This window comes from Anoxybacillus sp. FSL W8-0382, from assembly GCF_038003845.1.
Taxonomy (GTDB): Bacteria; Bacillota; Bacilli; order Bacillales; family Anoxybacillaceae; genus Anoxybacillus; species Anoxybacillus flavithermus_G.
In genome coordinates this window covers 796,029-853,699 of sequence record NZ_JBBOPX010000001.1, presented here as the reverse complement: position 1 = coordinate 853,699, position 57,671 = coordinate 796,029, and the positions used below count along the sequence as shown (strand labels likewise).

Annotated in this window: 47 protein-coding genes, 2 other RNA genes, 3 pseudogenes, 2 CRISPR repeat arrays and 1 other annotated feature (2 of these 55 cut by a window edge); of the genes and pseudogenes, 4 read left to right on the top strand and 48 right to left on the bottom strand. The window is 42.9% G+C overall.

The window, feature by feature from the left end; genetic code table 11:
* The 9 genes from NSS60_RS04445 to NSS60_RS04405 form a co-directional block, all read right to left on the bottom strand.
* Nucleotides 1-52, bottom strand: the 5' portion of a protein-coding gene (locus NSS60_RS04445) for a CRISPR-associated protein (RefSeq protein WP_445290615.1). Its footprint begins 1,160 nt before the window's first position; the window shows 52 of its 1,212 coding nt (coding positions 1-52); its start codon is at nucleotides 50-52; its stop codon lies off the left edge, out of view.
* Between the two features lie 10 nt (nucleotides 53-62).
* Nucleotides 63-1,784: a TIGR02221 family CRISPR-associated protein gene (gene csx2 / locus NSS60_RS04440; protein WP_340720677.1), complete on the bottom strand. Its 1,722-nt coding sequence runs from the start codon at nucleotides 1,782-1,784 to the stop codon at nucleotides 63-65.
* A gap of 136 nt (nucleotides 1,785-1,920) precedes the next feature.
* Nucleotides 1,921-2,417: direct repeats of the CRISPR family, unit length 30 nt; unit sequence GTTTCAATTCCTCATAGGTACGATACAAAC.
* Between the two features lie 124 nt (nucleotides 2,418-2,541).
* Nucleotides 2,542-3,990, bottom strand: coding sequence for an IS66 family transposase (tnpC, locus tag NSS60_RS04435; RefSeq protein WP_088223283.1), 1,449 nt, complete (start codon nucleotides 3,988-3,990; stop codon nucleotides 2,542-2,544).
* 87 nt (nucleotides 3,991-4,077) lie between these two features.
* Nucleotides 4,078-5,321: direct repeats of the CRISPR family, unit length 30 nt; unit sequence GTTTCAATTCCTCATAGGTACGATACAAAC.
* Nucleotides 5,322-5,698: 377 nt separating this feature from the next.
* Nucleotides 5,699-5,932 carry a YrhC family protein gene (locus tag NSS60_RS04430; RefSeq protein WP_241737846.1) on the bottom strand — a complete coding sequence of 78 codons (234 nt, stop codon included), beginning with the start codon at nucleotides 5,930-5,932 and terminating at the stop codon, nucleotides 5,699-5,701.
* Nucleotides 5,933-5,991: 59 nt separating this feature from the next.
* A complete protein-coding gene (locus NSS60_RS04425; RefSeq protein WP_004889344.1) occupies nucleotides 5,992-7,125 on the bottom strand; it encodes a bifunctional cystathionine gamma-lyase/homocysteine desulfhydrase in 1,134 nt (377 codons plus the stop codon).
* A gap of 1 nt (nucleotide 7,126) precedes the next feature.
* Entirely contained in the window at nucleotides 7,127-8,050 is a 924-nt protein-coding gene (locus tag NSS60_RS04420) for a PLP-dependent cysteine synthase family protein (RefSeq protein ID WP_004889342.1), read from the bottom strand.
* A gap of 117 nt (nucleotides 8,051-8,167) precedes the next feature.
* Entirely contained in the window at nucleotides 8,168-9,448 is a 1,281-nt protein-coding gene (iscB, locus tag NSS60_RS04415) for an RNA-guided endonuclease IscB (protein WP_088223268.1), read from the bottom strand.
* Nucleotides 9,449-9,653: 205 nt separating this feature from the next.
* Nucleotides 9,654-10,367 (bottom strand): 5'-methylthioadenosine/S-adenosylhomocysteine nucleosidase, encoded by a 714-nt coding sequence (gene mtnN / locus NSS60_RS04410; RefSeq protein WP_064214551.1) that lies wholly within the window; start codon nucleotides 10,365-10,367, stop codon nucleotides 9,654-9,656.
* 18 nt (nucleotides 10,368-10,385) lie between these two features.
* The gene (locus NSS60_RS04405; RefSeq protein WP_004889334.1) at nucleotides 10,386-11,024 is read right to left on the bottom strand and encodes a class I SAM-dependent methyltransferase; all 639 of its coding nucleotides are present in this window, start codon (nucleotides 11,022-11,024) and stop codon (nucleotides 10,386-10,388) included.
* Between the two features lie 136 nt (nucleotides 11,025-11,160).
* Between NSS60_RS04405 and NSS60_RS04400 the strand changes: the two genes are divergently transcribed.
* On the top strand, nucleotides 11,161-11,364 hold the full coding sequence (locus NSS60_RS04400; protein WP_035018511.1) for a DUF2536 family protein: 204 nt from the start codon (nucleotides 11,161-11,163) through the stop codon (nucleotides 11,362-11,364).
* 4 nt (nucleotides 11,365-11,368) lie between these two features.
* On the opposite strand, the gene NSS60_RS04395 is transcribed toward NSS60_RS04400, so the two are convergent.
* The 26 genes from NSS60_RS04395 to NSS60_RS04270 form a co-directional block, all read right to left on the bottom strand.
* Nucleotides 11,369-11,965 carry a YrrS family protein gene (locus NSS60_RS04395; RefSeq protein WP_004889332.1) on the bottom strand — a complete coding sequence of 199 codons (597 nt, stop codon included), beginning with the start codon at nucleotides 11,963-11,965 and terminating at the stop codon, nucleotides 11,369-11,371.
* Nucleotides 11,962-13,710 (bottom strand): peptidoglycan D,D-transpeptidase FtsI family protein, encoded by a 1,749-nt coding sequence (locus tag NSS60_RS04390; RefSeq protein ID WP_340720676.1) that lies wholly within the window; start codon nucleotides 13,708-13,710, stop codon nucleotides 11,962-11,964. Before NSS60_RS04390 ends, NSS60_RS04395 begins: the two co-directional genes overlap by 4 nt.
* Before the next feature lie 47 nt (nucleotides 13,711-13,757).
* The gene (gene greA / locus NSS60_RS04385; protein ID WP_004889325.1) at nucleotides 13,758-14,234 is read right to left on the bottom strand and encodes a transcription elongation factor GreA; all 477 of its coding nucleotides are present in this window, start codon (nucleotides 14,232-14,234) and stop codon (nucleotides 13,758-13,760) included.
* 93 nt (nucleotides 14,235-14,327) lie between these two features.
* The gene (gene udk / locus NSS60_RS04380) at nucleotides 14,328-14,963 is read right to left on the bottom strand and encodes a uridine kinase (RefSeq protein WP_004889324.1); all 636 of its coding nucleotides are present in this window, start codon (nucleotides 14,961-14,963) and stop codon (nucleotides 14,328-14,330) included.
* A gap of 1 nt (nucleotide 14,964) precedes the next feature.
* Entirely contained in the window at nucleotides 14,965-16,218 is a 1,254-nt protein-coding gene (locus tag NSS60_RS04375; protein ID WP_340720675.1) for a peptidase U32 family protein, read from the bottom strand.
* Nucleotides 16,219-16,238: 20 nt separating this feature from the next.
* Nucleotides 16,239-17,168, bottom strand: a complete 930-nt coding sequence (locus NSS60_RS04370; protein ID WP_340720674.1) for a peptidase U32 family protein — start codon at nucleotides 17,166-17,168, stop codon at nucleotides 16,239-16,241.
* A gap of 1 nt (nucleotide 17,169) precedes the next feature.
* The gene (locus NSS60_RS04365; RefSeq protein ID WP_340720673.1) at nucleotides 17,170-17,817 is read right to left on the bottom strand and encodes an O-methyltransferase; all 648 of its coding nucleotides are present in this window, start codon (nucleotides 17,815-17,817) and stop codon (nucleotides 17,170-17,172) included.
* A gap of 109 nt (nucleotides 17,818-17,926) precedes the next feature.
* The gene (mltG, locus tag NSS60_RS04360) at nucleotides 17,927-19,009 is read right to left on the bottom strand and encodes an endolytic transglycosylase MltG (RefSeq protein WP_340720672.1); all 1,083 of its coding nucleotides are present in this window, start codon (nucleotides 19,007-19,009) and stop codon (nucleotides 17,927-17,929) included.
* Between the two features lie 86 nt (nucleotides 19,010-19,095).
* On the bottom strand, nucleotides 19,096-19,389 hold the full coding sequence (locus NSS60_RS04355) for a DUF1292 domain-containing protein (protein WP_004889318.1): 294 nt from the start codon (nucleotides 19,387-19,389) through the stop codon (nucleotides 19,096-19,098).
* Between the two features lie 5 nt (nucleotides 19,390-19,394).
* Nucleotides 19,395-19,817: a Holliday junction resolvase RuvX gene (gene ruvX, locus NSS60_RS04350; protein ID WP_004889317.1), complete on the bottom strand. Its 423-nt coding sequence runs from the start codon at nucleotides 19,815-19,817 to the stop codon at nucleotides 19,395-19,397.
* A gap of 4 nt (nucleotides 19,818-19,821) precedes the next feature.
* On the bottom strand, nucleotides 19,822-20,088 hold the full coding sequence (locus NSS60_RS04345; RefSeq protein ID WP_035020016.1) for an IreB family regulatory phosphoprotein: 267 nt from the start codon (nucleotides 20,086-20,088) through the stop codon (nucleotides 19,822-19,824).
* 83 nt (nucleotides 20,089-20,171) lie between these two features.
* Entirely contained in the window at nucleotides 20,172-22,805 is a 2,634-nt protein-coding gene (gene alaS, locus NSS60_RS04340) for an alanine--tRNA ligase (RefSeq protein ID WP_340720671.1), read from the bottom strand.
* 308 nt (nucleotides 22,806-23,113) lie between these two features.
* A complete protein-coding gene (locus NSS60_RS04335; protein WP_340720670.1) occupies nucleotides 23,114-24,172 on the bottom strand; it encodes an AI-2E family transporter in 1,059 nt (352 codons plus the stop codon).
* An 89-nt stretch (nucleotides 24,173-24,261) separates the two neighbouring features.
* A complete protein-coding gene (locus tag NSS60_RS04330) occupies nucleotides 24,262-24,402 on the bottom strand; it encodes a YrzQ family protein (protein ID WP_081253600.1) in 141 nt (46 codons plus the stop codon).
* Between the two features lie 10 nt (nucleotides 24,403-24,412).
* A complete protein-coding gene (locus NSS60_RS04325; protein ID WP_192948199.1) occupies nucleotides 24,413-24,604 on the bottom strand; it encodes a hypothetical protein in 192 nt (63 codons plus the stop codon).
* 101 nt (nucleotides 24,605-24,705) lie between these two features.
* A complete protein-coding gene (gene recD2 / locus NSS60_RS04320; protein ID WP_128356394.1) occupies nucleotides 24,706-27,060 on the bottom strand; it encodes an SF1B family DNA helicase RecD2 in 2,355 nt (784 codons plus the stop codon).
* 12 nt (nucleotides 27,061-27,072) lie between these two features.
* Nucleotides 27,073-27,729: a tetratricopeptide repeat protein gene (locus tag NSS60_RS04315; RefSeq protein WP_340720669.1), complete on the bottom strand. Its 657-nt coding sequence runs from the start codon at nucleotides 27,727-27,729 to the stop codon at nucleotides 27,073-27,075.
* A 62-nt stretch (nucleotides 27,730-27,791) separates the two neighbouring features.
* A complete protein-coding gene (gene mnmA, locus NSS60_RS04310; RefSeq protein WP_340720668.1) occupies nucleotides 27,792-28,889 on the bottom strand; it encodes a tRNA 2-thiouridine(34) synthase MnmA in 1,098 nt (365 codons plus the stop codon).
* Nucleotides 28,890-28,903: 14 nt separating this feature from the next.
* Nucleotides 28,904-30,049, bottom strand: a complete 1,146-nt coding sequence (locus NSS60_RS04305) for a cysteine desulfurase family protein (protein ID WP_340720667.1) — start codon at nucleotides 30,047-30,049, stop codon at nucleotides 28,904-28,906.
* A gap of 15 nt (nucleotides 30,050-30,064) precedes the next feature.
* On the bottom strand, nucleotides 30,065-30,481 hold the full coding sequence (cymR, locus tag NSS60_RS04300) for a cysteine metabolism transcriptional regulator CymR (RefSeq protein WP_004889303.1): 417 nt from the start codon (nucleotides 30,479-30,481) through the stop codon (nucleotides 30,065-30,067).
* Nucleotides 30,482-30,554: 73 nt separating this feature from the next.
* Nucleotides 30,555-31,835 (bottom strand): replication-associated recombination protein A, encoded by a 1,281-nt coding sequence (locus NSS60_RS04295; protein ID WP_340720666.1) that lies wholly within the window; start codon nucleotides 31,833-31,835, stop codon nucleotides 30,555-30,557.
* A 12-nt stretch (nucleotides 31,836-31,847) separates the two neighbouring features.
* Nucleotides 31,848-32,657, bottom strand: coding sequence for a TetR/AcrR family transcriptional regulator (locus tag NSS60_RS04290; RefSeq protein ID WP_004889300.1), 810 nt, complete (start codon nucleotides 32,655-32,657; stop codon nucleotides 31,848-31,850).
* A gap of 79 nt (nucleotides 32,658-32,736) precedes the next feature.
* The gene (locus NSS60_RS04285; RefSeq protein WP_128356400.1) at nucleotides 32,737-35,790 is read right to left on the bottom strand and encodes an efflux RND transporter permease subunit; all 3,054 of its coding nucleotides are present in this window, start codon (nucleotides 35,788-35,790) and stop codon (nucleotides 32,737-32,739) included.
* Between the two features lie 152 nt (nucleotides 35,791-35,942).
* Nucleotides 35,943-36,707 carry a tRNA threonylcarbamoyladenosine dehydratase gene (locus tag NSS60_RS04280; protein WP_064214432.1) on the bottom strand — a complete coding sequence of 255 codons (765 nt, stop codon included), beginning with the start codon at nucleotides 36,705-36,707 and terminating at the stop codon, nucleotides 35,943-35,945.
* Nucleotides 36,708-36,819: 112 nt separating this feature from the next.
* Nucleotides 36,820-37,012, bottom strand: a non-coding RNA gene (gene ssrS / locus NSS60_RS04275) — 6S RNA.
* Nucleotides 37,013-37,216: 204 nt separating this feature from the next.
* Complete coding sequence (locus tag NSS60_RS04270; protein WP_192952533.1) at nucleotides 37,217-38,593, bottom strand: ISLre2 family transposase; 1,377 nt, start codon at nucleotides 38,591-38,593, stop codon at nucleotides 37,217-37,219.
* Between the two features lie 289 nt (nucleotides 38,594-38,882).
* On the opposite strand from NSS60_RS04270, the pseudogene NSS60_RS04265 reads away from it, so the two are divergent.
* A pseudogene (locus NSS60_RS04265) lies at nucleotides 38,883-39,918 on the top strand (protein rep).
* 223 nt (nucleotides 39,919-40,141) lie between these two features.
* Here NSS60_RS04265 and tnpC (NSS60_RS04260) read toward each other — a convergent pair.
* Both tnpC (NSS60_RS04260) and NSS60_RS04255 read right to left on the bottom strand, forming a co-directional pair.
* Nucleotides 40,142-41,590: an IS66 family transposase gene (gene tnpC / locus NSS60_RS04260; protein WP_340720665.1), complete on the bottom strand. Its 1,449-nt coding sequence runs from the start codon at nucleotides 41,588-41,590 to the stop codon at nucleotides 40,142-40,144.
* A 93-nt stretch (nucleotides 41,591-41,683) separates the two neighbouring features.
* Nucleotides 41,684-41,920 (bottom strand): annotated as a pseudogene (locus tag NSS60_RS04255) (ISL3 family transposase); the annotation flags it as partial.
* A gap of 257 nt (nucleotides 41,921-42,177) precedes the next feature.
* On the opposite strand from NSS60_RS04255, the gene NSS60_RS04250 reads away from it, so the two are divergent.
* A complete protein-coding gene (locus NSS60_RS04250) occupies nucleotides 42,178-44,736 on the top strand; it encodes a helicase C-terminal domain-containing protein (RefSeq protein WP_340720664.1) in 2,559 nt (852 codons plus the stop codon).
* Nucleotides 44,737-44,756: 20 nt separating this feature from the next.
* Here the strand turns inward: NSS60_RS04250 and NSS60_RS04245 are convergent, their stop codons facing one another.
* The 6 genes from NSS60_RS04245 to NSS60_RS04220 all read right to left on the bottom strand — a co-directional run bounded on the left by NSS60_RS04245 (nucleotide 44,757) and on the right by NSS60_RS04220 (nucleotide 51,584).
* On the bottom strand, nucleotides 44,757-45,635 hold the full coding sequence (locus NSS60_RS04245; protein WP_192952536.1) for an IS982 family transposase: 879 nt from the start codon (nucleotides 45,633-45,635) through the stop codon (nucleotides 44,757-44,759).
* 85 nt (nucleotides 45,636-45,720) lie between these two features.
* Complete coding sequence (locus NSS60_RS04240) at nucleotides 45,721-46,467, bottom strand: tRNA threonylcarbamoyladenosine dehydratase (RefSeq protein ID WP_340720663.1); 747 nt, start codon at nucleotides 46,465-46,467, stop codon at nucleotides 45,721-45,723.
* Between the two features lie 112 nt (nucleotides 46,468-46,579).
* Nucleotides 46,580-46,772: non-coding RNA, 6S RNA (gene ssrS / locus NSS60_RS04235), on the bottom strand.
* A gap of 50 nt (nucleotides 46,773-46,822) precedes the next feature.
* The gene (aspS, locus tag NSS60_RS04230; RefSeq protein WP_340720662.1) at nucleotides 46,823-48,601 is read right to left on the bottom strand and encodes an aspartate--tRNA ligase; all 1,779 of its coding nucleotides are present in this window, start codon (nucleotides 48,599-48,601) and stop codon (nucleotides 46,823-46,825) included.
* Between the two features lie 11 nt (nucleotides 48,602-48,612).
* Entirely contained in the window at nucleotides 48,613-49,884 is a 1,272-nt protein-coding gene (hisS, locus tag NSS60_RS04225; RefSeq protein WP_004889292.1) for a histidine--tRNA ligase, read from the bottom strand.
* 52 nt (nucleotides 49,885-49,936) lie between these two features.
* Nucleotides 49,937-50,164 (bottom strand) — a binding site (T-box leader).
* A gap of 52 nt (nucleotides 50,165-50,216) precedes the next feature.
* Nucleotides 50,217-51,584, bottom strand: a complete 1,368-nt coding sequence (locus NSS60_RS04220) for an N-acetylmuramoyl-L-alanine amidase (RefSeq protein ID WP_192950900.1) — start codon at nucleotides 51,582-51,584, stop codon at nucleotides 50,217-50,219.
* Nucleotides 51,585-51,716: 132 nt separating this feature from the next.
* On the opposite strand from NSS60_RS04220, the gene NSS60_RS04215 reads away from it, so the two are divergent.
* The gene (locus NSS60_RS04215; RefSeq protein ID WP_164875839.1) at nucleotides 51,717-51,890 is read left to right on the top strand and encodes a hypothetical protein; all 174 of its coding nucleotides are present in this window, start codon (nucleotides 51,717-51,719) and stop codon (nucleotides 51,888-51,890) included.
* 36 nt (nucleotides 51,891-51,926) lie between these two features.
* Here the strand turns inward: NSS60_RS04215 and dtd are convergent, their stop codons facing one another.
* From dtd to NSS60_RS04190, 5 genes and pseudogenes are all read right to left on the bottom strand, one after another.
* Nucleotides 51,927-52,367, bottom strand: coding sequence for a D-aminoacyl-tRNA deacylase (dtd, locus tag NSS60_RS04210; RefSeq protein ID WP_004889288.1), 441 nt, complete (start codon nucleotides 52,365-52,367; stop codon nucleotides 51,927-51,929).
* Between the two features lie 14 nt (nucleotides 52,368-52,381).
* Nucleotides 52,382-54,580: a RelA/SpoT family protein gene (locus NSS60_RS04205; protein WP_004889286.1), complete on the bottom strand. Its 2,199-nt coding sequence runs from the start codon at nucleotides 54,578-54,580 to the stop codon at nucleotides 52,382-52,384.
* Nucleotides 54,581-54,679: 99 nt separating this feature from the next.
* On the bottom strand, nucleotides 54,680-55,192 hold the full coding sequence (locus NSS60_RS04200; protein WP_004889284.1) for an adenine phosphoribosyltransferase: 513 nt from the start codon (nucleotides 55,190-55,192) through the stop codon (nucleotides 54,680-54,682).
* Nucleotides 55,158-57,518, bottom strand: coding sequence for a single-stranded-DNA-specific exonuclease RecJ (gene recJ, locus NSS60_RS04195; RefSeq protein WP_004889282.1), 2,361 nt, complete (start codon nucleotides 57,516-57,518; stop codon nucleotides 55,158-55,160). The genes NSS60_RS04200 and recJ overlap by 35 nt, the downstream gene beginning before the upstream one ends.
* A gap of 53 nt (nucleotides 57,519-57,571) precedes the next feature.
* Nucleotides 57,572-57,671, bottom strand: a pseudogene (locus tag NSS60_RS04190) (cation transporter dimerization domain-containing protein) (its annotated part continues 182 nt past the right edge of the window); the annotation flags it as partial.

Below are 57,671 nucleotides of genomic sequence, written 5' to 3'. Positions count from 1 at the left end.
CTGATAATGATAATAACGACACACCACATGTCATGACGATCGTTTGATACATTGCTTTTCCCTCATCTTTCAACAATCATTTGTTCTCCAAGCACGTATGGGTTTGCTTGTTGCTCGTTTACAGGTCTTCGGTCGACTTGTGCAACATATTGGACATGTTCGCCTTTTTCTTTTAACTTTGCTGCTATTTGTTGAACAACATATTGCATCGCCGTCGTACCACCTGTTAAATTCACAACAAAGCGCACACGATTGTCCGTTTCTATTGTATGAACGAACTGCTCCATATACGTTTGCCAACAATTGAAATCTGTATACGGATCTTCCATCACTACCACGTGAACGTTCCCATGAAAGTTGGCTTGTTGACAAACATCGTTCACTTGCTTCGCACTTTCTTTGGATGTTAATAGCCATATCGCTTGTGGTTGATTGTGCACAATAGCACTATAAAGCAATCCCTTACTTAGTCCTAGTGGAGTAATTAAAATGGTTTCGTTCGGTTCTCCCTTTATCGTTTGTTCTTCATGCCATGTTCTAAATTCTTTCCACAGCTGTTCATTTTCTAAAAACTGAAATAACTTGTAAGATTTAATTTCTTCTTCGTAGAAACGATAAAAAGCTTTCGGTGGAACATGGTCTGTTCGGAAGCTAAAATGACCGAGATCGTTGCGATAATCTGTCAAACGATTAAGCTTTTCAGCAAGCTCTTTCAACAATGGATTGCGTAACTGTTTCTTTTTTTGTTGTTTTAACAATGTAGTAAGCAGTCGCTCGCCTTTTTTCCGTATTGGATCGTTGCGAAATTCACGATCATCTGGCATCGGTCCAATTTCGCCAAGTACATGTTCTAATATGAGGGAGACAACCATCTCTCGCAACATAATGAAACAATGGGAAAGTAAGTGGTGATCGCCATACCAAATTGCTAAATCGTAGTATGTATGCAACCGCGACTGTTTCGGGGCGATACATTGAATATAGTTCACAAGCTGATGAAAAATGTAGCGGACAGGCGGCACGAACTGTCCAATTTCTTTTGCTAATTGCTCTTGTTGCAATATGTTTTCCGATTTCGCAAATAGTTGGGTAAACGACTTAATTCGTCCTGTCCTTAAATACGCACTAATATCGTTAACATAGTTGCCAAAGCGCTTTAGTTCATTTACTGCTATTTTTTGTTTTCGAAGCTGATTATGTAATGATTCAAGCAATGAACCAAGCGTTTTCGCATCACCAAACGCCATCAATTCATTTGCTGCCCGCTGCCATTCAGGAAGGTGGTGAACAAAAGGAGTTAAATCAAACGTCGGAGCAACAACGACTTCTTGTCCATTGATGTACTCTGCTTTTCTTGCTTCAAACGCTCCATAATATACCCCAGCAATATGTACTTGTTTCACGAATTTCAAATATTGCAAACTAATTGTTCCAACGAGCGGCAACGTCCGAAATCCGTGCGTAATATCAAGGACGATTTCATCATGTTCATACACATGATCAGCAATAACAGAAAAAATATTCCATAAATCTTCTTCTGTTTGCCCATCGGGAATGCATACAGCATGCACTTTCTTTTCATCTACGCCGTATCGGTTTAATTCGTCAAGCAACGGTGCTTCGTTTTTCTCTCGTGCCCCATCTGTCATAAATACGTATATTTCACCTGGTTGCAGTTCTTGAATAAGGACAGATAGAAAAAACTTTGCTGTATGCACACGCTCCCGAAAACGATACGTTGTTTCACGATAGTCATTCGCGCCGAGAAATGTTAGTAGTTTCATCCCTTATCCACCTTTTCAAAAAATATCCTCATATTACTGATGATACAAACGAACTAGTTTTTGCGCAATACTTTTCTGAAAGTTGTAACAAAAAAATAAAAGCAGGGCATAAACATCCCTGCTTTTCAATACAAAAAACGCTATTCCTCATAGGTACGATACAAATTTTATCTAGCAGGAGGCAACATTGTGATTCCATTATTTCAATTCCTCATAGGTACGATACAGACCGTAAAAAGTGATGGTTCAGAAAGTTGGGCAACGGAGTTTCAATTCCTCATAGGTACGATACAAACCACAAGACAGGATGCGAATGAAAACATCATGCTCGAGTTTCAATTCCTCATAGGTACGATACAAACAAGAAACTTTTTCTTAACGTAAGTGCACCTCCTTAATTAGTTTCAATTCCTCATAGGTACGATACAAACTTCTGCCCACATATTTGTAGATAAAAACGAAGCAATGTTTCAATTCCTCATAGGTACGATACAAACCTACACATGCTTCGCGGTGTGCTGACGTTAGCTTATCGCCGTTTCAATTCCTCATAGGTACGATACAAACTTACTTAATTTATAAGCTCCGAGAAGCATATTTGTAGTTTCAATTCCTCATAGGTACGATACAAACTGAATAAGTATGAAAATATTTCAAGCTTAATTCATAATTGTTTCAATTCCTGTAACTATTCACTCCGATAGTAGTATGTAAAGAAGCGCAACACAAATAGGGCATCCCCGTAATAGAAAATGCCCTAAGTGGTAGAAAGAACGCGATCAAGCGTGTCACCCGTCAACAGAAGACATAACGAATCCCACACGTTTTTTTCGTGTTTCGTCAGTGTGGAAACGATGCTTCTTGTGATACAAAAAGACTGGGCGAATGTTTCTACGCGAAACGTACCCGAAATGTTCTCTTTGACTTTAACCATGCGAAGATCGCGTTCGGCTTGGTTGTTGTCAAAGGGAACATGTACTTCACGTAAGAAACGCAACGCTTCTTCCTTTCGTTTCTGAAGCCGTCGAACAAAAGCGAGTGCTTTTTTCGGAAGAGGTGTCATCGTTTCCAATCGATGTTGTGCTCTTTCTAGGATGCGATCATACACTCGTTCCCACCGTCTCGCTTCTTCTTCGGAAAGTGCACCGTGATGGGCTTCGACGGCTTGCTTGGCGGCTAACAGAAACGTGGTCATGCGCATCGCCCACGTATGCCCTTGTTCGATGAATCCTTTTAACTCACGCAAATGGTGGGCATGACAAAGGGCATGGGTGGCATGTGTGTATTTCGGATACGTACCGAACCCATCGTGCATCATCGTCCCTTTGTATTGTGGAAGAATCCCGATCTCATCCGTTGCTTTCTTTCCACGAGAAGCGTGAGAAGCCAAGTATGTATATCTCGATGTACACGCGACATGCACCCATGCGAGTTTCCCATTGATGCGCAAACTCGTTTCATCGACATGCAGGATGTTGGATTCAAGTAAGGCGTCTTCGATGATGTCCATATTTGATTCCAGCGCTTCGCGTCCTCGTTTCACCATATTGGCAAGGGTTCCTGTACTAATCGAGTGTTGATATAACGCTTCGATTGTATCACTTAAACGCTTGTACGGGATCAATTGGATATGATGTAAATAAACAACGAGCGCAGTAAGGCGTGGACCGTATTGCACATGATTCGTGACATGGGATGGGAATTCGGCTTGTTGCACGCATCGACAATGCGGACACGATTTCACTTCACGTTCATGTTGTGTCACCTCGATCGCCACAGGAGGGACATCAAACACTTGACGGATATCGACTTTGAACGGTTTGACGTCACGCAAAGAAACCCCACATCCTTGACACGTATGCACACGGTGGACGACACGATGATGTGGATGTTCCACTTGACGGAGCGTCGTTCCTTGATGTCCTTCTTGTCCGCCTGGCTTGTTGCCAGATGGTTGACGAGAAGAACGTGTGTTGGCAAAACGGTCAGAAGATGGGGGCAAATGGCTATTGGAGCTGTTTTTTTTCGTGCGTGCTTCCAGCTCTTGAACACGGTACTTCAGTTGTTCATTTTCTTTGCGTAGCTGTTTGTTTTCTTTCAACAGTTGCTCAATGACTTGTTGTTGGTGAGTAATGAGCTGCTTTTGTTGTTGGACTTTGCTGATTAAGCTTTCAACTGTAAATACAGCTTGTTGTACCGTCAACATGCGATTCACCTCCTTGTCTATCAATATTCACATCATGGACAGGAAAAGCAAAAAATATTCAGCTCACTTTATGATGTGGCTGAATAGTTACCAATTCCTCATAGGTACGATACAAACTTCGACGAAAGGAGATAAAAACAGCCTAACATTTATCAGTTTCAATTCCTCATAGGTACGATACAAACGTAAAACAGTTCTTAAAAACAATTTTAGAAAAGGATGTTTCAATTCCTCATAGGTACGATACAAACTTCACCGCATATACAGGGTCAAAAAACACGTTCATAAGTTTCAATTCCTCATAGGTACGATACAAACAAAAATTGATTTGACGGTTGAAGAATACGTTGAAATGCAGTTTCAATTCCTCATAGGTACGATACAAACTATGAGTGTCCGCAGTGCAGAGATACGGAGTTAATTATGTTTCAATTCCTCATAGGTACGATACAAACTTTCATGTCCTTTTGTGTACATTTTAACGCTTGTACATGTTTCAATTCCTCATAGGTACGATACAAACGTGGAACTGATCCAACCGCCAACAAGATCGCGAAGGCCGTGTTTCAATTCCTCATAGGTACGATACAAACTTAAAAAATAAAGGTCTATAAGGAGGGGGGGAGTCGCAGTTTCAATTCCTCATAGGTACGATACAAACCCACCATACCCAACACTCCTTTCTGTTGAGTATAGAAGTTTCAATTCCTCATAGGTACGATACAAACTGATAATGATTCGTCTAAAATTTATTTCTCACTCTACTTGTTTCAATTCCTCATAGGTACGATACAAACTGCCTCCCCCAGTTGGTCGGGCGACGAGTGCTGTGTTTCAATTCCTCATAGGTACGATACAAACGCTGGCAGGGGTGGAAACGAACTATCATTTCACGATGTTTCAATTCCTCATAGGTACGATACAAACGCTGGCAGGGGTGGAAACGAACTATCATTTCACGATGTTTCAATTCCTCATAGGTACGATACAAACCAGGATTATGATATACAAATTCACTTTTCGAGCAGACGGCGGTTTCAATTCCTCATAGGTACGATACAAACTTTTTTCGGCTCATCCTCCATATCTGATGGAGTTGGAGTTTCAATTCCTCATAGGTACGATACAAACATAGTTTGACATTTTTATATCTTGTACATTTTCCCGTTTCAATTCCTCATAGGTACGATACAAACTTGCATATTTAATGTCTTGAACGTTTTCTTTGAATGGTTTCAATTCCTCATAGGTACGATACAAACATGGAAGTACGTTGAAACCATTTTGCGCGACTGGGCAGAGTTTCAATTCCTCATAGGTACGATACAAACCCCAAAAAAGCGTTGATATATCAACACATGGAAAAGCTATACAACATCATTATACATACATTTGAAAATTCAGTCAATAGTCTATGTCCGTTGATACAGCTAAAAAATTCGCATAAAATAAACTGTCGTCGATCCCCCGAAGTTTTTGCACGATTGGAGGTCGACGACAGTTGTGAAGTTTATCACAAATAAATTTTATTAAAAACAGTCTCCTGTTTAGAGACTGTTTTATGCTTCGGCGTTCACTTCCGCGATAATAACAAAACCGATGACAGCTGTAATGACTAGACCTGTAATCATCCACATCATCGTTTATTCCCCCTTTACCCATTTTCTTTTATTTTACATGTTTTTTCTTTGTACGAAAACAGGGGAATTTACTGTTCATTGTCTAATTTGCGCAAATATGTGTTGGCGCGGTGGGAGAAAATGATCGATGAAAGCATAAGTACGAATACACCTCCGATTACGAGCGGGCGCTTTGTTGCATCGATCGCTTCTGGAATGAGTGTTCCGATATATAAAAACGCACTAAGCGCAAATAAAACGAGACTATATGCTTTATAGTCGCGCGCTTTTCCAAACCAATGTTGCTTTTGTTCATCCAACATAACCGTCCCCCTTCCTTCTTTCAATGTATCATAGGAGCGGAGAAAGGGGGCGATGTAATTTATGCCAAAGCTTGTGCTAAATCTTCAATTAAATCATCCGCATCTTCTAAGCCAACAGAAATGCGAATAAGTCCGTCCGTAATGCCGAGTTCAGCACGACGCTCTTTCGGGATAGAGGCGTGCGTCATTTTTGCAGGGAGGGAAATTAAACTTTCGACCGCTCCTAAACTTTCCGCTAGCGTAAAGTAGCGGACGCGCGTCAACACTTGTTCTGCTTTTTCGGCGCTCCCAACGTCAAATGATACCATGCCGCCAAAGCCGCGCATTTGTTTTTTCGCTACGTCATGATTTGGGTGTGACGGAAGCCCAGGGTAATACACGCGTGTAACAACTGGATGATTCGTTAAAAATTCAACAATTTTTCTTGTATTTTCCTCATGTTCTTCCATGCGAATGCCAAGCGTCTTCATGCCACGCATTAATAACCATGAATCTTGCGGACCGAGAATGCCACCTGTCGAGTTTTGGATGAAGTGCAAGTCGGTCGCAAGTTGTTCGCTATTAACGACGACAAGCCCTGCGACAACGTCGCTATGACCACCTAAATATTTTGTTGCGCTATGAATGACGATATCTGCACCAAGCGCAATTGGCGTTTGCCAATATGGTGTGCTAAACGTGTTATCGACGATCGTTAGTAGTCCGTGACGTTTCGCAAGCGCGGATGCCCCTTGTATATCGGTAATTTTCAATAGCGGATTCGTTGGCGTTTCAATATAAATCGCCTTCGTGTTTTGTTGAATGTGCGCTTCAATGTTTGCTAGGTCGCTCGTATCGACAAATGTCGATGCAATGCCAAGACGGTTCAACACTTTCGTCATGATGCGGTATGTGCCACCATATACGTCATCTGTTAAAATGACGTGATCGCCGCTATTGAACAACATCATGACGGCAGTAATGGCTGCCATGCCTGAACTGAACGCAAAGCCAGCATATCCTTCTTCCACATCTTTAATAAGCTCCTCTAGTGCATGCCGCGTTGGGTTGCCTGTGCGTGAATATTCATATCCTTTATGCACGCCGACCGCTTCATGTTTATATGTGCTCACTTGATAAATCGGAACCGAGACGGCTCCTGTATGCACATCCCCAGCAATGCCACCATGAATCAATTTCGTTTTTCTTCTCACGTTACATCCCGCCTTCGTAAATGTTTTTACTTAAATACCGTTCGCTACTATCTGGAAAAACAACGACAATGTTCGTTCCTTCTTTCGCCTGTTCTGCTTCGAGTAAGGCCGCATGAAACGCCGCACCAGATGAACTACCGACAAGCAATCCCTCTTTTTGCGCAAGCTCTTTAACACGACGAAACGCATCATCATCTAAAATCGTATGGATGGCATCAAAATAACTCGTATCCATATATGACGGTAAAAATTCCATGCCGATGCCTTCGGTGCGATGTGAACCCGGTGCTCCACCGTTTAAAATCGAGCCTTCTGGTTCAACGATGACCGTTTTTATCCGCGCATTTTTCTCTTTTAGAAATTTCGCCGTCCCCATAAATGTGCCGCCTGATCCAGCACCAGCAACGAAAACATCAATTTGTCCGTCCAGTTGCTCCCAAATTTCTGGTCCGAGCGTTTTATAATACGTGCGTGGGTTAGCTGGATTTTCAAACTGTTGTGGGCAATAGGAGTTTGGAATTTCAGCGGCGAGCTCTTTCGCTTTCCGAATCGCCCCTGCCATTCCTTCGCTCGTTGGCGTATTGATGATGGTTGCGCCAAGTGCACGCATGAGTTGTTGTTTTTCGATGCTGAACTTTTCGGGGACGCAAAAAATGACGCGAATGTTTTTTCCGATCGCCGCAAGCGCAAGACCGATCCCTGTATTGCCTGCCGTCGGCTCGATAATCGTTCCACCTTCTTTTAACTTGCCTGTCGCTAGCGCATCGTTTAACAATTCTTGACCGAGACGATCTTTGACGCTTCCGCCCGGGTTAAAATATTCCAATTTCGCAAATATGCGCACCCCTTTTGGCAGCGGAAATTGCGTAATTTCAACGATTGGCGTATGGCCGATCAATTCATGCACGTTTTTCGCTACTTTCATGTTGTGACCTCCCAAAAGATGAAAAGAAGGAGAGGATGCCTCTCCCTATTTATTTAATTCATTCACGAAACTTACGCAAGGAAGCCCCTGCCTTTAGGCACGGGGAGGAATTGCACCTTATGCAAGTTCCGCCACCCCCTTTCCATAAGCATATCCGTCAAATCGCTGAATGACTTGGACATATCTATAATTTATTCCTTGTGCGATACGCTTTCCGTCCTTACCTTTAATATCGAAACTTCCAGTCTTTCTACATGCGACTTCGCCAAACCAAACGCCTTGATATTTCCCTTTTGGTACGTTGGCTTTAACCATGTCCCCTGTTTGAAAACCAAAGAAATATTTTTGTCTTGCAAGATAACCTCTTGGGAAGCCATATCTGTCTAGGTTTGTGCGTGAACGACTGCCACGCCCTTTTGCCTTGATAAATAACACTTCTTTTGTTTTGAAATGCAATTGGAGTGGCGTGCTTTTTCCCACGCAACAAGCGTCAAAATAGTGAATTTTCGGTAGTCCTAATCGTATTCGATTCATTTTCGTTCGTGCGCCTGTTCCACACTCTACTTCGCATCCGCTTTGTTTTAACACTTCATACACTTTCCATCGAGTGGCATTCACTACACTTGCGTCTTTTAGCGTTTTTTTGACCATTTCTTGAATATGTGGATACCCGAATTCTTCTGCGGCTTGACTTCCTTTTCTTTGGTTACAATCTCGACACGCAAGGCAGAGGTTATCTATTCTGTCTGTTCCACCTCTCGATTTTGGAATGATATGCTCCACTTCAAGTGGAACATTTTCTTTTCCGCAATAACAACACTTCCGCCCAAACTTTTCAAGCAAATACTCCCGTACTTCATATCCTTGTAGCGTACCTTGTTGATACTCTACACCATTGATTTCAGGATTTCGCATGAGTTGCGTGTCAAACTTTGCGTTCTCGTACGATATATGCTCAATCGGACATATCTTCCTTAAACGTTCCACCCATGTTTTGATATTTTGCATACGACTCTCTAACGATGGTGGCAACCATCCCTCCTTTCGCTTGCGGTTCAGAAAGCGTGGTTTTCTGTATCTTGTTTTTCGATTTCGTCTTGCTCGACGAAAAGCACGCCTTTTATCTATTCTTTCCTTGATGTCTGTGCGATGGTCAAGTTGCCCTAACCATACCACTTCTTGTCCTCGCAAAATCGCTAATCCTGTATGCCTGCTTCCATAGTCGATTTTTAGCCGATATGTTGCTTTAATTTCTGATTCGTCTACTGATTTTTTCAAGATGATGGTAAATGGAAATCGCCTGTAAATCGCCGCCTTCCCTTGTTTCAACAGCTTTCTTGCAACTGCTTCGTGACAAGGAGCAAGCGGACGTTTGTTTGTGTCTAACACAAAAACCATAGGGTTCTCCCCTTTCCTCTGCATAAAGCAGGTCATATTCTCCTCGACCATGTTATAGATGCTTGTTATGTGCAAGACACTAGCGCTACCCACCACGCTTGTTTAACCTTGCACGACAGAGGAACGGGCTGGAGAAGCACCCGAACGTGTCATGACATCTATAACGTAGGCTCTGTTTCAAGCCTTGGTCTGGTCAACATGGGGCTTACGAGCCCATGACTTTAGTCATTGGGTTGTTGACCATTAATTGCACAAGTTCAGATGAGTGAAGAGCTGCTTTTTGTAAAAATTGTTCAAACGATACGTTCGACTCTTTACCAGCGATGTCTGATAACGCGCGAATGACGACAAACGGGACGCCAAATTGGTGGCATACTTGCGCAATCGCAGCCGCTTCCATTTCCACAGCATATAAATCAGGAAACTGTGTGCGTACAAAGTCAACGCGCGCTGGATCGTGCATAAATGAATCGCCTGTCGCAATTAATCCTTTTGCCACTTGAATGTCGCGAATATGCGCCGCGCTCGTTTCAGCCGCTTGCACTAACCGCTCATCTGCCGCATAGCGCGCCGGCATGCCCGGCACTTGTCCGTACGCATAGCCGAATGCCGTCACATCTACATCATGATGAACAACTTCTGTTGAAATGACGATATCGCCAACGTTTAGCGACGGCGCAAAACCGCCAGCTGAACCTGTGTTAATGACGACATCTGGCGCAAACCGCTCTAACAAAATCGTTGTTGACATCGCCGCATTCACTTTACCGATACCTGATTTTAATAAAACGACGTTCGCTCCGTCTAACGTGCCGCTATAAAATGAACAATTTGCTACCGTCGTTTCCGTTCGATTAGCAATTTTTTCGCGCAAAATCGCCACTTCTTCTTCCATCGCTCCAATGATCGCTATGTTCATCGTTTCAACCTCTTTCACTTATTGTTTGACAGCCTCCATCAACCAAACGAAGCGATTCATCGGCGTAAATGTGACCGTAAAACCGTGTGTAGTAAACATATGCTCTAAGGCAGGAATTGTCGTGTAATATTCGCGCTGTAAGTCTTCCGCTAAATCGACGAATCCTTTTTGTTTCGCTTCTGCGATCATCGCCTCGTACGCTTCGTGGTTAATAAACGCTGTATCAGCAAACACTATTTTACCACCTTTACGAAGAAGTGCGCTATATTTGCCGATCGCTTCTTCTTTTTCTTGATCTGTTAAATGGTGAAATGCATATGTGCTTACAATCGTATCGATCGGTTCGCTCGGCAATGGAAACTGTAAAAAGTCTCCGTCTTCAATCGTCGCATGACCGAGTTTTTCTTTGGCGAGCTCACGCATCGGTGCAGACGGTTCAATGCCATATACGGTTTTATTCGCCTCAATTAGTTTTTTCGTTAAATTTCCTGTCCCAACGCCGAACTCTAACACGACGTTACCGCTTTTTTCAACGACTGTATTTAAAATCGTCTCATATCCGTCAAATACGTCACGATATTGCTCATCGTGCCCGTATACTGACGAATCGTACGATTGTGCCCACGTTTCAAAGATGTCTAAAAACTCACGTCCCATGATGCCACACTCCATTAAATATAATAATTCCTATAAGTATAGTATGAATTAAATGTACTGCTGTTCCCAATCTATCACATTTTTTTTAGATGTTCAATGGAAATGTGTTAAACTACGTGTAGAGAGGAGGAGGACGATGATTACGTTTGATCTCATTCAAGATAAAGTAGAATTTTTCGAAGCGACAGACTTAGCGACGTTAGAGAAAAAAATTAACGACCAAATTGAACATAACAAAGCGATTATGCTTGAAGTACATCATGTTTCCTATCAAATGCAACTGCTCGAAAACGGGCAACGTCTTTATAGTGCGATGGTGCATTTTAAAGCAAAAAAATAGAGCGTTACGGACGGCGCTCTATTTCTTTTAATTGCTGTACTTTTGTTGGCTTCCACCCTTCATTTGTCACCCATTCGATAAACACTTTATAATGTTCTGTTTTATCTTTTTTGGAAACGGTAGCAACGGCGTGATTCGGGCTTCCTCCATTTCCGATAAACCAAACGATCAGATCAGAAGATGAAATGCCTGTCGCATAGCTAATCGCATCAATCATTTCTTTCCAATCAACAGAGTTTTTCTCGTATGTTGTCACGTGTGGCTCTGATTGTGTTGTGCCGATCGGTTGCCATGACGGGTTCACAGTTTCACGAATAACGTTTGAGTTTGGATCATCGACAACCGTTTCTTCAACGTTGTCGTTCGATTGTTGCTCATCTGTTTCTGTTTCCGTTTCGGATGGTTGCTCATCGTTTGGTGGCTCATTTGTCTCCACCTCAACCGGTTGTGGCGAAGCATTCGTTTCTTTTGTCGGTCGGTCGTTGGCGAACAACCATTTCCATCCAAAAAATAAAATAAGCGCAAATACAATGGTAATTAACGTATTCAATATGCGGTTTACTTTTCTTTGTTTTGAACGTTTCGCAAAACGGCTGCTCACTCTTCATACCTTCCTTTCTCTTCCAAATCATATGTTACGCGAACGATATCAGCAAAAATGGCATTCGTGACGGAGGCAGATGACGTTGTTTCTAATTGTACCACAACGAGCGCGTATTTTGGACGATCAGCTGGGAAATAACCCGCAAACCATTTATTTACGAGTTCTCCTTTCCCTGTTTCTGCTGTTCCTGATTTTCCTGCTACGGCATATGGCAATGATTGAAACGAACGCCCAGTCCCTTCCGGATGCGTCACAACGAGTTGTAATAGCTCTTGTAGTTTGTCGATCGTCTCTTTCTGCAATGAATCCATCGTTAGCCGCTTCTCATCAAATGTGAAAAATGTCGTTCCATTTTTATACATCATTTTCTTAGTGATGCGCACTTGTTTTGCCTCACCACCGCGAGCAATCGTTGCCATCATATTCGCCACCGCAAGCGGTGAGAGGCGCACATCTTTTTGCCCAATGGACGTTTGGGCAACGGCAAGAGGAATTTTTTTATCCCGTTCATCTGTCCAAATGTTCCCTTTTTTCTCTTCACGAAGCGGGCGAAATGATGAAAAATGATACACATCCCCTTCCCAACCGACGCGCGGAAGCAAACCGAGCTTTCGAGCATATACATCAAACATATTTTCGTCTATCGCAATGAGCTGTTTTCCTAGCTCTCCAAACGTTCGATTGCAACTAATCGCAAAACTATCTTCAAACGAGCGCATCCCTTTCTTTTTCTCTTCTTGTTCACCGTTAATTTTACGATCACAGTTAAACGTCTGTCCGTGAACAAGCCCGTTTTCAAGCGCTGCGGCTGCAACGACAATTTTAAAAACAGATCCCGGCACTTGCGGAAGAAGCGCCTTATTTTCCATCGCTCCATCTTTGTACGGATCTCGTTCATCAATGGCGGGAGCGCTCGCTAACGCAACAACATCATTCGTTCGAACATCGAGCAAAACGACCGCCCCTTTTTCCATGCCATGTTGTGCAACGATTTGCTCAACACGTTGTTGCAGAGTACGATCAATCGTCGTTTGTACCGTAATTGGATAAAACGGATTCGCCTGCTCTGTATATTTCACATCCATGCTAAACAACGGCTCACCACGGGCGTCTACGTGATACAGTAGCTTCGTCTCCTCATCAGGAATTAAAAATTCATCAAATGAACTTTGTAAGCCAGACACCCCTATTTTTGTTTTTGGAGATAAGTTTCGATCCGCATAGCGTTCTTTTAACACCTTTTCATTTTCTCCAAGTAAACCGATGACATGTTGCGCATATTTTTGTTTGAGTTCGTACTGTTTATGAACAGCAATCACACCTGGGATGCGCAAATCATTAATCCGTTCCATTTGCCACGGTTGTAGTTGAATCGGCTGTTGACCATCATGTAAAATGATCGGACCTTTCGCCTCTTCTAGCTGTCGGTTCAACACTTCTTTTGGCACGGAAACAATCGCAGCAATTTGATCGATTGGCCAATCCATTTTCTTTAAGAATGGAAATAAAACGAGCGTCGGAATGTATTCATATGTGAGCGGCTGGCCGTTTCGGTCAACGAATACGCCGCGTCCATCGTCGATGACGAGTTGTTCCGTTCGCTGAGCGACGCTTTCCTCAATTAAATTGATCCCATGAAACGATTCGGTGCTCACAAGTTGTAATTGAACGAGTCGACCGATCAAACCGAATATGGCTAGTTGAATCATTATTAATATGATGACCATTCGTTTTTTTACCATAAAAAACACCTCGTCTTCATTGTCGACGAGGTGTTGTATTTTAAAACCTATTTGACTGCAACGATTTTGACAACCATGTCGCCGCCAGGTGTATGAACAGTTACTTCTTCACCAACGCGACGACCAATAAGCGATTTGGCAATTGGAGAGTCGTTTGAAATTTTCCCTTCGAACGGATCAGCTTCTGCACTACCGACGATCGTATACGATTCCTCTTCTCCATCTGGAAGCTCAATAAATGTTACCGTTCTTCCAAGCGATACGGTATCTGTCTTTTCTAAATCTTCTTCGATAATTTTCGCATTGCGAATCATATTTTCAAGCATTTGAATGCGTGACTCCACGAACGCTTGCTCATCTTTTGCTGCATCGTACTCCGAGTTTTCCGATAAGTCCCCGAAGCTGCGCGCAATTTGAATGCGCTCAACGACTTCTTTTCGTTTCACCGTTTTTAAATATTCAAGTTCTTGCTCGAGCTTCTCCTTCCCCGCTTTCGTCATTGGGTATTCTTTTTCCATTGACATGTAAACCACTCCTTTTTATTTATGTATGGAAAATGTACGAACGGCTCGTTCGTACACAAGACAAAAAGTTTACATATTATCTATGCTATGGTATTACAAAATAGACTTTTGTTCAAGAATCGTTTGAATTTTTGTAACCATTAAATCGATAGCAACGTGATTATGACCGCCTTCTGGGATGATAATGTCGGCATACCGTTTCGTCGGTTCAATAAATTGATTGTGCATTGGACGCACGACGTTTACATATTGCTCGATGACTGATTCAAGCGTGCGTCCGCGCTCTTTAATGTCGCGCAATAGGCGACGAATGATGCGAATGTCAGCATCGGTATCAACGTACACTTTAATATCCATTAAGTTGCGCAATCGTTCGTCTTCTAATACAAGAATACCTTCTAAAATGATGACATCTTTCGGTTCGACGCGAATAACGTCGTTTGAACGCGTATGAAGCGTATAGTCGTATACAGGTTTATCAATCGGCTCATAATTTAAAAGCTTGTTAATATGCTCGATGAGTAAATCGTTATCAAAAGCGAGCGGATGATCGTAATTTGTTTTTAATCGCTCTTCAAACGGCAAGTGGCTTTGATCTTTATAATAAAAATCTTGTTCGAGCATTAAAATGGAATGTCCTTGAAAATGTTCATAAATGGCTTTCGTAACGGTCGTTTTCCCCGAACCGGAGCCGCCTGCAACTCCGATGACAACCGGTTTCTTCCTCATGTTAGTGCCCCTTTCTCATCATGTTGTATGGGAAAACTTCGCGATCGACTTTAAAACGAACAATTTGGAGCGGATGACGAGCAGCATCAAGCTCATTTCCTTCCTCATCCCAAATCGTTTCAATGACTTGTGTAAAGTTTTCAATTTCAGGTCCGAAAAATTCCACTTCATCGCCTGGTTTAAAGAAGTTGCGCTGTTGCAACGTCACGATGCCTGTTTCTTTGTCATAGTCAAGCACAAGACCGACGAAATCGTACGTCGTCTTTTTGCTATGAACGCCAAACATTTGCTCTTTATAGCCTGGAACACCTTCAAAAAAGGCTGGCGCGGTGTCACGATTCGCACATTTATCGAGCTCATCTAGCCACTCTTTGCGAATGACGAAATTGTCAGGGTCTGCACAGTAAGCATCAATGACTTTGCGATACACGCTAACGACGGTTGCGACGTAATGAATGGACTTCATTCGCCCTTCGATTTTTAAACTATCAATACCGAGCTCAATCATTTTTGGAATCGATTGAATTAAATTTAAATCTTTCGGGCTCATCGCAAACGGATCGTCGTTTTCATCAAACAATGCGATGGCACGGTCTCCTTCGAGCTTGTACAAATCGTAATCCCAGCGACACGACTGACAACAACCGCCGCGGTTCGAATCGCGCGCAGTCATATGGTTGCTTAATACACAGCGACCAGAATATGCAATACACATTGCACCGTGAATAAATGTTTCGATTTCAATATCGACTTTTTCTTTAATTTCGCGAATTTCTTCCGCACTCGTTTCGCGTGCTAAAACAACACGCTCAAGCCCTTCTTCTTTCCAAAATTGCACCGCTTTCCAGTTTGTAAGCGACTGTTGCGTACTTAAATGCACCTCTAACTTTGGTGCAACGCGACGTGCGGTTTCAATAATGAGCGGATCAGCGACGATAATACCATGCACACCAACACGCTCTAAACCGCGCAAATAATCTTCAAGCCCCGGAATGTTTTCGTTATGTGCGTAAATGTTTGTCGTCACGTAAATTTTTGCGCCATATTTTTTCGCAAATTGCACACCTTCCGCCATTTCTTCAAGCGTAAAGTTGTCGGCATTTGAACGAAGACCGTATTCTTGTCCGCCGATAAAGACAGCGTCTGCTCCATAATGAACAGCCACTTTCAACTTCTCTAAGTTGCCAGCAGGAGCAAGCAACTCTGGTTTTTTCACAATGACGCGCTTGCCATTGATAATTTGTGATATGCTCATGAAGGCTCCCTCCTTTTCGTTTAATATACCGTTTCTTTAAAGAAAAAGCCGGTGTCTAACGGGCGATGTTGTGGTTGAATCGCTTCAATGCGCGCAAGCAGTTCACCTTTTTCCTCTTCGTATTGCTCGCGATTTTCTGCACATAAATCAATGGCGCGGCGATATAATTTCGTTACTTCTGTAATATAATCTGGCTCATGAAGGACGCCGTCAATTTTAAAGCTATCGATTTTGGCGTCAATCATGTCTTCAAGTTCATCAATAATGCAAATATCATTAGGGCTCATAATGTGCGTACCGTTTTCATCTTCGAAAATCGGGTATTTGTTGTCGCGTTCTTTGTCGTACAAAAAGAGCCCTTTTGCGTATTTCATTTGTTGAATTTCCATAAACTTGCCTTGATATTCGAAATAGTTACCGATGAGAGAACGTTTCGATTGGAACATGCATGTCATTCCATGTACTTGCACTTCAATTTCCACTTCCGCATGATTTTTAATATCAATGATTTCTTCCATATTCAACTCGCGGGCAAGAACGGCGCGTTTTGCCCCTTTTCGTCCCCAATAGTTGCAAGCGTACCAGTTTGTCGCTGTCGTTTCTGTATTCCAATGAAGTTTCATATGCGGTGCGACTTCCCGTACTGTCATTAAGACAGCTGGGTCGCCAAACACGATCGCATCGACTTGTTGCTCTGCTAAAAAGCGGACATAGTCGCTCAGTTCATCAACTTTGTCATTATGAAAAAGTGCGTTCATTGCCACATATACACGTACATCGTTTTTTCGGGCGACTTGCATCGCATCGATCACATCTTGACGTGAAAACTCACCTGCTAAACGCAAGCCGTACCGTTGTTCACCAATGATGACAGCATTCGCTCCTGCTTGTGCGAGTTGTTCAATATGCGCCACGCTCGTTGGCGTAACAAGCAATTCTGGTTTTTTCATGTCATTCACCTCTTTTTCTCGATATCGCCATTCCGTCACCGATCGGAATGATGACTGTCTCATAGCGTGGATGCGCCATCAGCCATTCGTTATATGTTTGAATTTTTTTGATAAGCTGACGAATGCGTTTTTGTTCAATCGGTTCGTTTGTTGCTACAAGCCCTTTGAATAGTACGTTATCCGTTATAATAATTCCTCGCTCGCTTAATAGCGGCTCGTACAACTCAAAAAAGCGGCGATATTGTCCTTTTGCCGCGTCAATAAACAATACATCAAACGGAGCATGTTTTTTTACTTCATCGCTTATATGAAGCGCATCGCCAAACAATAACGTCATTTGTGCTTTTGTATTCGTTTGTTCTGCATAAACAAGCGCTTGTTTATAGCGCATTTCATCTCGTTCAATCGTAACAATGTGCGCATTTGGCAACGCTTTTGCCATGCGTATGGCGGAGTATCCGATCGCGGTGCCAATTTCTAAAATGCGCGTCGGTTGAACAAGTTTTAAAATGTGCAACATCGTTTCGATGCCGAGCGCATCCATAATCGGCACATGATGTTCATGTGCATATTGTTCCATCGCTACGATCGCTTCTTCTTTTTTTGGTAGTAATCGTTCTAAATAATGAATCATTTCCTCATTTACCAACGAACTGTCCTCCTCGCAAAAACAAGAGTTCAAACGAATTGAACTCTTGTTTCATCACGATCCATAACTTTATATATACTACCATAAATCAAAACAAAAAGCGAACGTTTTATTGCTTTCCGATATATTTTGCCTTTTCGCGATTATGTTCGTCAAGTGTTTTTGTAAAAATGACATCTCCCGCTGGCGTCGCTAAAAAGTAAAAATAGTCCGTCTCCGCTGGATGAAGAGCCGCTTGAATCGATGCTTCGCCTGCGTTTGCAATCGGTCCTGGCGGAAGCCCTTTATGCATATACGTATTGTAAGGCGAGTTTACTTCTAAGTCTTTGTAGTATACACGCGATTTATGCTGTCCGAGCGCATATAAAACAGTCGGGTCTGTTTGTAATGGCATACCTTTTTCTAATCGATTGTAAAACACGCTTGCGATTTTTTCGCGATCTGCTTTTTCCGTTACTTCTTCTTCAATAAGTGACGCCATCGTTAGCAATTGATGGACGGTCAAGCCACGCGTTTCCATGTCTTCTGTATATTTTGCTAATACTTCTTCCGTTTTCGCAACCATGGTTTCAATCATTTCTTCAAGCGAAGGTTTTTCTTCTGTAAACGAATATGTCGCTGGGAATAAATATCCTTCTAATGCGTAACGAATGTTTTTATTGAAAATGTCGGACGTCAAAACAGAAGGATATTTTTCCACTAACTCCTCGATATATGAACGATTTGTTAGTTTCGCCATAATCTCTTCGGTCGAATAGCCCGTTTTTTGTGAAATGATCGTCGCAATTTGTGTCAGTTGTTTTCCTTCTGGAACCGTTATTTTTAGCTTCGCTTCTTTCACGACTTTTCCTGTTTTTAGTTGTTCAGCAATTTGTGCTAACGTCATTGCTTTTGTAAATGTATAATTACCCGCTTGAAAATCGGCATGGTTTTTAAATTTTACATAGTAGCGAAAAATCGTTGCATCTTTCACTATGCCGTTTTTTTCTAATATGTTGGCAATCGTATATATGGATGAGCCGATCGGAATGTCTACTTGAATCGGCGTTCTATCATTCGGATCCACAGGCTGCAATGCGGAACGAATATATACAAATAAGCCAATGCATGCGGCAATTATCAACAATAACAAAGGTGCTGTAATGTATAGGACAATTTTTCGCACCGTCTTCGCTTCATGTTCTTGTAACATACGTCATCCTCCCTCACTTTTCACATTATACTACAAACACCGACACGACATAAATAAAAAAAAGAAGCTGACGCATAGTCAGCCTCTTATTCTTCGTCTTCTTCCTCTTCACCGAGAAATGTGTTTAGCATTTCTTCGATCATATCCCATTCTTCTTCTGTTTCGATCGGCTGCAATTCTCCTGCCTGCCCATCTTCTCCTGGGATAAAAGAAGATGCGTGAATTTCAATTTCTTCGTTGTCATCTTCTTCTGCACCGATTGGGTAGTACAAAACGTAAGATTTTCCGAATTCTTCAGATTCAAATGTAAATAGTACTTCGCAAAGTTGTTCGTTGCCGTCTTCGTCAACGACTGTAATGTGTTTTTCACCGTGTTCCATCATGTTCACCTCAATTGTTTATGGTCCAAATAAGATTGTAAAATCATCACCGCAGCCATTTTGTCAATCACTTTTTTACGTTTTTTTCGACTAACGTCCGCAGCGATTAACATTCGTTCTGCCGCCATGGTGGACAGTCTTTCATCCCACAAGACGACAGGAAGTGAAAACGTTTGTTTCACTTGTTCGGCAAAGCGTTGTGTCGCCTCGCCGCGCGGTCCGATGGTGCCGTTCATATTTTTCGGAAACCCGATGACGATTTCTTCGACCGCATATTGCTCAATCAATTGCCGCAAACGGTCAAAGCCATATTCACCGTTTTCTTCATCGATACGAATCGTCTCGATGCCTTGAGCCGTCCATCCTAACTCGTCGCTTACGGCAACGCCGAGCGTTTTCGTTCCAAAGTCTAATCCTAAAATACGCATCTGTCTATTCCTCACGATGTGTTCGTAAATAGAATTTCACTAATTCTTCAATTAATTCGTCGCGATCGACTTTGCGAATCATGTTTCTGGCATCTTTATGACGAGGGATGTAAGCTGGATCACCAGACAACAAGTAGCCGACAATTTGGTTAATTGGGTTATACCCTTTTTCCTGTAATGCGTCGTATACGGCAAGCAATACTTCCCGAACATCGACGTCCATCGGTTCTTCCGAGAAGTTAAATTGCATTGTGTTATCAAACGAACTCACCGTTTTTTTGCACCCCACTCTCACGTTCCACGAAATCTGGCATATCCATCCTTACATCCATTGTACACGATTTCCACCGTTTATTAAACAGATTTTACCCACTGTTCGACAAATTTAAGTGCTTCATCTACTTTATTCGCATCTTTTCCGCCCGCTTGTGCCATATCCGCTCGGCCACCGCCGCCGCCACCGCAACGCGTCGCCACTTCTTTAATGAGTTTTCCAGCGTGATAACCGCGGTCGATTAAGTCGTTTGTGACACCAGCAATTAAGTTTACTTTATTTTGTTGTACAGAAGCAAGTACAATGATCGCTGAACCTAATTTTTGTTTTAAATCGTCGACCATCGCACGTAAGCTGTTCATATCGGCGTTGTTCACTTTACTTGTGACAAGTGGAACACCGTTTACTTCTTTTACTTGGTTCACTAAATTTTCTGCTTCCATATGGCTTAAACGGGCAGCAAGCGATTCATTTTCACGTTGCAATTCGCGCATATCGTTCATGAGTGTATCGATGCGCGTTAACACATCTTTCGGATTCGTTTTTAATTTTTCCGCTACTTCTTTTAATAATGCAATTTGATCATTCATTAAACGATACGCAGCTTTTCCTGTAACTGCTTCAATCCGACGTGTACCTGCCCCAATGCCCGATTCAGAAACAATTTTAAACAAACCGATTTCGGCTGTATTTTTCACATGGCAGCCACCGCAAAGCTCTAGGCTGTAATCGCCTACTTGCACGACGCGCACGATGTCACCATATTTTTCACCAAATAGCGCCATCGCCCCCATCGCTTTTGCTTCATCAAGCGGTTTATATTCAATCGCAACAGGGAGATTGCGCCAAATTTGCTCGTTAACGATCGCTTCAATTTGCTCGAGCTCTTCTTGCTTTACTTGACCGAAATGCGTAAAGTCAAAACGTAAACGATCTGGAGCAACAAGCGAACCAGCTTGGTTCACATGCACACCAAGCACATCTTTTAACGCTTGATGCAACAAATGCGTCGCTGTATGATTTTTCACAATATCGACACGCGCAGCTTCATCAACACGCGCGGTGTACGTGCCGTTCGTTTGAATGGTGCCATGTTCAACGACAATATGATGTAAATGTTGGCCGTTTGGCGCTTTTTGCACGTCTTTCACGTACGCCTTTCCTGTTTCACCTTCAATCCAACCGCGGTCAGCAATTTGTCCACCGCTTTCTGCATAAAACGGCGTTTCACGTAAAATCAATTGCGCTTCTTGTCCTTCGCTTACCTCATTGACAAGTTGTCCGTCTTTTACGATTACTTCGACAACAGAAGAAACAGAAAGCTGGTCATAACCGACAAACGTGCTTTCTACTTTAATGTCGCCTAATACGCCGCCTTGGACTTGCATCGAATCAACATCTTGACGTGCAGCACGTGCCCGTTCGCGCTGGCGCTCCATTTCACGTTCAAAACCGCCGTGATCGACTTTCATTCCTTCTTCTTCCGCATACTCTTCCGTTAATTCCACAGGGAAGCCGTATGTGTCGTACAAGCGGAATACATCTTCACCGCTAATTGTATCGCTACCACGTTGTTTTTCTTTTTCGATGACGCTTGCTAAAATTGCAAGTCCTTCATTTAACGTTTCATGGAAGCGCTCTTCTTCATTTTTAATTACTTTTTGAATGAACGATGCTTTTTCTTTCACTTCCGGGTAATAGTCAACCATAATTTCACCGACAACCGGAACGAGCTCATACATAAATGGACGTTGAATGTTTAATTGTTTCGCATAGCGAACGGCACGGCGCAATAAACGACGCAACACATAACCGCGTCCTTCGTTTGATGGAAGCGCGCCGTCTCCAATCGCAAACGTTACGGTGCGGATATGGTCTGCGATGACTTTAAATGCCACGTCTTTTTCGGCATTTGTACGATATGTTTCACCTGAAATTTGTTCTGTTGCGCGAATAATTGGCATAAATAAATCGGTATCAAAGTTTGTCGGAACGTCTTGTAAAATCGAGCACATCCGCTCTAATCCCATGCCCGTATCAATGTTTTTCTTAGGAAGCGGTGTATATGTACCGTCAGGGTTATGGTTAAATTGCGAAAAGACGAGGTTCCATACTTCTAAATAACGTTCGTTTTCTCCACCCGGATATAATTCTGGATCGTTCGGGTCGTTGCCAAATTGTTCCCCGCGGTCGTAGAAAATTTCTGTGTTCGGACCGCTCGGACCTTCCCCGATATCCCAGAAGTTTCCTTCCAATCGAATAATGCGTTCTTCTGGCAATCCAATTTCGTTATGCCAAATGTCAAACGCTTCTTCATCTTCTGGATGAATTGTCACAGAAAGACGGTTCGGATCAAAACCGATCCATTTTTCGCTCGTTAAAAACTCCCATGCCCAATGAATTGCTTCTCGTTTAAAATAGTCGCCGATCGAGAAGTTTCCGAGCATTTCAAAAAACGTATGGTGGCGCGCCGTTTTTCCGACGTTTTCAATGTCGTTTGTACGAATTGATTTTTGCGCATTACAAATGCGCGGATTGTCTGGAATGACGCGGCCATCAAAATATTTTTTTAACGTTGCGACACCGCTATTGATCCATAACAATGACGGATCGTCAATCGGAATAAGCGATGCGCTCGGCTCAACAGCGTGACCTTTTTCTTTAAAAAAGTCTAAAAACATTTGACGAACTTGAGCAGATGTTAGCTTCTTCACGTTTCCTTCCTCCCTTATAAAAATATAAAAACTCCCATCCCTGCTCAGGGACGAGAGCTTGCTCGCGGTACCACCCTGTTTATGGACAAAACGTCCATCACCTCAACCGCCGTAACGTGGCTTCGTCGGCAGGGTTTGCCTGCACTCAGGATTAGCGTTCTGTTACTCTTCATCTGGAATTTCTTTCAGCCACGGAAATTCCTCTCTGTGCGCCAAAAGCGCTTTAAGATGGACTGTAACATACTCGATCCGTCATCGTTTTTTATGTATCACTCTTGTGAAAATTATAGACAAGCCCCTTTTTTTTGTCAATTTGTTTTCAACGAGCGAATGTGTACAAATGTCGCCTTAGCAATCGCAACGATCGGAACAGCAACAATTAAACCGATGATGCCACCGATTTCCCCACCAACAAATAGGGAAAACATAATAATAAGCGGATGTAAATGTACGCTTTTCCCTACAATAAGCGGGGATAAAATGTTTCCTTCAATGAACTGCAATAAAAAGACGATTCCAACAGTAAGAAGCAGTTTGTTTACTGATACGGTTGCAGCAATAATCGCCGCTGGAATAGATCCAATAATTGGTCCGAAATACGGGATGACATTTGTAACCCCGATGATCATGCCAACCAAAAGCGGATATTTCATATCAATAAGCCAAAACGAAAGCGCAGCAGCCGTTCCGATCAAAAAACAGACGAACAATTGTCCACGAATATATCCACCGAGCGTTTGATCAACGTCGCGTAAAAATTGCATACCTTTATGGCGCCATTTTTTCGGAGTCCATTCCCACGCTGCTTTTTTAATAAGCTCCACATCTTTTAACATGTAAAACGCAATGAAAGGAATAATAAAAAAGATGATGATTCGATTAATGAGTTGTTTCACTCCAATAATCGCACCTGTAACCGCCTCGCTAATAAATGACTCCGCTTCTGTCATCATCGCCTCAATGCGTTGATGGACATCATAAGGCCATGTGGCTGTTTCTTCATGAATATAATTCGTCCATTGTTCATACGTACGAACAAATATCGGTAAGCTTTTATTTAAATCTTCTAGCTGAGCAATGAACAACGGTGCCCCTTTGTAAATAGCAAAACCGATTCCACCAAAAAATAGTGCATAAATGGCAAGAATGGCAAGCGCTCTCGGCATGCCTCGTTTGTGGACGTATTCAACGACAGGATGCAATAAGTATGTAATGAACGCTGCGATAAGAAAAGGAGTTATAATTTTAATAAACATATGTAAAAATGGTAGCCATACAGATTTGAGTTTCACAACGAAGTAAATAAAAATTAAAACTAATAACATTTTCGTTAAGCGAACGAAAAAATGAAGATGCGGATGTTCCAAACTAATCCCTCCTTTACTTCTATAGTGTGAGGACAAATAGAAGATGTTATACAAAAAACGGCAACCTCAAATGAGATTGCCGTTTTTCGCTACATAAATGGACGCAACATTTTTTTGCCGACTTTTCTCACGTTGCGCATGTTCATGCCACCGTTTCGTTGCGCTAATTGATACGCTGCCACTCCTGCACCGATCGCAATTAAAGAAGCGATTGTTCGATTCATCGTCATTCTCCTTTCATTACGAAAACAAAGTTCGTTCGCGTTCGCTAAACAAATCGTCAAGCGAGCTAAGCGTTCCATCTTCTTCGACTTGGTGCGTATAAATCATTCCTTTTTGAACGGTTAGCTCAATAAAGCAATTCCAGCAATAATACTGATTAACGCCGATTTTACCCAAATCTTTACTTTGACAATTCGGACACTTTAACATAAAGAACACACTCCTCTTTATTTTTTCTTCTATCTTTGTCATTTTTTTACGAAAACATACATCATTGAAAAAGAAGCGTGCCGATATGTGTGTGTCCATCATTATGTTGCGTCATTTTCCATAAAGTCATACGGGGTAACACCTTCCATTCCGATGTTTGCATCTTCCATCGGAAGTAACTGTTGTTCAGGCGAAATGATCGCTGTTAATTTTTCGTATAACGTCGTTTGTCTCGTTCCGTCATCTGTTCGCATGACCCCGAGTTGGAACGCTTCTTCTTCACCACATAAAATTAAATATTGCTTACTGCGCGTAATGGCTGTGTATAATAAATTGCGCCTTAACATGCGATAATAACTTTTTACAACAGGCAAAATGACGATCGGAAATTCGCTTCCTTGCGATTTATGAATCGAACAACAATATGCGTGCGTAATTTGGTGCAATTCTTGTTTCGGATACGTCACTTCATTTCCATCAAACGAAACGACGACGAGATCTTGTTTTTCCACATTTTCATTTGCATAAAAAATGGCAACAATCTCGCCGATGTCTCCATTAAACACATTTTCATCCGGCTGATTGACTAGCTGCAACACTTTATCGCCTACGCGATAAACGACATCGCCAAACGTAAGCTCTCGTTTATGATCATGTTTTGGATTAAATAATTGTTGTAGCGTCTCATTGAGTCGATCAATTCCTGCATGACCGCGATACATCGGTGCGAGCACTTGAACATCCTTCGCCCGATACCCTTTTTGCTTCGCATTTTCAGCTACTTTTTTTACAACGTCAACGACTTGGGCACTCGTACAACGAATAAACGAGCGGTCTTTTTGAGGGATCGTCAAATCATGTGGAATGTTTCCATCTTTAATCGCATGGGCAAGGGAAATGATCGACGAACCTTCTGCCTGACGATAAATGTCTGTCAAGCGAACGGTCGGAATGACGTTGGCACGAAGTAAGTCTTTTAACACTTGTCCCGGTCCGACAGACGGCAATTGGTCTTCATCGCCAACGAAAATGACTTGCATGGATGATGGAACAGACTTTAATAACTGATTCGCTAGCCACGTATCGACCATTGACATTTCATCGACAATTAACAACTTTCCGCTAATCGGTTCGTCTTCCCCGCGTTGAAACCCGTCGCCACTCCAGCCGAGCAAACGATGGATCGTCATCGCCGGCAAGCCAGTCGATTCCGTCATTCGCTTCGCTGCTCGTCCAGTTGGAGCAGCAAGTAAAATGGGGAACGGCTCGTCCGCATCATAGCTAACAGGATCAAGCGATAGCCCGTGCAACTTGGCGAATAAATGAACGATACCGTTAATGACCGTCGTTTTTCCTGTGCCTGGTCCGCCCGTTAAAATGAACAACGGGGAACAAAGCGCTTGTTGAATCGCCTCTTTTTGTTTTTGCGAATATTGGATGTTTGCTTCTTCTTCCCATTCACCAAGCGCAAGCAAAAATTCCGCTTCAGAAAATGTTGACATATCGGATTGTTGCAATAGCCGCTTGACGTTTGACACGATGCCTTTTTCCGCAAAATATAACGAAGGGATATAAAAACGATCTTCTTCAACAATTAACTTTCCTTCTTCAGATAAATGGACCATTTCACGGGAAATGCAAGCGACATCGACAAGTTCTTGACGTTTTGCTTCTAACAGTTGTTTTACTTCTGTAAGCAGCTGTTCATACGTCATATACACATGTCCTTCTTGCATGCAATGTTGTTCAATGACGTATAAACAACCTGCCCGAATACGATCAGGATGATTACCAGAAATGCCAAGCTGCAAGCCGAGATCATCTGCACGTCCAAATCCGATTCCTTCAACATCTTCCACCAGTTGATACGGATTTGTGCGAATGATTTGTAACGTTTCATCTTTGTACACTTGATAAATTTTCATCGATAATTGAGGTCCAAAGCCAAATTGCGATAAAGCGATCATAATTTGTTCTAATCCTTCATGTTCGCGCAACGTCTCATATAGCTGCTTCGCCTTTGCTTTTGTTAGCTTCGGTACGTTCGCAAGCACGTCGGGATCTTCTAATATTTTTGAAATCGCTCGCTCACCTAACGTTTCAACGATGGCAGTTGCTGTTTTTTTACCAATCCCTTTAAACATTCCGCCCGATAAATATTGAATCACTCCTTCTTTCGTTTCAGGAAACTCTTTTCGAAAATGATCGACAACATATTGTTTCCCAAAGCGCGGATGTTCTTTAAATGAGCCAAAAAACGTATATGTATCATACTCGCCCAGCAAAGGGAAATAGCCTGTCACAACAACATCTTTTTCTATATGCGGTTCATTTGTTTCTTCCACACGCACACGAATGACAGAATATAAATTGTCTTCGTTATGAAAAATTGTACCGACATGGACGCCTTTAATAAACGATCGTCCGTCTAAGTCTAACTGTTGTTGCAACCCCATCTCCCCCTTTTTTTATTGCAATGCCCGTTCCATTAGCTTTTTCCCATGACCTGCTAACAAGTGATCGGGCTGAATGGCAAGCGCCTTCTCAAACATCGCATGTGCGGTTTTCGGATCGTCTTTATATGCATAGGCCACACCTAAATTGTAATACGCATCCGCATGTTGCTCGTTTAAATGAATCGTCCGTTCAAAATATGTCATCGCTTCATCCACAAACTGCAATTGTGCTAAGCAAAGCCCAAGCTGAAACGTCGCTTCCACATCGCGCTCGTTTAATTCTACTGCCCGCTGAAAATACGGCATCGCTAAACGTGGTTGCTCTAAATATATGAGCGACATACCAAGCATAAAAAACACATCGCCATCCGTTAATCCTGCTTGAATCGCTCGCTCAAATTGCTCTTTTGCGCGATCGAATTGCTGGCGATTGTAATAAATCGATCCGAGTCCGTAATATGCGGTTGCGGCTTTTTCGTCGAGTTCAAGCGCCTTGTGAAAAAAGCGTATCGCTTTTTCTTCTTCTCCGACGGCTGCTAATATGTTCCCAAAATTAATGTACCCAACAGGGTCGTTCGGTTGTTGTTCAATCGCTTCATGAAAACATTTAACCGCTTCTTCATATTTTCCTTGCTGCATATATTGAATGCCTTGTGCGTTGTAATCCATCGCTATCACCTCATATGCATATTATAACAAAAAAGCCTTCAACTCGTCTGTTGAGTTGAAGGTTAACCAACGTATGTGAGTTTTTCTCCATCGCGAAAGACTTGATCGATCGTTCCGCCACCGAGACATTGTTCACCGTTGTAGAAAACGACCGCTTGACCTGGAGTCACTGCGCGCACGCGCTGCTCAAATGACACACGCGCTGTCGTCTCATCGATCATTTCTACTGTTACCGGTACATCTGGTTGACGATAACGGAATTTCGCTGTACAAGCAATCGGTTCATTCGGTTTTCGATCGCTGACCCAATTGACGTTCGTTGCAATAATTGCATCAGAATAAAGCAATTCGTTATCAAATCCTTGTGCAACGTATAAAATGTTGTCTTTTAAATTTTTCCCAACAACGAACCAAGGCTCTCCGCTACCACCAATACCAAGTCCGTGGCGTTGTCCGATCGTATAGTACATTAAGCCATCGTGCGTACCTTTTACTTCTCCATCGAGCGTTTGCATCTCGCCCGGCTGTGCAGGTAAATAATTGCTTAAAAACTGTTTAAAATTGCGTTCTCCGATAAAACAAATGCCGGTGCTATCTTTTTTTCCTGCTGTCGCAAGTCCCGCTTCTTTGGCGATTTCACGCACTTTGGACTTTTGTAATTCGCCGATTGGAAACAACACTTTCGATAATTGAGCTTGGCCGAGCTGATTTAAAAAATACGTTTGATCTTTGTTTGCATCTAACCCGCGCAACAATTGGTATTCTCCATCGCGATAGGCAACGCGAGCATAATGTCCTGTCGCTAAATAGTCCGCTCCAAGCGCCATCGCATGTTCTAAAAATGCTTTAAACTTAATTTCTTTATTGCACATCACATCTGGATTTGGCGTACGCCCTGCTTTATATTCGTCTAAAAAGTACGTAAATACTTTTTCCCAATACTGCTTTTCGAAGTTGACCGCATAATACGGAATACCAATTTGGTTGCACACACGCACGACATCTTCGTAATCTTCCGTTGCGGTACATACCCCGTTTTCGTCGGTGTCGTCCCAGTTTTTCATAAAAATGCCGATGACATCGTACCCTTGTTGTTTTAATAATAAGGCTGCGACCGATGAGTCAACTCCACCGGACATGCCTACTACTACTCTTGCCATCGTTTTCCCTCCTTTCACGCTTTTGTTAGCCGTTTCACAATTTTTGCAATGTCATATGCTGCTCGTTCGACTTGTTCAATCGTATTGCCATATCCAAAGCTAAAACGAACAGAAGAACGAATGCGTTCGGAATCATTTCCGTACATCGCCACTAACACATGTGACGGATCAATTGAGCCAGCTGTACACGCTGAGCCGCTTGAGGCGGCAATGCCTGCTAAATCTAAATTGACAAGCAATGCTTCTACATTTGTTCCGAAAAACGCAACATTTAATACATGTGGCAAACGATTTGTTTCATGACCGTTCACCGCGTAATGAATGCCTTCTCGTTCAAATGTCGTCAACATGATACGTTGAAACTGTTCATATAACGCTCGTTTTTCGGACATCATTTGTTGTGCGAGTTCAGCTGCTTTTTGCAATCCGACAATACCGGGTACGTTTTCTGTCCCTGCACGTCGTTTTCTTTCTTGTTCTCCGCCGTATATGTGTGGCGTCAGACGAACCCCTTCACGTACGTATAAAAAGCCGACTCCTTTTGGTCCGTTAATTTTATGGCTTGATACGGAAAGTAAATCGATGCCAAGTTCACGCACATCAATCGGAACGAGACCATACGCTTGTACTGCATCCGTATGAAAATACACATCGTGGTCATGAAGCAATTGAACAATATCATGAATTGGTTGCAACACACCTGTTTCATTGTTGCCAAACATGATAGAGACAAGAACTGTATCATCGCGCAAGGCGCTTTTTACTTGTTCAACAGAAATGATGCCATGCTCATCCACAGGTAAGTATGTCACATCAAATCCTTGTTTTTGTAAATATTTGCACGTATTTAATACGGCATGATGTTCCACACATGTTGTAATGATATGACGACCTTTCTCGCGATTCGCCATTGCTACACCAATGATCGCTAAATTATCGGCTTCCGTTCCACCGCTTGTAAAAATGATTTCGTTCGCTTTTGCCCCGATCGTTTTAGCAATGGTCTCTCTCGCTTCATCAAGGGCACGTCGTGTTTCACGACCAAATGAATGAATGCTTGATGGGTTGCCAAAATATGTTGTCATGTACGGTACCATTGCCTCCACAACTTGCGGATGAACAGGAGACGTCGCTGCGTGGTCTAAATAAATGCGTTCCAAATACATTCTCCTTTCCTAGATATAAAACATATATGCATCACCGTGGTCGTCGGTATGATTTAATAAGTCTTCAAGCGTCGTGCTATCTAATACTTCTTTTACCGCATCGCGAACGCGCATCCATAATTCACGTTTCGCTGGTTCTTCATCTTCTAGTTCTTCAACGACTTGAAGCGGTCCTTCCAACACACGAATAACATCGCCCGCAGTAATTTTTGATGGTTCATCTGCTAAAATGTAACCGCCATACGCTCCGCGAACGCTTTTCACTAAACCAGCGTTTCGCAATGGGGAAATGAGTTGTTCTAAATAATGCTCCGACAAATTATTCGTTTGAGCGATCGATTTTAATGAAATCGGTCCCTCTCCATATCGTTTCGCCAATTCAATCATAATCGTTAAACCGTATCGACCTTTTGTAGATATTTTCAAACGAATCATCCCCTCATTCACTGTCAAAAGAAACACAAGCCATTATAACATAAAAATACGAAACAAAGGAACGTTACTGCTTTTTTCGTTCGCTTAGCCGCTCATAAACGGAAGCGAGTTGCTTTTCTTCGCCGTTTTGTTTCGGTTGATAATATTGCACTCCGATTAAATCGTCAGGTAAGTATTGTTGTGCCACCCAACCGTATGGATAATCGTGTGGATATTTATACCCTATTCCGCGTCCAAGATGTTTTGCCCCCGCATAGTGAGCATCTTGCAAATGAAGCGGAATCGATTGTCCTTTTCCGTTTCGCACATCTATGAGCGCTTGATCGATCGCTTTATATGCACTATTTGATTTCGGTGATAAACACATGTCAATCGTCACGACTGAAAGCGGAATGCGTGCTTCTGGCATACCGAGACGCTCTGCGGCTTCGATCGCGCTCATCACCTTCACACCGATTAGTGGATTGGCTAATCCAATATCTTCATAAGCAATGACTGCAAGGCGACGACAAACAGCGGTAAGATCGCCACCTTCAAGAAGCCTTGCTAAATAGTGAAGCGAAGCATCTACGTCACTGCCGCGAATACTTTTTTGAAAAGCGGAAAGTAAAGAATAATACGTATCTCCTTGTTTATCATACGTTAGCGACTTGTTTTCTACACAAGACAAAACAGCTTGCACATCCACAACAGCATATTGATCCCTTTGTTTCGTTGCATATACGACTTCCTCTAAAATCGTCAATGCCGCTCGAGCATCTCCGTTTGCCCCTTCAGCAATGATCGAAAGTGCCTCATCGCTAATGTCAATATGCCAATCGCCTAATCCTCGTTCACGATCGGCTAAAGCGCGGTGCAATAATGCGAGCGTCTTCTCTTTTGTTAATGGCTGCAACTGTTTTATTTGTCCTAAGCGACTGCGAACAGCCGGATTAATCGAATGAAATGGATTTTCTGTCGTCGCACCAATGAGAGTAATCAAACCACTTTCGACATGTGGTAATAAATAATCTTGTTGCGCTTTTGTGAAACGATGAATTTCATCAATAAATAAAACAACGTTGCCTTCAAAGCGAGCATCCGTCACTATTTCTTCCATTTCTTTTTTTCCTGCCGTCGTCGCATTGAGCGTATAAAACGGACGTTGTACCGTTCCAGCGATCGCATAAGCAAGCGACGTTTTCCCGACACCAGGCGGTCCGTAAAGCAATAACGATGGCACATAACCATTTTTAATCATTCGATATAGCGCTGTATGTGAACCGATCACATCGTCTTGTCCGATGACTTCATCAATCGTACGCGGGCGCATACGATAAGCAAGCGGCTCTTGAGCAAACAACATCTTTTTCTCACCTCACAATGCTAACGCTGCACGTAAGGCAGGAACAAATTGGCGCATATGACTTTGTTGTAAATATAAAAGAAACGCATCAACAATCGCTTTTCTCAGGTCATCCTGTTGTATTTCTGTTTTTAACTGTTTGAGTAGCTCCATAATATGATGATCGCCTGCTTCTTCCATCATCTCCTCAATAAGCGCAAGGGCACGTGTTTTTTCTGCTTGGACATCGTGGCTTAGCAATGGCATGTCATGCTGTAAACTGTCGACAAGCGCATCAAGCCGCTCGATTAAAAAAGGAGCTAATCGTTGAAAAGGAAACGACTTTTGTTCAAACAGAACAAAAAATAAATATTCTTTTAACATGCCATTTAACATGATGGCACAATCAAGCACATACGGACGAATACGTTCCCCGTATACATCGATAAGTGATTGAACGTACCAGTCAAATAAATGGGAACGAATGCGCAAAACAAGCGCGTGAACGTCTTCACTAACTTTTTGTGCATGATCGCCCATATGCATTTGTACAATTTCTTTATGCTGTTCAAACGCTTCAATTTGTAAAGAAAGCTGTTTTAAAAATTTTTCGCGCGCCGTTAATGAACGGTCTGACGCAATGCGAGCGAATTGCTGAAACAACTGATCGTAATGATATTGAAAAATCGATAAAACAATTTCCTCTTTTGATTTAAAGTAGTTGTATAATGATCCTTTAGCTAACTGACTATGTTCAGCAATTTCTTGCATCGTTGTCGCATGATATCCTTTTTCAGCAAATAGTTTCATCGCCACTTCAATAATTTGCTCTTTTCTGCTCATGAGGCTCCATCCTTACTGTTCGTTTCTCGTTTTATTATAACACAACAGGCTGACCGAATTTCAGCCAGCCTGTCTCCAATTATGCTTGTCGTTCTTTTTTCGCTTGTCGGAAGAAAAATAGTTCGTATACAACAGGAACGAGAATTAACGTCAATAACGTTGATGACGTCAATCCACCGATGACCGTAATCGCTAACCCTTTAGAAATGAGCGTTCCCGATGACTTTGTCAACGCAAGCGGAATGAGTGCGGCCACCGTCGCAAATGCTGTCATTAAAATCGGGCGTAACCGCGTTTTACCTGCTTCAATAAGCGCTTGACGGATCGTCATTCCCTTTTGCTCACGATTTTGCCCGATGCGGTCAACGAGAACGATCGCATTCGTTGTCACAATTCCAATGAGCATGAGCAAACCGATCATGACGCTCACGGACATCGGTTCATTCGCAATAAATAAGCCGAGCAACGAACCGATTGGAACGAACACAAGCGATGATAAAATAATAAACGGAATACGCGCTTTTCCAAACGTAATGAGCATCGTAATATACACAAGCCCAATCGCTACAACCATCGCTAAACCAAGCTGTTGGAACGTTTCTACCGTTTCATCGCTTCCACCGCCACCTTCAAACGAAACGTCTTTTGGTAAATCCACATCTTTTTTCACACCATTGATAACATCTTGCGTCACTTGTTGAATGTTATCACCAACAATTTGGGCAGATATGCGAGCAAACACTTTTCCATCAAGTTTTTGAATAGACGTAAACGTATCGACTTCTTTTACTTCTGCCAATTGTTTCACCGGTACAGGTCCAAATTTTGTGAAAATAAGCGTATTTTCTAGCTGTTCAATTGATGTCATTTGTTCGCTATACGACAATTGCACCGTCCGCTCTTCACCATCTAGCATTAACGTACCGACTTGAACAGGGCCTGTTTGATCGGCAATCGTACCAAGAACTTGGAATCCAGAAACACCGTAATGTGCCGCTTTTTGTGGATCAATGTCCACAATGACTTGCTTTTGTTGGTCGGCAAAGTTATTTGTCACATATTTTAAATCGTTACGCTTTTTTAAGTATGCTTCTACATCTTTTGCCGCTTGTTGTAACGCCGTTAAGTTTGTCGAATATAAATCAATATTTACGTCATTGTTTGACGGCGGTCCACCAGATTGCAATTCTTGGACGCCTACTTTCGCCCCGTTAACTTCCTCTTGTGCAATGTTTTCCATTTCTTTTTCGAGTTCTTTTATAAACCGAGAAACGTTTACATTCTCTTCTAACGTAATAAAATAGTTGGCTTGATTTTTTCGTTTTAAACCGCTCCGAAAATCGCGCGTACCAATCCCTGCCGTCACTTCTTTAATTTCTTTCTTTTCGTCAAACATTTTCTCCATTTTCAACGATACATCGTTCGTCTTTTCTAACGTTGTTGAAGAAGGAAGCTCAATAGCGGCAATGAGCGTTTTTTGTTCTTCGTTTGGAATAAACGTAAAACCTAGTTTTGGCACAATCGCAAATGAGCCGATTAGCAATAAAATCGATGATAATAATACAGTTTGTTTATGATTCAGCGCCCATTCAATCGCTTTACCGTAAGCTCGTTGCAACGCACCTTCTTTTTCTTCTGGCGGCACTTTTTTAAACGAAAACTTCGCTAAAATTGGAACGATCGTAATGGCCACAACGAGCGACATTAAAAGCGAAAACACAATCGTTAGCGCAAATGGCAAGAAAAACTCGCCTGTCACGCCACCAACGAGGCCGAGCGGTAAAAAGACAACGACGGTCGTGATAGTAGACGATGTAATTGCCTTTAAAATTTCTTTCGTCGAGTCTTCGACAAGTTCATCTGTCATCCCGGTGTTTGACTTACGCACGCGACGGAAAATGTTTTCGATGACAACGATGCTGTCGTCAACTACTCGCCCGACCGCAACGGCCATTCCACCTAACGTCATAATGTTTAAAGAAATATCCATCCGCTGTAAGAAAATAGATGCGACTAATAACGAAAGTGGAATGGAAACAATGGCAATGATTGTGGCACGCACGTTTCGTAAAAAGACGAGCACCGCAATGGAGGCAAACAATGCCCCAAGCAATCCTTCACGCACGAGCGTTTCGACAGACTTTTTAATTCCTTCAGCAGAATCAAATCCTATTGCATAGTCTATTTTGTCTTTATATTTGTCAAGTACGTTTATCACTTTGTCCGCTACTTCAACCGTGTTCGCATCTTGCTTTTTCGTAATCGCCATCGATAAAGATGGTTGTAAGTTGTAGCGCGTAATTTCTCCTTGGTCTGTTACAGGTTGAATTGTAGCCACATCTTTTAATGTAATCATAGCTGGCGCTTGTTGAGCGCTTGCTGGCGCGCCTTGTGATGCATTCATAATCGGAGATGACAATGGCAAATTTTCAAGCTGTTTGATCGTTTCGATTTTTTGTTGAACACGAATCGGAATTTGTAATGTCTCTGTCTGTACGTTACCAGCCGGGAAAGCTAAAAACTTTTCATTAATTTGTTCTTTAATTTGCGTTAAGCTCAACCCATATTGCAATGCTTTTTGTTTATCGACTGTAATTTGAATCAAGTTTTCTTCCATCCCGCCAACCGAAATGGAATTGACACCGTTAATTTTTTTCAACTCAGGAACGATCGTATCATCTAGAAATTGCTGGATGTTCGTATCCCCTTTAGCAAACAGCGAAATGTTATAAATCGGGAACGTACCAAACGAGAAGCGATTCACTTTCGTCTGCACATTTTCCGGCAAATTCGCTTCTTTTATTAGCGACTCAACTTGCCGCTCGACTTCTTCCATGTCTGTATTAAATGGAAATTCGAGGTTAATGATTGCGATACTTTCAAACGATGTACTTTGGAGTTTTTTTACTCCTTCAATGGCTTTCAACTTTTCTTCCAATTTTGTTGTTACTTGCTCATTCATATCTTCTGGTGAAGCACCTGGGTAGATGACTTCAACAGACAGCTGCGGAAATTCAATGTTTGGCAACAAGTCTACTTTTAAAGAAGAAAACGAATATAGTCCACCTAATATGAGTAAAAATGAAATGATAAATACAGCGACCGCATTTTTTAAACTAAACCTTGTTAACATGCTCCTCTTCCCTTCTTTTTTATAGTATGACCAATTGGTCGTTTTTTACGACTATATAGTCATAACACGACTATAGTGCAATTTTTCTCATTTTGCAACTTCCGATGTGCACTAAAATAGAAAATAAAAAGCGCAAAGGCCCTCCCTTGCGCTTATTGTTGATCAACACGTTGAATTGGAATATCTTTTAATAATTGTTGTACGACGTGCGCCGCCATAATGAGACCTGCGACAGATGGAACGAACGCATTCGATGACGGCGGCATTTTTGCCTTACGAATGGTTGCCTCATCATTTCCTACTTCTTTTCGCACGTCTTCGCGAATGACAATTGGACTTTCATCCGAGAAAACAACAGTGATGCCTTTTTTAATTCCTTCTTTCCGCAATCTCGTGCGAATAACTTTTGCAATCGGGTCCGTATGTGTTTTTGAAATGTCAGCGATGCGAAAACGGGTCGGATCCATTTTATTTGCCGCACCCATGCTCGAGATGATCGGAATATCGCGCTCTAAACATTGTTTCATTAGATGAATTTTATACGAAATCGTATCCGATGCATCAATGACGTAGTCAATATCGTACGAAAAAATTTGTTCATACGTCTCTTCTGTATAAAACATTTTTAACGCAATGACTTCGCATGCTGGATTAATGTCTGCGATGCGCTCTTTCATCACTTCTACTTTCGGACGACCGACAGTAGATAATAGCGCATGAATTTGTCTGTTCACATTTGTAATGTCAATATCGTCTTTATCGATTAAAATGAGACGTCCAACCCCTGAACGAGCAAGCGCCTCAACCGCAAATGATCCGACACCTCCAATGCCAAGAACGGCCACTGTGCTTTCGCTTAATTTTTTTAAACCTTCTTTCCCGATTGCGAGTTCATTACGAGAAAATTGATGTAGCATGTTTTGCCTCCCATATGTAAGTATTTCAATCGGATATACATGCATTATGGCACAAAAAAAGCCTTAACGTAAAGCATGTTCTTTACGTCAAGGCTTTATTCATTTTTGTTTCCTAAGTCCCAATCGTGCCGTCGCTGATGGCCTTTGTTTTGAACCCGCTCTCTCACAGGTGGGTGCCCTGTTTCAAGCTTATGTACGTCCTCTCTATGTAAATGAGGCATGTACGCCACCTGAAAACCCGGGCTCCCGTATCACACATTGTTCGGTCAAAACAATAGGTGATACGACAAACACATCAGGACTTCGTGTTATTTGTATGTTAACACACTTTCGATCGTTTTGCAACGTCACAAATTTAGTCGGAGTCAGTCAAGACTTTGTGGGAACTTTTTTGATTCGCTGAAAACAGATGTAAGTCATAGGTTAGCGAACCATTTTTTTGAATTCCATCCGTAAGCGCTTTCGAACTCTCATCCCTTGCCATGACAGATCGATATGTATACCTTTTTTTACCATACCCTGAGTTCAGACAGGGCATGATAGATCGGTGTCCCGGACGATTGCTGTAAATATGGCACGTTATTCCGCGTGATCTCCGGCCAAAGACGGCGGACGCGTTGTTTCGCCTTGTTCACGATCGTCTGTTTGGTGGATGCCGTCGACGCCGTTTCCTCCGCCGGCTGCGACGATTCTTCTCCTAAACGACGTCCGAAAAGACGAATCCCATCCACCCGGGCAATCATTGCCTTGAAAAACGCCCTGAGTCCCTTGTCTGTCCAACTGCGGCGGTATTTCACCCGATACACCAACTGGCTCATCACGCTTTCAGCCCTCCCCATCGGATACATGCCCGTTGTGTCCACTCCTTGCTCCCTCAGCCATTCCCGGTAATCACGGATGCATCCCGGCATCGATTCGATCCGGTGGATCAAGGCAGCCAGCTGTTGTTCTTTCGCTTCGTCCCCCAGCGTGCCGAGGGCGCTGTTCAGTTCCACAAGCAACCCCTCTTCATCCTGCTTCGCCAGCTTTTGCCGAATCGCCTGCCACCGTGGATGGCCCGAGAGGCATTGGCGCAACTCACGCGCCACGTGGAATCGATCCAATTGAAAGCAGACCCGTCCCTTGAAATACTCCCGGCACGCGGTAATCCATGGAGCGCCGTCCCCGTTGATGACAAGAAGATCCCGACACGGATCATAGGCATATTCGTTCATCAAAAATTCCTCGAAGCCTTCCCACACCTCCCTCTTGCCCTCATGGACGTAATGGCGCTGATTGACAAATTCGATCCGTGAGCCGTTGCGCTTCCACCCTTCGTGAACGGTCAGGATTTTGTCTTCCTTGGCCCGTTTTCCCTTCCCTTGGCGGGAAACAAACAGTCCATCGGCCTCCACAAACAGCACCCGTCCATATCGCTGGTCAACCGGGCAGTGCAGCGGAGCTTCAGCTTCGAGCACCAACTGGCGGATCGCCTCATGGCTCATCACCGGATACCCGACCATCTGGGCAAGCGTACGAGCCGCTTTGCGATAGAAAGAGCACTCCACCGCCAATCCCACCGCCGTTTCTTCTAGACAAGGGCTGATTGACTGCGATCCATCAAACGCGAGAAAGGAATCCAGCAAAAATGTGTAACGGTTTTGTTCTCGATCCAAATAGTAGTTCCGCACAAAGGTGACTTCGCCAAACAAGGTTTGAATCGTGGTGCGTCGTTTGTCTTTCAAGTGGTACCGGCGCTTGTCCCGGGTTTCCGCCAATTGTCGGTCGATGTCCTCCAACAGAGCCGTAAACAGCTCGGCGAAGGCGTTTTGCAAGGTCCGAAACAAATCAAGTTCGATCTCTTTCCATGTCAACGAATTTGTGGTAAGATGTTGTTGAATATTCATGGGACTCTCTCCTCCTGTTTGATAGTGTGGCAATGATCATCTTACCAGGGAGAGAGTCCTTTTTTCATGTTTCCTGCTTGGGATCCTACCGCGCTTCGCTTGATACTATATAGAAACAACTACGTTTTAATACTATATAGAAACAACTACGTTTTAAAAAAAGGGCTCAAACCCTTGATACGACTGGCTTTAAGCCGATTTTTTAGGGTGGATAAAAGAAAACCCCTATGGTAGAGTTAAAAGTGACCAAACTCAAAACTCAATATCCATAGGGGGTTCTTGTATTATCATGTACAGAAATCATACCATTGAAACGTTCGATAACGCAACTACAAAAATATTGGTAGATAAGACAAAGACGGGCAAACAGCGCGATTGGCAAGGGAAAAAACGTCGGTCGCAATTAACGGCAGAACACTTTGACAAAGCGGGCTTAGAGCGAAAAGCCGAAAGAATGAATGAATGTGCAGACACGCTTGTTTTCAAAAGCACGCCAGAGGGCTTAAAACTTTATCAAGCATGGTTCTGTAAAGTGAGGTTGTGTCCGATGTGTAATTGGCGGCGGTCACTCAAAATTGCGTACCACAATAAGAGGATCGTAGAGACGATAAACGAGCGCGAAAAGGTACGTTGGGTGTTTTTGACCCTTACGGTTCGCAATACGGACGCTGAGAGCCTTCCAGAGACGATTAAAGCTATGTTTAAGGGGTTTCAAAGGTTAACAAACTATAAAGGCCTTTAAAACGTCCGTAAAGGGGTATTTTAGGGCTTTAGAGGTCACAAAGAACCGAGACCCTGAAAGTGAATCATTCGGAACGTATCACCCGCATTTTCACGTTTTACTGGCGGTTCCTCATACATACTTTAAGAAAAAGGATTTATATATTACACAGGACGAGTGGACAAGCCTTTGGCAAAAGGCGATGAAGATAGATTATAAGCCTATCGTTCACATACAACGAGTAAAACCCAAAGAAAAACTCGATGACTTAAAAGGCTATGAAACTCAATTTAAAAAAGCTATGAAAGAACAAAATGCGATTTTAGAAGTCTCTAAATATCCGGTCAAAGATACGGACGTCATTAAAGGGAATAAGGTCACGGCCGAAAATGTGGAAACCGTTTTGGCGTTAGACAACGCCTTGGCAAATAAGCGGTTAATCGGTTATGGCGGTCTGCTGAAGCAGATCCACAAGGAACTGAATTTGGGAGATGCCGAAAACGGTGATTTGGTTAATGTGACGGGTGAGGATGAGGTCGCCAATGGCACATTTGACGTGATTGCAAGATGGCATGTGGGGTTAAAAAATTATGTGATAGAGTGAAAAAGAGCATTCCAGAAGGAGTGCTCTTTTTTTGGTTTAACTATTAGCTTTTATTTCATTTTCTAACTCTTCAATTTCTAAATGCCATTTATCTCGTGTACTATACAAAATTTCACACACAAATTTTGAAAAGGAATCTTTATTTTGATTGTAACTATTCACCCCGATAGTAGTATGTAAAAAAGCCCAGCACAAATAGGGCATTTCGGTCATAGAAAATGCCCTAGGTAGCGGAAAGAACTCGATCGATCGTTTCGCCTGCCAACAGAAGACATAACGAATCCCACACGTTTTTTTCGTGTTTCGTCAGTGTGGAAACGATGCTTCTTGTGATACAAAAAGACTGGGCGAATGTTTCTTCGCGAAACGTACCCGAAATGTTCTCTTTGACTTTAACCATGCGAAGATCGCGTTCGGCTTGGTTGTTGTCAAAGGGAACATGTACTTCACGTAAGAAACGCAGCGCTTCTTCCTTTCGTTTTTGAAGGCGTCGAACAAAAGCGAGTGCTTTTTTCGGAAGAGGCGTCTTCGCTTCCAATCGATGTTGTGCTCTTTCTAGGATGCGATCATACACTCGTTCCCACCGTCTCGCTTCTTCTTCGGAAAGTGCACCGTGATGGGCTTCGACGGCTTGCTTGGCGGCTAACAGAAACGTGGTCATGCGCATCGCCCACGTATGCCCTTGTTCGATGAATCCTTTTAACTCACGCAAATGGTGGGCATGACAAAGGGCATGGGTGGCATGTGTGTATTTCGGATACGTACCGAACCCATCGTGCATCATCGTCCCTTTGTATTGTGGAAGAATCCCGATCTCATCCGTTGCTTTCTTTCCACGAGAAGCGTGAGAAGCCAAGTATGTATATCTCGATGTACACGCGACATGCACCCATGCGAGTTTCCCATTGATGCGCAAACTTGTTTCATCGACATGCAGGATGTTGGATTCAAGTAAGGCGTCTTCGATGATGTCCATATTCGATTCTAGCGCTTCGCGTCCTCGTTTCACCATATTGGCAAGGGTTCCTGTACTCATCGAGTGTTGATATAACGCTTCGATTGTATCACTTAAACGCTTGTAAGGGATCAATTGGATATGATGTAAATAAACAGCGAGCGCCGTGAGCCGTGGACCGTATTGCACATGATTCGTGACATGGGATGGGAATTCGGCTTGTTGAACACATCGGCAATGTGGACACGATTTCACTTCACGTTCATGTTGTGTCACCTCGATCGGCACAGGAGGGACATCAAACACTTGACGGATATCGACTTTGAACGATTTGACTTCACGCAAAGAAGCCCCACATCCTTGACACGTATGCACACGGTGGACGACACGATGATGTGGATGTTCCACTTGACGGAGCGTCGTTCCTTGATGTCCTTCTTGTCCGCCTGGCTTGTTGCCAGATGGTTGACGAGAAGAACGTGTGTTGGCAAAACGGTCAGAAGATGGGGGCAAATGGCTATTAGAGCTGTTTTTTTTCGTGCGTGCTTCCAGCTCTTGAACGCGATACTTGAGTTGTTCATTTTCTTTGCGTAGCTGTTTGTTTTCTTTCAACAGTTGCTCAATGACTTGTTGTTGGTGAGTAATGGGCTGCTTTTGTTGTTGGACTTTGCTGATTAAGCTCTCAACTGTAAATACAGCTTGTTGTACCGTCAACATGCGATTCACCTCCTTGTCTATCAATATTCACATCATAGACAGGAAAAGCAAAAAATATTCAGCTCACTTTATGATGTGGCTGAATAGTTACCTACAACGTCTGCGCTCGATAGGAAGTTCGATCCAAAAAATCCCTATTCGCTGAGCATAGCCATGCATCCATTGCTTCTTTTTGTCTGTCATTTTGATCGTGCGCTTCAAGCAGACAGGACATAACGGGCATTGTTCGGGTAGAGAAAGTTCGAAAATCCAACGTTCCCCTTCTTTTCGCACCTTTTGAATCAAAACATCTGGTAAATCGATGAGTTCTTTGATAAACTGAGAGTACATGCGAATTTCCCTCCATAGTTTGGTTTGGTCACCTTTACCATACAGGAAAATTCGCATTTTTTGTACCCTCTATTTCCTCTATGCACACCTACCTTAAATGATCAAGTACAACTTGTGGTGAAGAGCCAAAAGTTTTGAGAGTTGTTAATAAATAGGCAGGAAAATAACGGCATAGAATAGTATTTTATGTTGGGGTAAATGATGGAAAATGAGGAATGTTACATGTGCAAAAACGAAATAAAAGGGGGATGTGAATAATGAGTTTTAAAATTCCGGGAAGGGACAAGCATCTGCCTGCAGACATCATTAATTTATTCCATCGCCTTGGCAAGCTCGAACGGATGTCCTTGCAGCAAGGGGAGTCCCTTAAGGAATATGAAGCGATCCGAAATGAGCACTCAGATATTGCGATAGAGATGCCCGCGGGTCATGGAAAAACATTGGTTGGCGGTCTTATTGGCGAGTTTAACCGGCTTACAAAAAATTGGCGGGTCGTCTATGCTTGTGCAACACGTCAATTGGCGCATCAGACGTATGAGTTGCTGAAATCATACGGCATTCATGCAGTTGTCTTGGTCGGGGAAAGCGATCATTTCAATGCTGCAGATTACGGGAAATATGCCCGATCCGCAGCGATCGCTGTGACAACGTATTCTCATATTTTTAATATTAATTCAAGTTTTTCTGATGCGAATCAGATCATTTTTGACGACGCCCACGCCGCGGAATATTCGATCTACGGATTTTGGAGCTTGTCTGTCAGTCGTAAGCGAAATCAAGGGATCTTCGATGCTTTGTTTGCCACATTAGGGGATGCGGTGGCCAAACATGTGCAAGATAAAATTATACACGGCACATACGACCCCCTTACTGACGGTGTAGACATCGTTCCACAAGCCCTATGGCTTCCAAAAGAGGATGATATTCGCGAACTCCTGGATGCGAAAGTGGAAGGTACTAATTTGTATTATTCATGGAGCCGAATCCGTTCACATCTGCACGCCTGCCAGATCTATATTTCGCATTCTACGATCGTCATTCGACCGGTATTGCCTCCAAACTTACGGCATCAACCATTTGGCAATGCCCAGGAACGTATTTACATGACGGCTACGATAGGTAGTGGAGGAGAGTTGGAGAGAATATTTGGGGTTCCGTATATCCATAAGATTTCGAAATTTGATTCCGGAGCCAATAAGGTGTCTGGGCGACGTCTCATATTGTTTCCGGAAGATCATTTTGAGCCAGATGAACTGCCGAATGTTCTTGCTGGAACGATCCGGATGCAGCCGAGAGTTCTTGTGCTTTGTCCTTCCCAATCTGCCTTAGATGATATGGAGGAGACTCTAAAGCGTGTCGTTCCGGAATATGAACTGTTCTTTGCTAAAGATGTTGAGGACAATATGACGCCGTTTACATCCTCTTCCAAAGGAATTCTACTTTTAGCCGGCAGATATGAGGGGATTGATTTAAAGGATGAGGATTGCCGTCTCCAGATATTTTACGATCTTCCGATTGCCATGGGATTGCCTGAGCAATTCCTTCAGGATCGTTTAAAAGCGACGGAAATTCTAAAAAACCAGCTCGTTACCCGTGTCGTCCAAGGTTTGGGACGATGCACGAGGGGTACCCAAGATTATGCTGCTGTACTTTTCCTCGGTAGGCGTGTTGGGGAGTATTTATACAAGGATGAATTCCGCAAGATGCTACCGGCAGAAATTGATGCCGAAATGACGTTTGGGTTTAGCCAGATTGATTACATCAAAGATTTGGCTTCATGGAAAGAGGCACTTCAGGTTTTTTTCGAGCAAAACGAAACCTGGCAAGCAATTGAAGATTATATTATCTCCGAAACGGATAACAAAAACGCGGACCGCACAAGTAACTCTGCTAATGCAGTTATTTTAGAAGCAGTACAGCATGAGATAGGATACCTATATGCGTTGTGGGATGAGGAATGGGAGAAAGCTCACCAACATGCGGATAAAGTGTTACAAGCGTATGGTCGTAACGATAAATTTAAGGGTTATCGCGCGTGGTGGAATTATCTCATTGCATGTATTGGTGTTCTACAGGGAGATGCCAAGAAAGCGACGGAATATCATAATAAATCCATTCAAGCGGCCCCTTATAAGCTGTGGCTCGATAAGCGCGTTTTTGATGAGCGGCTCATTGAAAACAATGTATTCCCGGAACCGTTGGAGCTACAAATCAACGCGATCCTCGCGAAGCTCGAATCTTATGGTGATCGTGACAAGAGGTTTGAAAAGGATTGGAAGCGGATTTGGAATGGCCTACGGCAGAAAGAAGCAGATCACTATGAACCGGCATTCCGTGATTTCGGTACATTCCTTGGGTATCAGACTGAACGCCCGACCGGCAAAGGAACGCCTGACAGTGTGTGGCAACTTGCTTCGACTTGGCTTGTATTTGAGCTAAAAACGAACATTGAAAATGCTGGAGGGGCTATACCGCTTGAAGATATCCGGCAGACAGGTTTTCATGATAAATGGGTAAAGCGTAATCGTAATCTTGGGGACGATGCAGAAGTTACAGTCGTGCTGATCTGTGCAAAGCAACATGTCGAAGAATATGCTGCGCATGCTACGGAAGGGATATTTCTGCTGGATCCGTCAGTCATTGAAGATATGGCTTCAAGGTTGGAAATTATTCTCCGAACAGTCCTGCAAAAATTAAAGTATTCGACGTACGAAGAAGCTCGGCTTACCTTGGGAAAATCTCTGCAGGAGCAAGCGTTAGATTTCTTTAACTTGCAGGAAATCTTTCGTCAGACTCAATTAAAAGATGTGTTATAACCCGTGGTGCTAGTTGAGCGCTAGCGCTCAACTAGCCCTAGTGTGACCAGCGAATAGGCTAACAATATGCCGTCGAGCGCTACTTCAAATCCGATCATGGAATTCGCTCGAATCTCTGTGATCCGGTATTGGTCAACCAGAACCGAGAACACCGTCTCGATCACTTTGCGTTTTTGTTGGATCCACTTCTCCCATGCCTCGGACGGGCGATGTTTCTGGTTTTTTCGAGACGGAGTCCAAAGCGCCATTTGGTATTCTTCGTACAGCCTTTTTTGCAAGTCACGGCTAATGAACCCTTTGTCCCCTAAATTAAAGGGATGAGGAATTTGAGTCATGACGGTTTCCGCTGCGGTTCGATCGTGACAGGACGCCTCCGTTACCACGTACCCCATCGGCAGTCCTTGGTCAGTCACTTGAAGATGAAGCTTAAATCCGTAGTACCACTGCTTTTTGGACGCACAAAGCTCGATGTCCGCGATTCCTTGAAATCGTTTGACACGGTACATTCTTGCGACATGGCACAACTCGATCGGCATACTGTCTACGACCGCATAGGCGCGGTGTTGACCACGTTTGGCTAGCTCATGGCGAATCCATTTGATCGCAAAGCGCAGCGCTCGACAACGACGATGGTAGCGAGAACGTTCGAGAAAATGTCCATCCGTAAACAAGTTCCCAGTCACAAAGCGATGCCATGCACGTTCGGAAGAGAAGCCAAGCAGCTTTCCTAAAAGATGAATCGCAATGATCACCGCATCTTCTTGTTTCACCAAATGACGATTGCGGCGTCGAAGATAGAATGGAATTTGTGACAGCTGAGAAGAAACAAAAAAGAAAATGGCTGCATATTGTTTTTGAATCTTTGCTTGATCTGTAGTAAAATGAAAGTGCTCTTGCATGGGGATTCTCCTTTCGAATGTTGGATCGCACTTTCATTCAGGAGATCCACAAGCAAGGGCTATTTTTATGCTTACTCGATTTTATCTAGCACCACGGGTCTTTTAATAATTGTTGTACGACGTGCGCCGCCATAATGAGACCTGCGACAGATGGAACGAACGCATTCGATGACGGCGGCATTTTTGCCTTACGAATGGTTGCCTCATCATTTCCTACTTCTTTTCGCACGTCCTCGCGAATGACAATTGGACTTTCATCCGAGAAAACAACAGTGATGCCTTTTTTAATTCCTTCTTTCCGCAATCTCGTGCGAATAACTTTTGCAATCGGGTCCGTATGTGTTTTTGAAATGTCAGCGATGCGAAAACGGGTCGGATCCATTTTATTTGCCGCACCCATGCTCGAGATGATCGGAATATCGCGCTCTAAACATTGTTTCATTAGATGAATTTTATACGAAATCGTATCCGATGCATCAATGACGTAGTCAATATCGTACGAAAAAATTTGTTCATACGTCTCTTCTGTATAAAACATTTTTAACGCAATGACTTCGCATGCTGGATTAATGTCTGCGATGCGCTCTTTCATCACTTCTACTTTCGGACGCCCAACCGTTGATAACAGCGCATGAATTTGACGATTGACGTTTGTAATGTCAATATCATCCTTATCGATTAAAATAAGACGCCCCACACCTGAGCGAGCAAGTGCCTCAACCGCAAATGATCCGACACCTCCAATGCCAAGAACGGCCACTGTGCTTTCGCTTAATTTTTTTAAACCTTCTTTCCCGATTGCGAGTTCATTACGAGAAAATTGATGTAGCATGTTTTGCCTCCCATATGTAAGTATTTCAATCGGATATACATGCATTATGGCACAAAAAAAGCCTTAACGTAAAGCATGTTCTTTACGTCAAGGCTTTATTCATTTTTGTTTCCTAAGTCCCAATCGTGCCGTCGCTGATGGCCTTTGTTTTGAACCCGCTCTCTCACAGGTGGGTGCCCTGTTTCAAGCTTATGTACGTCCTCTCTATGTAAATGAGGCATGTACGCCACCTGAAAACCCGGGCTCCCGTATCACACATTGTTCGGTCAAAACAATAGGTGATACGACAAACACATCAGGACTTCGTGTTATTTGTATGTTAACACACTTCGAACGTATTTGCAACGTTACAAATTTAGTCTACTTTTTGAACGTCTTTAATTCGCAAATGTAATTCTTCTAATTGCTCTTCGCTAACTGCACTTGGCGCTTCCGTTAACAAGCAACTCGCGCTTGCAGTTTTCGGAAAGGCAATCGTATCACGTAAATTCGAACGCCCCGCAAGCAACATGACAAGCCGGTCTAATCCAAGCGCAATTCCCCCATGTGGAGGCGTACCGTATTCAAACGCTTCTAGCAAAAAGCCAAACTGTTCACGCGCTTGTTCTTCAGTAAAACCGAGCGTTTTAAACATTTTTTCTTGTATATCCCGCTCGAAAATACGGAGTGAGCCTCCACCTAGCTCATATCCATTTAACACAAGATCGTACGCTTGTGCACGAATGCTTGCTGGGTCTGTTTCAAACTTTGGCACATCTTCACGAACAGGCATCGTAAACGGATGATGCGCTGCATAATAACGACCTTCTTCTTCGTCGTATTCAAATAGTGGCCAATCTGTAATCCATAAGAAATGAAACGCTGATTCGTCAATCAACTGTAAATCTTTCCCTAACTTTAAACGCAATGCACCAAGCGCATCGGCAACAACCGATTTTTTATCAGCTACAAACAACAATAAGTCGCCTGCTTCTGCTTCAAGTGTTTGCATCATTTGTTTTTGTTCATCTTCGTTAAAAAACTTAGCAATTGGACCTTTTAAACCGTCTGCTTCAACTTTCAACCAAGCTAACCCTTTGGCTCCATAACGAGCGGCATATTCCGTTAGCGCATCAATATCTTTACGCGAATATTTATCCGCTGCACCTTTAACGTTGATCGCCTTCACTTGTCCACCGTTTTGCACCGCGCTTGCAAACACTTTAAACCCGCAATCTTTCACTTGCTCGGATAAATCAACAAGCTCAAGTCCAAAACGCGTATCTGGCTTGTCCGAACCGTAACGCGCAATCGCTTCATCGTATGACATGCGCGGGAACGGAATAGAGATGTCGACTCCTTTTGCGACTTTCATGACGCGCGCCATCATTCGCTCGATCATTGCTAAAATATCGTCTTGACTCATAAACGATGTTTCAATATCGACTTGTGTAAATTCTGGTTGACGGTCAGCACGTAAATCTTCATCGCGGAAACAACGAGCGATTTGATAATATCGTTCAAAGCCAGCGACCATTAATAATTGTTTAAAAATTTGCGGCGATTGTGGTAACGCATAAAACTCGCCTGAATGTACACGGCTTGGCACTAAGTAATCGCGCGCCCCTTCTGGCGTACTTTTCGTTAAAATTGGCGTTTCTACTTCTAAAAAGCCTTCTTCGTCTAAAAAGTCGCGAATCGCTTTCGTTACTTGATGGCGCATTTGAAACGTCTGGAACATCACCGGGCGACGCAAATCTAAGTAGCGATATTTTAAGCGAACGTCCTCGGATACATCTGTTTTATCTGAAATCGGAAACGGCGGCGTTTTCGCTTGACTTAAAATCGTCACGTGCGTCGCATGCACTTCAATTGTTCCATTCGGTAAATTCGGATTAACTTGTCCTTCTTCGCGTTGAACGACCGTTCCTTCTACGTCTAACACGTATTCGCTACGAATTGTTTCCGCTACTTGTAATGCTTCTTTTGACACATCTGGGCTAAATACAATTTGGACAATGCCTGTACGGTCGCGCAAATCGATAAAAATAAGCCCTCCGAGATCGCGACGTTTTTGCACCCATCCTTTTAAGCGCACCGTTTGACCGATCGCCATATCTGTTACTTCTCCACAATAATGCGTCCTTCCGAACATACTTTCCCCTCCTATTTCAATACGTGTTTCATATGTGAAATAAATGTGTCAAGAGGCACTTCTTGCTGTTCTCCCGTTGCCATATGTTTGACGTTAATGACACCTTTTCGCAATTCATCTTCACCTAAAATTGCAACATACGTCGCATGTAAACGGTCTGCGGCTTTAAGCTGTGCTTTCACTTTTCGATCTTGATAATCTTTTTCTGCCGAAATACCTTCTTTACGTAGCGCAGCAACGAGCGCAACCGCTTCTTCTTTCGCTTGTTCTCCTAAAGCTACAACATAACAGTCAATTCCTTCTGAAATCGGTAACGAAATGCCCTCGGCCTCTAATGCAGCAAGCAAGCGCTCAATGCTTAAAGCGAATCCGATCCCTGGCGTTTCCGGTCCGCCAATTTCTTGAACGAGACCGTTATAACGCCCACCGCCACATAGCGTCGTAATGGCGCCAAACCCTTCTGCCTCGCTCATAATTTCAAATGCCGTATGATTGTAATAGTCTAAACCGCGCACAAGCCGTGAATCGACTTCAAATGCGATGCCAAGCTTCTGTAAATACATTTGTACTTTTTCAAAATATGTGCGCGACTGTTCATTTAAGTAATCAAGAATCGATGGAGCAGTACGCATCAGTTCGTGGTCACGATCTTTTTTACAGTCTAAAATGCGCATTGGATTTTTATGTAACCGCGCTTGGCAATCATCACAAAACTCATGAATGCGAGGTTGGAAATGATCGATGAGCGCTTGGCGATGCGCTTTTCTACTTTCAACATCACCTAAACTATTGATGACAAGTTTCAGCTTTTTTAATCCGAGCGTATGGTAGATGTCCATCGCTAAAGCGATGACTTCAGCATCAATCGCAGGATCGTTACTTCCAAGTGCTTCGACACCAAATTGGACGAACTGACGAAAACGACCTGCTTGCGGACGTTCGTAACGGAACATCGGCCCCATGTAATACAATTTCACTGGCTGATTCGGGTAGCCATACATTTTATTTTCAACAAATGAGCGAACAACTGCTGCTGTTCCTTCTGGACGAAGCGTTAAACTTCGACCGCCACGATCTTCAAATGTGTACATTTCTTTTTGAACAATATCCGTTGTATCACCGACACCGCGTAAAAACAGCTCCGTATGTTCAAAAATGGGGGTGCGAATTTCTTGATAATTGTAACGACGGCAAAGTTCGCGCGCAATGTGTTCAATATATTGCCATTTTGCTGCTTGTTCGGGCAAAATGTCTTGCGTTCCGCGCGGAATTTGAAACGACATATATTTCCCTCCTTCAGTTTTTATGCAAATAAAAATCTCCCACCCCTAATAAATTAGGGACGAGAGACGAGTTCCCGTGGTGCCACCCTAGTTGAAGCGCATGCTTCCACTTTCATCCGATAACGCCCGGAAAGCGTTCTCTCCTACTAACTGACGCGTTCAAAGAGAAACCTACGGAGTGTTCGTTCGTTAAGTCATCATGGAGAAATGCTTCCAGCCTATGGCATTTCCTCTCTGGCCATGTGTACTCTTAACTACTTTTCTCCATCATCGGCGAGATGTTGAATTTTCTTTTTATATTACGTACGAACAAACCATTTGTCAAGATGACCCTATTTTCCGAAATACTGAAGCAATCCATTACAAATCGCCTCTGTCGCTGCTTGTTGATAGTCTTGTGACATAACAAACAACTCTTCATTCGGATTGCTTAAATAGCCAAGTTCAAGCAATACAGAAGGGCGACTATTTTCACGCAACACATGGTAATTACCACTTCGAATCCCGCGTTGCTGAATGCCTGTTAGACGGCTCAGCGGATCAAACATCGCATTAGCGAGCGAACGATCAATTGATTTATAGTAATATATCGTTAAACCACTTGCCGTGCGGTTTAATGCGCTATCGTAATGAATGCTAATAAACGCATCTGCTTGATGTTTCCCCGCTATGTAGACACGCTCACTAAGCGATAAAAAGCGATCATCTTCGCGTGTGAAAATGACGTTCGCACCCATTTGCTTTAGTTTTTCACCTAACAACAATACCGTTTGTAACGTTAACATTTTTTCCATCGTCCCGTTGACACCTGTTGTTCCGTGATCTTTTCCACCATGTCCTGCATCAATAACAATCGTTTTCCCTACAATCGTTTTTTGAGAAGGCGCAGGTCTCTTTGTTACTTGAACGATCCATTCTGCGACATAACCGATCGTTTGTGCATCTACTTGTATGACGTACCATCGTCCTTCTTTTCGAATGACTGCAAACTGATCACCACGTTTTGCTTTAGTAATGATAGAGGACTGTGTTGAAGCAGCAGAACGAATATTTGTATTGTCATATAACATTTGGACGTACGTATTTTGTTCTGCATTTTGTTCTGTATTTTGTTCTGCATTTTGTTCTGTATTTTGTTCTGTATTTTGTTCTGCATTTTGTTCTGTATTTTGTTCTGTGTTTTGTTCTGTGTTTTGTTCTGTGTTTTGTTCTGTGTTTTTTTCAACATTTGCTATGTATGAGCGATGCACCCAACCTTCTTTTCCATCCCAACGCACATACATCCAATCCCCTTGTATCATCGTTGTCGTTCCTTTTTCGTTACGATTGACATACCCGATGATCGCATACGTCGTTCCTGGTCCTTTACGAAGTCGTAATCCGTCTGCTTGGCATACAACAAGTTGTTGTATTTGTTTTTTCTTTTCCATCTGTTCGTTTTGCATTTGCACATATTTACCGTACACCCAACCTGTCCGATTCGAAGCGAGCCGAATTTGCAACCATTCCCCTCGCTTTTGAACGACAGCATATTGCTTTCCTTTCGCTACTTTTCCTTGCATCGGAAATGTCAATCCCGGACCTGTTCGTACGTTTAATCGGTCAACAACGATGCGCACGTTCATTGCTGCTGTCGCAGTTTGCACGATGAGCAGCAAACAACAAAAAACGAACAATGACGCCATAAGCGATTTTTTCATGTTGCAAATCCCCCTACGTTGTCAGTAGTCGCTATTTTATTTCTTCACAAACAAAAAAAATCCTTCTTTGAATGAAAAGGTAGAAAAATTGGGAATAATACGAAAGACATTTGATGCGAAAGGAGATTGATCATGCGCCATAGTGAAAAAGGGGAATTTATTCATTCACAATCCCCACTTATGCACGTCGATTTTCATTCATTTATTCAAAAAGAAAATGATCTCACATCGTTTGAACTCGCTTCTGAATTCGGACTTTCTCTTCGTGACGTACAAAAAATAAAAAAACATTTAGCACGAGGATAAGAAAAAACCGGGCTCGTCCACATGCGAGCACGGTTTTTATTTGCTTTCAACGATGAGCGTCACAGGACCGACGTTCGTCAACGTTACATCCATCATCGCACCAAATACACCTGTTTCTACACGAATTCCTTTTTGACGCAATTGTTCATTAAACGCCTCATAAATGTGTTTCGCGTGTTCTGGTTTTGCTGCATCCATAAAGTTCGGTCTTCTTCCTTTGCGACAGTCTCCGTACAGCGTAAATTGCGAAATTGATAAAATCGCTCCACCAACATCTAAAAGGGATACGTTCATTTTTCCGTGTTCATCTTCAAATATGCGCAAATGAGCAATTTTATCGGCAACAAATGCTGCATCTTCCTCCGTATCATCATGCGTAATGCCAACTAGCAAAACAAGCCCAAAATCAATTTCTCCGACTACTTCACCAGCTACTGTGACTTTTGCATCTTTTGCGCGTTGAACGACAACTCTCATGGCGACAACCCTTTCTAATTCATGATCCGTCTAACTGAATAAATATCTGGAATTTGTTTAATGCGCTCCACCACTTTTTGCAAATGACTGACATTATGAATAAAAATCGTCATATGAATGGTCGCCATTTTATTACGATGATCCGTTCTTCCAGATACAGCAGAAATGTTCGTTTTCGTCTCATTGACAGCTTGCAACACTTCGTTCAGCAAGCCACGTCGATCATATCCAGTAATTTCGATGTCGACTGTATATTCCCGTTGACAGTTTGCCCCACTCTCCCACTGCACAGGAATAAGTCGCTCTTTTGCTTCTTCAACAAGCACGTTCGGGCAATCGGCACGATGAACAGAAACGCCACGTCCTTTTGTAATAAAACCGATAATTTCATCGCCAGGCACCGGATTACAACAACGTGACAAACGAATAAGTAAATTGTCTACTCCTTCCACGCATACACCAAAATCGCGTTTTTTCATTGGTGTGATGGTTTTCGCCTCTTGGAGCATGTCCGACAAGCGTTTCGCCTGTTCTTCTAAATCGCGTTGTTTTCGCCACTTTTCAGTTAAACGATGCGCGACTTGAGCAGCGGTAATGCCGTTATATCCAACAGCAGCATACATATCTTCTTCGTTAGCAAAATTAAATTTTTCCGCTACCCGTTTCATATTTTCAACAGTGAGCACTTCTTTGACATCAAAACCCATGTTGCGAATTTCTTTTTCGACAAGCTCTTTTCCTTTTTCAACGTTTTCTTCACGGCGTTGCTTTTTGAAAAATTGGCGAATTTTATTTTTCGCATGTGATGTTTGGGCGATTTTTAACCAATCCTGACTTGGACCATATGAATGATTGGACGTCAAAATCTCAACGATGTCTCCCGTTTGAAGAGGATGATCGAGCGGAACCATTTTTCCGTTCACTTTTGCTCCAATTGTTTTATTTCCGATTTCTGAGTGAATGCGATACGCAAAATCAATCGGCACCGAACCGGCTGGAAGCTCAATGACATCACCTTTTGGAGTAAAAACAAACACCATATCGGAAAATAAATCCATTTTCAACGTTTCGACAAACTCTTCTGCGTTGTTCGTTTCGTTTTGCCACTCAACAATTTCGCGAAACCATGCTAGTTTTTCTTCAAACGTATTCGGTCGAATCGTCTTTCCTTCTTTATACGCCCAATGGGCAGCAATTCCAAATTCCGCAATATGATGCATCTCAAACGTCCGAATTTGCACTTCAAGCGGTTCGCCTTTTGGTCCGACAACGGTCGTATGAAGCGATTGATACATATTTGGCTTCGGCATGGCAATATAATCTTTAAAACGCCCAGGCATCGGCTTCCAACATGTGTGAATGATCCCGAGTACCGCATAACAGTCTTTAATGCTTTCGACGATGATGCGCACAGCAAGCAAATCGTAAATTTCGTTAAATTGCTTATTTTGCAAAACCATTTTCCGATAAATGCTGTAAATATGTTTTGGACGTCCAGAAATTTCGGCCTGAATCCCGACTTCCTGTAACCGTGCACGCATTTCTTGGATGACTTCTTCTAAATATTGCTCACGTTCTGCCCGCTTTTTCTTCATCAAATTGACGATGCGATAATATTGTTGCGGATTTAAATAACGGAGCGCTGTATCTTCAAGCTCCCATTTAATTTTTGAAATTCCAAGCCGATGGGCAAGCGGAGCAAAAATTTCAAGCGTCTCATTCGCAATCCGGCGTTGTTTTTCGATCGGCAAATGTTTTAATGTGCGCATGTTGTGCAAACGGTCCGCCAACTTAATTAAAATGACTCGTATATCTTGCGCCATCGCTAAAAACATTTTGCGATGATTTTCTGCTTGTTGTTCTTCATGCGATTTATATTTAATTTTTCCGAGCTTCGTTACACCATCAACGAGCATCGCTACTTCTTTTCCAAATTCTCTTTCTAAATCTTCTTTCGTCACATGTGTATCTTCAACGACATCATGTAAAAATCCAGCCGCAATTGTCGCAGGGTCCATTTCTAAATCGACTAAAATCCCTGCCACTTGAATTGGATGAATAATATACGGCTCCCCAGACTTCCGATATTGCTCACGATGCGCTTCTTTCGCAAATTCATATGCCCGTTCAATAAACTGTACGTCGTCTTTCGACAAATAACGGCTCGCCTTTTCAATCACTTGTTCCGCCGTTAATACTTGTTCATTTGCCATGCAATCACCTTTTATTCGTATTTACAATATTATCTTGAAAATTTTTTCAAATGTAAAGAGCAATGATGCGAAAAAGAGGAGCGTTTTGCCCCTCCTTCATTAAAATTGCATTAGCGTCAAAATATCGTATCCTTTTAATTTTTCGCGACCTTCTAAATATGTTAATTCAATTAAAAATGCAATCCCAGCGACAATGCCGCCGAGCTGTTCAACGAGCTTAATCGTCGCTTCAATCGTGCCACCTGTCGCTAGCAAGTCGTCTGTAATAAGAACGCGCTGTCCTGGCTTAATCGCATCTTTATGCATCGTTAATACGTCCTTGCCGTATTCTAAACCGTATTCGACACGAATGACTTCGCGAGGTAATTTTCCTTCTTTACGGACAGGGACAAATCCAACGCCGAGCGCATAAGCAACTGGACAACCGATAATAAAACCACGCGCTTCTGGTCCAACAACGACATCAATTTTCTTTTCACGTGCGTAGTTGACAATTTGATCCGTCGCGTATTTATATACTTCCCCTTTGTCCATAATCGTTGTAATATCTTTAAATTGAATTCCTGGTTTTGGGAAATCAGGAACAATCGTGACGTATTGTTTTAAATCCATTGACATTTTCCTCCTCATACAATGAATCAAACCAACGTTTCAGTTGGGAATAAGATGAGTATAAAAACATATGCTCGAGCTCTGCCTGCGCTTGTTTCAGTCGGTAAGAAGGCGATTCCGTTAAATCCCGTTTTTGGACATCGCAAACTAAAGAAACGATTCCGTTTTCAACAGTTATAAAGCCAAGTTCTTTAAACACTTGAATCATAAACAAAATCGTTTCTTTTGTCCATCCGCGCGAGCGAGCTAAGTCATCAGCGTAACGTCGCACATCAAACGGACTACGCTTATGCAAAAATGAATATAACCACTTAAAATGTTCACGCGTTGGCAATACGCTAAAGAAGTGATTCTCCCTTTGATAGAATAACGCATAAATGCGTTCGGGTAAACTACAACTTAATAAAACTTTAACGATTTGCTGTGACGGAGGCAAATCAAGAAAAACAATATACTTTCCACTTACATCAATTATCGCTTCTTGTTCGTTCGACACATATACAATTTCATCTGCATATGCCGACAATTGCAATGCGTCTACTGTGTCGCGATGAAAAGCGATCAATAACCGCTTTTCTTTCGGTAGCGACGCCATGAACTTACTTGGATGACGAATATGACGCATATCAAACAATTGCCACTCATTCACTGCTATATCTTGAATCATTAACTGTGGCTTTCGAAAGTTGTTCCATTCGTTAATAGCAAGTTCTCCTACGACCGAAAGATGAACGTCCGGTGCAATTTCGTCACCGATGTTGCCAAAACCGAATCCGATCGCTTCTAACGTTTTTCCATCTTCCGTTAACAACAATTTTAAGTGGTTTTGATCCGTTCCAATTTTTCGCAACGTATCGAGTTGCACATGTTGGAAAAGGACACGTGGCTTCGGATTCCCCATTCCAAATGGTGCAAGCCGATTCATTTGTTCGATAAGTTCAAGCGAAACGTCTGGGATGGAGCAACATAAATCGATGTGAGTGATAGGAATGAAATGTTCGTCCGTTAATTGTTGCTCCGCTGCTTCGTTTAGGCGACGACGTAATTCATCTACATCATGAAAAGAAAGCGTCATTCCGGCCGCCATCGGATGCCCTCCAAAATGTGGCAAAATATCGCGACAGTTTGACAAGTTCGCAAATAAGTCAAATCCCTCAATACTTCGCGCTGATCCTTTGGCTATTCCTTTTTCTTGATCAATGCTTAACACGATCGTCGGACGGTAAAACTTTTCGACTAAACGAGATGCCACAATGCCAATAACACCGACATTCCATCCTTCTTTCGCCACAACTAATACACGATCATCTCTATAATGTTGCTCGACAAGTTGAATCGCTTCTTCGGTTATCTCGTTAACAAGTTGTTGACGTTCGCGGTTCATTGCATCAATTTGCTCCGCTAGCATGTCCGCTTCGTGTGCATCTGTCGTCAACAACAGCTGAACAGCTGGATCAGCGCAATCGAGACGTCCGGCGGCATTAACGCGCGGACCGATCATGAAAGCAATCGTATCTTCTGTCACAGCTGTATGTGATACGCCACATTGTTTACAAAGTGCCTGTAAACCGGGACGGTTCGTTTGACGAAATTGTTCAATGCCCAACCGAGCGAGTAAATGGTTTTCGTCTTGAAGCGGAACGAGATCGGCAATTGTCCCGATTGCAACAACGTCCAACCATTCATACGGCACGCGCCCGATAAGCGCATGAGCAAGCTTAAATGCTACGCCGACGCCAGCTAAATGTTTAAACGGATAATTCGGACTTATTTTCGGATGGATCGTTGCGTACGCTTCCGGTAGTACCGGACCAGGTTCATGATGATCGGTAATAATTAAATCGATCCCAAGCTGTTTCGCTACGTTGGCTTCATGTAAAGCAGAAATGCCTGTATCGACTGTAATGATAAGCGAAACACCTTGTTGTTTTGCTAGTCGAAACGCTTGTTCATTTGGTCCGTATCCTTCCGTAAAACGATTCGGAATGTAAAAAGACACATTCGCTCCTTTTTCTCGTAATGCGCTGACCATGACGACTGTACTGCTTACTCCATCGGCATCATAGTCACCGAAAATGAGAATATGTTCATCGTTTGTAATCGCTTTCTCTATTCGCTCAACCGCTTTTTCCATATCGTTTAATAAAAATGGTGAGTGAAATGATTGCTTTCGCTCAAAAAAAGAACGAGCGGCTTCAACGGTATGGTAGCCGCGGCTAACAAGCAATGAAGCAACGAGCGGAGTGATATGTAGCGCTTGCGCAATCATTTGCACTTGTTGCTCGTTTACTTGTTGAATATTCCAACGGGTTTTCGATGCTAACATGTCATTCACCCCTCAACCTTTTTATTATACAAAACAATAGGCTGAGGGGCAATTCATTGTTCATCGTACGGATTAATATGCACCATCACATTATGCACTTGCGGAAACGTCAGTAGCTTTTCTTTCACTCTTTTCCCGATCTCATGCGCTTCT

Coding starts and splice junctions, on each gene's coding strand:
- csx2 (WP_340720677.1), bottom strand. CDS start 1,784: ATGAAACTACTAACATTTCTCGGCGCGAATGACTATCGTGAAACAACG.
- tnpC (WP_088223283.1), bottom strand. CDS start 3,990: ATGTTGACGGTACAACAAGCTGTATTTACAGTTGAAAGCTTAATCAGC.
- NSS60_RS04430 (WP_241737846.1), bottom strand. CDS start 5,932: ATGTTGGATGAACAAAAGCAACATTGGTTTGGAAAAGCGCGCGACTAT.
- NSS60_RS04420 (WP_004889342.1), bottom strand. CDS start 8,050: ATGAAAGTAGCGAAAAACGTGCATGAATTGATCGGCCATACGCCAATC.
- iscB (WP_088223268.1), bottom strand. CDS start 9,448: ATGGTTTTTGTGTTAGACACAAACAAACGTCCGCTTGCTCCTTGTCAC.
- mtnN (WP_064214551.1), bottom strand. CDS start 10,367: ATGAACATAGCGATCATTGGAGCGATGGAAGAAGAAGTGGCGATTTTG.
- NSS60_RS04405 (WP_004889334.1), bottom strand. CDS start 11,024: ATGGGACGTGAGTTTTTAGACATCTTTGAAACGTGGGCACAATCGTAC.
- NSS60_RS04400 (WP_035018511.1), top strand. CDS start 11,161: ATGATTACGTTTGATCTCATTCAAGATAAAGTAGAATTTTTCGAAGCG.
- NSS60_RS04390 (WP_340720676.1), bottom strand. CDS start 13,710: ATGGTAAAAAAACGAATGGTCATCATATTAATAATGATTCAACTAGCC.
- greA (WP_004889325.1), bottom strand. CDS start 14,234: ATGTCAATGGAAAAAGAATACCCAATGACGAAAGCGGGGAAGGAGAAG.
- udk (WP_004889324.1), bottom strand. CDS start 14,963: ATGAGGAAGAAACCGGTTGTCATCGGAGTTGCAGGCGGCTCCGGTTCG.
- NSS60_RS04375 (WP_340720675.1), bottom strand. CDS start 16,218: ATGAGCATATCACAAATTATCAATGGCAAGCGCGTCATTGTGAAAAAA.
- NSS60_RS04370 (WP_340720674.1), bottom strand. CDS start 17,168: ATGAAAAAACCAGAATTGCTTGTTACGCCAACGAGCGTGGCGCATATT.
- mltG (WP_340720672.1), bottom strand. CDS start 19,009: ATGTTACAAGAACATGAAGCGAAGACGGTGCGAAAAATTGTCCTATAC.
- NSS60_RS04355 (WP_004889318.1), bottom strand. CDS start 19,389: ATGGAACACGGTGAAAAACACATTACAGTCGTTGACGAAGACGGCAAC.
- ruvX (WP_004889317.1), bottom strand. CDS start 19,817: ATGCGTATTTTAGGATTAGACTTTGGAACGAAAACGCTCGGCGTTGCC.
- NSS60_RS04330 (WP_081253600.1), bottom strand. CDS start 24,402: ATGACGATGAATCGAACAATCGCTTCTTTAATTGCGATCGGTGCAGGA.
- NSS60_RS04325 (WP_192948199.1), bottom strand. CDS start 24,604: ATGTTAAAGTGTCCGAATTGTCAAAGTAAAGATTTGGGTAAAATCGGC.
- recD2 (WP_128356394.1), bottom strand. CDS start 27,060: ATGGGGTTGCAACAACAGTTAGACTTAGACGGACGATCGTTTATTAAA.
- NSS60_RS04315 (WP_340720669.1), bottom strand. CDS start 27,729: ATGGATTACAACGCACAAGGCATTCAATATATGCAGCAAGGAAAATAT.
- mnmA (WP_340720668.1), bottom strand. CDS start 28,889: ATGGCAAGAGTAGTAGTAGGCATGTCCGGTGGAGTTGACTCATCGGTC.
- NSS60_RS04295 (WP_340720666.1), bottom strand. CDS start 31,835: ATGTTGTTTGCTCAAGAGCCGCTTGCTTATCGTATGCGCCCGCGTACG.
- NSS60_RS04290 (WP_004889300.1), bottom strand. CDS start 32,657: ATGAGCAGAAAAGAGCAAATTATTGAAGTGGCGATGAAACTATTTGCT.
- NSS60_RS04285 (WP_128356400.1), bottom strand. CDS start 35,790: ATGTTAACAAGGTTTAGTTTAAAAAATGCGGTCGCTGTATTTATCATT.
- NSS60_RS04280 (WP_064214432.1), bottom strand. CDS start 36,707: ATGCTACATCAATTTTCTCGTAATGAACTCGCAATCGGGAAAGAAGGT.
- NSS60_RS04270 (WP_192952533.1), bottom strand. CDS start 38,593: ATGAATATTCAACAACATCTTACCACAAATTCGTTGACATGGAAAGAG.
- tnpC (WP_340720665.1), bottom strand. CDS start 41,590: ATGTTGACGGTACAACAAGCTGTATTTACAGTTGAGAGCTTAATCAGC.
- NSS60_RS04250 (WP_340720664.1), top strand. CDS start 42,178: ATGAGTTTTAAAATTCCGGGAAGGGACAAGCATCTGCCTGCAGACATC.
- NSS60_RS04245 (WP_192952536.1), bottom strand. CDS start 45,635: ATGCAAGAGCACTTTCATTTTACTACAGATCAAGCAAAGATTCAAAAA.
- NSS60_RS04240 (WP_340720663.1), bottom strand. CDS start 46,467: ATGCTACATCAATTTTCTCGTAATGAACTCGCAATCGGGAAAGAAGGT.
- aspS (WP_340720662.1), bottom strand. CDS start 48,601: ATGTTCGGAAGGACGCATTATTGTGGAGAAGTAACAGATATGGCGATC.
- hisS (WP_004889292.1), bottom strand. CDS start 49,884: ATGTCGTTTCAAATTCCGCGCGGAACGCAAGACATTTTGCCCGAACAA.
- NSS60_RS04220 (WP_192950900.1), bottom strand. CDS start 51,584: ATGAAAAAATCGCTTATGGCGTCATTGTTCGTTTTTTGTTGTTTGCTG.
- NSS60_RS04215 (WP_164875839.1), top strand. CDS start 51,717: ATGCGCCATAGTGAAAAAGGGGAATTTATTCATTCACAATCCCCACTT.
- dtd (WP_004889288.1), bottom strand. CDS start 52,367: ATGAGAGTTGTCGTTCAACGCGCAAAAGATGCAAAAGTCACAGTAGCT.
- NSS60_RS04205 (WP_004889286.1), bottom strand. CDS start 54,580: ATGGCAAATGAACAAGTATTAACGGCGGAACAAGTGATTGAAAAGGCG.
- NSS60_RS04200 (WP_004889284.1), bottom strand. CDS start 55,192: ATGGATTTAAAACAATACGTCACGATTGTTCCTGATTTCCCAAAACCA.
- recJ (WP_004889282.1), bottom strand. CDS start 57,518: ATGTTAGCATCGAAAACCCGTTGGAATATTCAACAAGTAAACGAGCAA.